The following is a 54,047-nucleotide window of genomic DNA, read 5'->3' as shown; positions in this document are numbered from 1 at the left end:
GAGGAGGCCAGGCGGCTGGCCGCGTCCGAGCAGCCCGAGCAGGCGTTCTTCGCGTTCCTGGCGCGGGTGGTGGATCAGGCGATGCTCAACAAGGCCCTGTGCGACGCGCTTGAGGCGGCGGGGTCGCCGGTCGATCCGTACGACGGGGCCAAGGGCGACATCTGGCGGGCCTTCGACGCCCTGCTGACCGGCGCCCAGCGCGGCGGGCTGGTGCGTACCGACATCGACATCCACGACCTGCGCGGCCTCACTCTGGGCGCCCTGACCATGGAACGCCACGCCCGCGACGGCGCCCGCCCACCCGGCCGCATGACCACCCTCCTCCTGGACGCCCTCCGCCCGACGTGATCACCCCCGACTCCGGAGTCGAGGGGTGGAGTGGCCGGCGCGATCAACCCGGTCCGCTTCTGATCGGCCCAGGCCGAATCCAGGGGGTGGAGTGGCCGGCGCGATCAGGTCCGGCTCCACTCCTGCTCGGCCCAGGCCGGGTCGAGGGGCGTGGAGGCGATGTGGTTGGTGTAGTTGGACAGGGTCTTCATGCCGACTCCCAGCACGATGTCCAGCACCTGGCGGCGGGTGTGGCCCGCGGCCAGGAACGCCTCGATCTCGGCCTCGTCCACCCAGCCACGCTGCTCCACCACCGCCCGGGTGAGGCGGCGGACGGCCTCCAGCGCCTCGTCGCCCAGCGGCCGGCCCGCGCGCAGGTCCTCGACCACCTCGGCGGGCACCCGGGCGCGCAACGCGAGGGTGGAGTGGGCGGCCACGCAGTACTCGCAGCCGTTGGCCACGCTGGCCGTGATCAGCACCACCTGCTTGGCCGCCGCCGACAGCGACGACCTGCCGAACTGCTCGGCGAGCGCGTTGTAGCCGGCCAGCAGTTCCGGCGACTCGGCCATCACCCCGTTCAGCGTGGTCACGAAACCCATCCGCTTCTTGGCCGCCACCAGCATGGGGCGGGCCGCTTCAGGGGCGTCGCTCTCGTCGTAGGTCCGGAAACCGCTCATCATCTCTCCTCGGTAGTGGTGAAACCGTTGAGCAGGGCGCGTACGGCCGCCAGCAGCGCGGCCGGCTCGGCACCGGCTCGCGAGCGCAGGTTGACGGCATACGCCTGCAGGGCCAGCGCTTCGGCGGCGGCCTCCACGTCCACGCCTGGCCTGAGCCGGCCGGCGGCGTGCGCGGCCTCCAGCGCGGCCCGCATCGCCGACCGCAGCGCATCGTGGTGCCGGTCCAGGATGTCCCTGATCTCCGGCAGGCCGCCGACCGCCGTGGCGTGGGTGTTGGTGACCAGGCAGCCCCAGCGGGCGTGCTCGCCCGAGCAGCGCGCCGCCACCAGCCGTTCGAAGAACGCGGCGATGGCCGGCACGCCGCGCCCGTCGGCGGCCAGGGCGTCGAACACCGGCCGTGACCGCCGCTCCAGGTAGCGTCCCAGCGCGGCGGCCTGGAGCTGCGCCTTGCCGCCGAAGGTGGCGTACAGGCTGGAGCGGCTGAGCCCGGTCGCCTGGACGATGTCGGCGATCCCGGTGGTGTCGGCTCCGCGCTCCCAGAACAGGTCCACCACCTGGTCCAACGTCGCCTCGGGATCGAAGTGCTTCACATCGGGCATCCCGTGGCCTCCTAACTTGGAATAGTCGTTCCAAGATAAGCATGGCCGGCCTTCAGCACAACCCCCCGAGGAGGACAGGGCGGCGTGGTGGACGCGACGGCGAGCCGGTCGTGTCCGGGGCAGGACCAGGCGAAGCCCAAGCGGCGGCGGGCGCCGCCGAAGGCGATGCCCGCCGACCGGGTCGCGAACGACTCCGAACCCGCCGAGCCGTCGTGGCCGAAGGCTTTCGCGCCGAGGAAGCCGTACCGCACGCCCTTGGCCTGGAAGCCGAGCGCGTAGTCGGCCCGCGTCCCGCGCACGGGGTCCCCGTCCGCTCTCTCAGGTGGTGAAGACCATGCGGCTGCTGGTGCCGGGCGCCTGCGTCCATGCGCGTTCGACGTCGTGCAGCGGGACGGGGGCGCCGGGCGGCAGGCGGACGGCGCGGCGGGTGTCGATGAGCGTGCGTTCCGCCATCGAGCCCGGGGTGTCACCGCCCAGGGACATGAAGTACCAGAGCGTGCCGTCGGGGCCGCGGCCGACGCCGTCGATCCCGGGCACCAGGGGCAGGTCGTCGTCGCTGCTCGTGTAGTGCGAGCCGGCCGCCTGCATCCGGACGCGGGGGTGCAGGCCGGCGGCGAGTACGTCCACCACCAGCTGGTGCTCGCCGGCCGGTCGCGGATCGGGGACGTCCAGGCAGTGCGGCGGCTCGGCGTACGAGGTGACGACGGCGGCCTTCATCGGGCCTCCCCGAGCAGCTCGGCCAGGCGGGCGGCGGCCACCGGACGGCCTGGGGCGGCGAACGTGCCCTCCGGGTCGAGGTGGGCGAGCTGGGCGGGCGTGCCGGGTGCGAAGCGGCGGCTCTCGGCGAGCGGGCCCACGTCGTACGTGTCGTAACCGAGCGAGTCGATCAGGGCGGCGGCCGTGCGCTTGGCCTCCGGGTCGTCGCCCGCGATCGGCAGGCAGCTGCGGTCGGGGGCGCCCGCCGGGCGGCCGAGGGTGGCCAGGTGCTTGAAGAAGACGGTGGTGAACGCTTTGACGACGTACGACTCAGGAAGATGCGCCTGCAGCAGCTCGTACGGCGGGAGGTCGGCGGCCTCGATCTCGGGGACGACGCCCTGGCGGGCGGGGTCGTAGTTGAGCGTGTCGATGACGACCTTGCCGCGCAGCGGCCCGGCGGGCACCTGCCGGCAGGCTCGGGCCGGGACGGACACCACGACGATGTCCCCGCCGGCGGCGGCCTGCTCCGCGGTCGCCGCGCGGGCGCGCGGCCCCAGCTCCGCGACCAGGTCATGAAGGGTGTGGGGGTCGCGGCTGTTGCTCAGCACGACGTCGTGGCCGGCGGCGACGGCGAGACGCGCGAGCGTGCCGCCGATCTTCCCGCTGCCGATGAAACCCATGGTGGTCATGTACGTACGTCCTCGCCAGATAAAATGAAGGAGCGCCTGCGCTTAACCGCAGTGCCTCCTTGACTTTAACGAAGGGGCCCCTGCGGTTGCAAGGCCGTGGCCGCGGAGAGGGAGATGATGGACGAGACGTCACAGGCCGAGTCGCGCTACAAGGTGCGCCGCCCGCAACGGGCCGACGCCCGGCGCAACTTCGACGCCTTGATCGAGGCCGCCCGGCAGGCGTTCGCCGACGACGGCGCTGATGCCTCGCTGGAGGGCATCGCCAGGAAGGCCGGGGTCAACATCGCCACCCTCTACCGCAACTTCCCCACACGGGGGCACCTGTTCGAGGCGGTTTACCTCGACGAGGTCGAGGCGCTGGCGAAGATGGCCGACGAGTTGCAGGGCCGCGACCCGTGGGACGCCCTGGAGACCTGGCTGACCCGGTTCGTCAGCTACGCCACCACGAAGAAGGCCGTCTACGACGCGATCGCCCACAACGCGGAGATGTTCACCACCTGCCGCGACGTCATCCACGCCGCCGGCCGCCCGCTGCTCGAACGCGCCCAGGCCGCCGGCGTCGCCCGCTCCGACGTGTCCTTCGACGACGTGCTCTTCCTGGTCAACGGCGTCAGCGGGACGAACTTCGTGGTCGAGGCCCAGCGCGAGCGGGTGCTCACCATGGCGCTCGACGGGATCAGGGGCCCCGGCCGCTAGACCGTGGCGAGCCCGGTCCTCAGGGCGAACAGCACGAGCTGGACGCGGTCATAAGCGCCGGTCTTGGCGATCAGGTTGCCGACGTGCGTCTTGACGGTTGGCATCGACAGGCTGAGCCGGTCGCAGATCTCCTTGTTGGTGAGTCCGCCGGCGATCAGGGCCAGGACGTCGCGCTCTCGCGCGGTCAGCAGCTCCGCCGCCTGCCGGTCAGGGCCGCCCGCCGCGTCGCGCGCGGGCGTGGCGCCGCGGAAGGCAGCGAAGAGGCGGCGGGTGGGGCCGGGCGAGATGACCGCGTCGCCGGAGTGCACGGTGTGGATCGCGGCGATGAGCTGGTCGGGCGGGGTGTTCTTGAGCAGGAACCCCGCGGCGCCGGACTCGACGGCGGTGAGGACGTAGTCGTCGGCGTCGAAGGTCGTCAGGATGATGATCTTCGTGGTGGTGCCGGACGTGACGAGCCGTTCGGTGACGGCGAGCCCGTCGGTGCCGGGCATCTGGATGTCGAGCAGCAGGACGTCGGGCGGCTGGTCGGCGTGGCGCCTGATGGCGTCGGCACCGTCGACGGCCTGCCAGAGGACCCGCATGCCGGGCTGAGCGTCGATGATCATGGACAGGCCCATGGTGAACAGGGCCTCGTCGTCGGCCAGCCCGATGGTCAGCATGGCCGCCTCCTGGGCAGGCGAGCGTGGACCTGCCAGCCGCCGGTGGCCGGGTCGGGGCCCGCCTCGACGGTGCCGCCGGCAGCGCGTACGCGCTCGCGGATGCCGATGAGCCCATGCCCCTCGCCCGCGCCGGCCTCCCGTGGAGCGTCCGGGCGGGCGTTGGTGACGAGGAGGTCCACGCCGGTGTCGGTGATCGTGACGCGGATCGTGATGGCCGCCCCGGGCGCGTGCTTGACGGCGTTCGTGATCGCCTCCTGAACGATCCGGTACGCCGTGCGCCCGAGCTGCCCGGGAAGCCCGCCGGGATCACCCTCCACCTGCGTCCTGACGACGGTTCCGGTGAAGCGGAATCCGCTCACCAGGCCGGACAGCTCCGCCAGCGAGGGCGCGGGCCCGCGCTCGGCGGGGCCGTCCTCGGTACGCAGCACGTCGATGAGGTCCCGTACCTCGTCCACGGCCGAGCGGCTGAGCCTGCCGATGTCGGCGAGTGCCGCGTCGGTCCGGTCCGGATCGGACCGTACGGCGTGCCGGGCGCCCTCGGACAGGACGGCCACGGCGTTCAGCGAGTGTCCGAGGATGTCGTGCATCTCGCGCGCGATCCTGCCGCGCTCCTCCAGCACCGCGAGCCGCCGTCCGGTCTCGTGCCGGGCTTCGAGGAGGTCGGCCCGCTCGACGGCCAGGCGGTACCGCTCGGCGGCGTTCCGTCGCATCGCACCGATCAGCGCCGCGACCGTGAGCAGCGCGTACGCCGCCGCCAGGGGGACGGGCTGCGCCGCACCACCGGTCGCCGCGAGCGCGGTGACGATCCCGCCCGTGGCCACCGCGCAGAACAAGGCGAGGTAGCCCCATCGCCAGGCCCGGTCGAGCCGCGTCTGCGTGGTGTAGGCACCGACGAGGCAGACGACCCCGGCGTACGGGCCGAGCTGCACCAGCGGCAGGTGCACGGCCAGCAGCAGGACGAGGAGCCCGAGGCAGAGCCGCGGCATCCGGCGGCGGAGCAGCATCGCCGCGCAGCCGCCGATGACCAGCACGGTGTAGACCGCCTGCGTCCCGGTGGCGAACGAGACCGTCGGGCTGCCGAGCACACCGGCCAGCCCCGCCGTCGCGGCCACCGCGCAGTCGGCGGCCCACAGGTGGCGGACCGCATGGGCGCGCATCCTGGACGCGGCGACGGAAGCACTCACGGTGCCCACCGTAGCGACGCAGGCCGCGAGCCGGTTCATGCCACGGTATGAACCGATTTTTCAGGCCACGGCATGATCCGCCCCGGCGCGCAGCTCGCAAGGGTGGACACCATGATCAACGTAATGAGCCGCCCGTGAACACTGTCATCCACACCGAGAACCTGACGAAGAGATTCAGCCACCATATGGCGGTGGACGGCCTCAATCTCCGCGTCCCGCAGAGCGTGGTGTACGGCTTCCTGGGCCCGAACGGCTCCGGCAAGTCCACCACCATGAAGATGCTGCTCGGCCTCACCCAGCCGACCAGCGGCGACATCCGCCTGTTCGACCGGCCGCTGACCCGGGCCTCCCGTACGCACCTGCTGCCGTCGATCGGCTCGATGATCGAGGCGCCGCCCGGCTACGGCCACCTGACCGGGCGGGAGAACATGCGCATCGTCCAGAACATGCTGGGCCTGTCCACCGCGCAGATCGACCACGCCTTGGCCGTCGTGCGGCTGACCCAGCACCAGCACAAGCTCGTGCGTACGTACTCCCTCGGGATGAAGCAGCGCCTCGGCATCGCGATGGCGCTGGCCCGCGACCCGGCCCTGCTGATCCTGGACGAGCCCACCAACGGGCTCGACCCGGCCGGCATCGAGGAGATCAGGACGCTGCTGGTCCGCCTCGCCGGCGAAGGCATCACGGTCATGGTCTCCAGCCACCTGCTCGACGAGATCGACAAGATGGCCTCGGTGCTCGGCATCCTGAGCCAGGGCCGGATGATCTTCCAAGGCACCCGTGACCGGCTCTTCGAGCACTCCGTACCCGACCTGGTCATCGAGACCCCGGACGCGCGGGCCGCGCTGGCGGAAGGGGTGACCGGCACGCTCATCAACGGGGGCATCAAGCTGAGCGGGGTCGACAAGGATTGTACGGCGGAGATCGTCCGCCGCCTGGCCACCGCCGGCGTACGCATCCACGAGGTCAGACGCGTCGCCCAGAGCCTGGAGGACGTGTTCATGGACCTCACCGGGCGGGAGGGCCTGCTGTGATCCGCCTGGAGCTCCGCAAGATGCGCCGGCTGCGTACGACGCCGATCCTGATCGTGCTCGTGGTCGCCGTCGTCGCGCTGTCGAGCGCGTCGCAGTTCTCCGGCACCGCCCGCGCCTCGTTCGACGACCCCGCGGCCATGCCGTGGGCGTCTCTCCTGCTCAGCTACACGTTCATGGCGGCGATGACCTCGCCGCTCCTGACCGCGGTGCTCGCCAGCCGGCTGACCGACATCGAGCACGCGGGAGTGGGATGGACGCTGGCCGCCACCGCCGGCCGCTCCCCCGGCGCGTTGTGCCGGGCCAAGCTCGCCGCGCTCGCGCTCGTGCTGCTCCCGGCCGTCGCCGCGCAGTCCCTGCTGGTGATCGGGGTGGGGCTGGTCGCGGGCATCCGGGTGCCGCTCGACGCGGGCCCGTGGCTCGGGTACACGGCCCTGCTGTTCCTCATGGACGTCGCGTTCGTGGCGCTGCACGTCTGGCTGGCCGCCGTCGTGGAGAACCAGCTCGTCAGCGTCGGCGTGGGCCTGCTCGGCGCGTTCCTCGCGGTGTTCTGCCTGCTGGCGCCCGGCTTGTTCGCCCGGCTCGTCCCGTGGGGCTACTACGCGGTCATCTCGTACGCCACCCAGCGCGGCGGGGACGTCGTCTACGCCTCTCCCCCGTACGCCTGGATCGCCGCCTTTTTGCTCCTCGCCGCCCTCGTCTTCGCCCTGGCCACGCGCGGCCTCGACCGCGTCGAAAGGTGACCCCCGTGTTCCGTGCGGAACTGCTCAAACTCAAGCGGTCGAGCGCCTGGCTCATCGCGCTCATCCTGCCGCTGCTGGCCGTGACCACCGGCACCGCCAACTTCATGAACAATCAGGAGATGTTCCAGCGGGACTGGACGACCCTCGCGTCCCAGATCACCCTGTTCTACGGCCTGCTGTTCTTCTCCATGGGCGTCGGCGTGCTGGCCGCCACCGTCTGGCGCATGGAACACCGCGGCACGAACGGGAACCTGCTGCTCACCACCACCCGCCGGCCGCTGGAGCTCGTCCTGGCCAAGATCGCAGTGATCGCGGTGCCGGTCGCGTTCATGCAGGTCGTGCTCGTGGCCGGCGTCTTCGTCTCCGGCACCGTGGTCGTGGGCCTCGACGGGGCGATGCCCGCGGACGTCGTCCTGGCGGGAGCGCTCACCGTCATCGCCGCGCTCCCGCTGATCGCGTTCCAGTCGCTGCTGTCGATGCTGCTGCGGTCCTTCGCCGCGCCGGTGGCGATCTGCCTGTTCGGCTGCGTCGCCGGGGTGGCGACCGTCACGTCGGTCCCGCTCCGCCCGCTGAGCCACGTGCTGCCGCAGGGCATCAACACCCGCACCATCAACCTCGGCTCGAACGCGGTCGCCGGCTCGGGCGGGGTCACGCTCGCCGACGCGGCCCCCCTCCTGCTCCCGGCCCTCGCCCTCGCGGCGGCGCTCGCCGCCGTCACCCTTCTGGCGATCCGCGCCGTCAAACTGCGCTAAGCGGGATTTCAGAAGTCCTGCGCGGAACGGGGCGTGAGGTCGCGGGCGTGGGCGGGCGTTGGCAGCGGCCTCGCCGGGGGTTGGATCGAAGTCGCCCACAACGTTCACCCACCCGGCGAGGTCGTGGTCAGTATGCGCCCGGTCAGCGTGTTCGCCAACGGTCCCGGAGGCTCGATCGAGCAGTTGTGTGGGAGCCCTAAGTGCCGGATCTTCTTTGCCTCCACTGCTGGTTATGGTTTGCATGGCAGCTATAGAGACCGAGCGATCCGCTGTCCGTCGTCGTGTCGAGGCACAAGTTGAACTTGACGTTGATCAAAATGGATCTGCTGGGCAGATCGACGGTCTGCCAGCTCCACTGCTGCTGTGCTCCACCATTGCAGTCCCACGTGGACACTCGGAAGCCATGGGGATAGGTAGGATCTGGCCAGGCGTCCAAACATTTGTTGGCCGGCCCGTACGGGGGACCGATAGTGCGTATCTCCCCTACCGGCGCTGCCGTGTACCACCTCTGCTGGATGTCCTCGTGGCAGGGGTAGAGCGAAACGTATCCCGGGTTGTCGAACCACGTGTGCGGGTTCACATCGAGGCACTCGTTCGGCCAGTAGATGTTTTCCAGGACGTGCCATCTCTGGACGGCGTTGGCAGGGCTGGAGGCGGCTAAGCTCCCGGCGACCACGGCTATCAACGCCATCGACCCGCAGGGTGCTTCTCATCAGGCGCAAGGACGGCTCCTCCGTAGTGCTGTCCTGGTGAGGCTAACGAGACATCCTTTCGGCGACCTGTCGCACCGCTGTCGCTGTCACGATGACACCAGAAAGAACACTTGCAAGCACTACCGGGTCGGAAATATCGCGAGGGGGTCGTTTCGGGGCGGCGATCGCTCCGCGGTACCGGCGCCGAGCTCCGCCGTGGCCGTCGGCGGGCGTGCCCAGGCGACAGCAGGGTGCGGCCAAGCGCGGTGGTGGCGATGTGTCCGAGCAGCGCGTCAACTCGCGTAACGGCAACCGGCGGCGCGAGTGGGACACCCGCGGCGGGACGGCTGCGGACCAGCTCGTACTACCCGGACTGGCTGCCGGAGCGGCACAGGACACAGCGTGGCGATCTGCTCGGGCTCCAGGTCACTCACACTTGTGATCGCGCAGAAAGGTTCCTGCTCATCCACCGCGCCTTGTCGAATTCCTCGCGGATGGCGGCGAAATCAGATCTGGGAGGGATCGAGAATGATCCCTCGGGCGAACTCGGTGGCGAATGTCTGTTCGCCGAGGGCGGCTCGGACCTTGGCGGTGATCCGATCGACGTCGCCGCGTTCGGCGCGTGGTAGCGGAGCGCCCACCAAGTCTCGGCACGCGGCGGCCGCACCGAGCAGTGCGGCCGCCTGCTCATGCCGCCCGTCGAGAGCAGCCGCTCCTGCAAGCCCTTCGACCGCCAAAGCGACCGCGCGTAGATCGCCGTTGCGGCGTGCGACGGCCAGGCTGTCTCGGTGCAGAGCCAAGGCGGCCGCGGCGTTGCCGCGTTGCTCGGCCGTGAAGCCGAGCTCGGCCGAGATCAGTGCCGAACCGGACGCGGACGACAGCTTGACGTACCGACCCTGCACGCTCCGCAGCAGCAGCTCGGCGAGCTCGAAGTTGCCCTCGCGGCGTTCCGCCATCGCCAGTCCGAGTTCGGCATGCAGTTCTCCGTACACGTAGCCTTGCTCGGCGGCGAGGCGACGGGCACGCTCATGGAACTCTTTGGAGCGTGTGTGATCCCCGGTGAGCGAGGCGATATGGCCCAGACCGATCAGGCGATCGGCGACGCTGGGCCACAGGCCCAGCTCCTCCGCCAGGCGTAGTCCGTCGCCGTGCAGCCGCTCGGCGCATTCATAGTCACCCTTGATTTCGGCCAGCGATGCGAGCGGCTGGACGGTCTGCAGTTGTCCCCATCGGTCACCTAGCTCGCGGAAGAGCTCGAGGCTCTCGCCACCGAAATCGCCGGCTTCGACCAGATCCCCTCGTAGCATCGCCTGGCCGGCCCGGATCGCCAGCGTCGCGGCGACCCCCCAGCGGTCGCCGAGAGAGCGGAATTCTTTCAGCGCCTGCCTCATGGCATCCTCGCTGTCCGACAGATCACCGCCGGGTGAGTATTGCACGAACCCGCGCAACCAGACCGCCAGCGCTCGTACCGCCGGATCGTCGGAGATCTCCTGTGCCACAGGTGCCGCCCGGACGCCGACACCGGTCAACGCCGCGAAGCTGGAGTGCCAGACCACCGCCCTGGCCCGGGGAACAGTCGGTCCTTCGCCTGCGATGGCCAGCGCCTTGCCCAGCGACAACCTGGCCTCGGTGTACCTGCCGCGCAAAAACCAATACCACGCCTGCGCGTTGACCAGCCGAAGCGCGTGCTCGGTGGCGCCGGCATCGATGGCGAAGTCCAGCGCCGCCCGCAGATTGGCGACCTCGCCATCCAGGCGTTCCAGCCAGACCCGCTGGTCATGGCCACGCAGGTACGGTTCGGCCCGTTCGGCGAACGCGGTGTAGTAGCGCAGATGTCTCTGCCGGACAGCCGCCCCCTCCCCCGCCTCGGTCAGACGATCGAGGCCGTAAACGGCCACAGATTCCAGCAGCCGGTACCGTGGCAGGCTCATGACCAGCGAGGCGTCCACCAGGCCGGCGAGCGCCTCCAGCACCTGCCCGGTATCGACACTGTCTCCCGCGCAGACCGCCTCAGCGGCCTCCAGTGTGCAGCCGTCCGCATGCACGGCGAGCCGTCGTAGTACGGCGCGTTCGGGATCGGTCAGCTGTCCCCAGCTCCAGTCGATCATCACTCGAAGCGTGCGTTGCTGGGGCGGGGCACCCCGGTGACCGGTGCTCAGCAATGCGAAGCGGTCGTCCAGACGGCGGGCCAGCTCCCCTACATCGAGCGTCCGAAGGCGCGTCGCAGCCAGTTCGAGGGCCAGAGGCAGCCCGTCGAGCCGACGGCAGACTTCTGCGACGGTATCGGAGACGTCGGCGTCGAGAGCGAACCCGGAAACCGCTGCGGCCGCCCGCTCGACGAAGAGTTCCACGGCACTGTCCTCGTCCAGCGGCGGCACCTGCCACAGCACCTCCCCGGGGAGCCCCAGCGACCGCCGGCTGGTCGTCAGGATCCGCAGCTCGGAATCGGTCTTGAGCAGCAGCGCCACCATTTCGGCCACCGGTCCGATCACATGCTCGCAGTTGTCCAGGACCAGCAGCAGGCGACGGCTGCGCAGCGCGTTGGCGAGCCGTTGCGGGGGGCTGATCAGGCCAGCCTTCGCATCGTCCCGAACGCCGAGTGCGGCCAGCGCGGCCTCGGCCACGTCGCCGGAGCGCGTCGCGAGCTCAACCAGGCAGACACCGTCCGTGAATGTGCCGGCCAGTTGGTTCACCACCTCCAGCGCCAGGCGGGTCTTGCCGACGCCGCCCGGGCCCGTGAGCGTGACCAGTCGAGCGGACTGGAGTCGCGACACCACCTCGGTCAGCGCGCCGGCCCGCCCGATCAGCCCGGTGATCGGAACGGGAATGCTGGTCCGAGGCCCCGACACGGCCGGCACCGGTTCCGGCCGCAAGATCTCCTGGTAGGCGGCCGCGAGCTCGGGCCCAGGGTCCACGCCAAGCTCGTCGGCCAGCCGACGGCGTAGGTCGTGGTATGCCTCCAGCGCCTCATGCTGCCTGCCGACCCGTGCGAGCGCGCGCAGGTGCAGGGCCCGCAGGCGTTCTCGCAGTGGATGCCGAGCCACCAAGTCACCGAGCTCACCTGCCAAGAGAGCGAGGTCGTCGGCCTGCGCACCGGCTTCGAGCCGTGCATCCGCACGGGCTTCTAACGCGGCCAGCCGCAACTCCTCCAGCCGCTGGATCGGCGAACGGACGAACCCGACGTCACGGAACTCGGCGAACGCTGGGCCGCGCCACAGCGCTAGGGCCTCGGTCAACACGGCGGATCGCGCCGCCGCGTCCGTGATCGTCGCAGCTTGGGCCACCAGGACGGCGAACCGGCCCATGTCCACCGCGTCCACGTCGACGCGCAAAGCGTACCCGGGCGCCCGGGTCTCCACCAGCCGACCGCTCTCCGGCTCGGCGTCCTCCAGCACGCGGCGCAACCGGGAGACCTTCGTGTGCAAGGCCGCCGAAGGGTTGGCGGGTAGATCATCTCCCCACAGGACCTCGATCAGGCTGTCGGTCGACACCGGCCGACCCTCGCTGAGGAGCAGCGCGACGAGCAGCACCCGGGCCTTCGGCTCACGTACCTCAACCAAGGTGCCGTCAGCAGCTCGCAGCTCCAGCGGCCCCAAGATCCCGAAACGCATAGCGCCACGCTAACGCAAGAACAGCAACCATCGGTCAGCTCGGCGGCAACATCTCAGGGCAGACGGACGGCAGGAATCTTACTGCCGCCCCACGTTTCGCGTCAGCGCCACGACAGCAGGACGACAGAGGTCCATGGAAGGTTATGGCGGAAACGCCACCACCCACTTGAGCGGGGCCACGAAAAAAGCAGCATTGAAAGTCCCCGTGCTCGACATTCACCGCGTCCTCGGACACCCGCCACCAGACACACAGGCCGCTAGACACAACATAGAAGCGTCACGCGATGACCGTTCTCCTTTCACGACGCCAACACCCGCTGACCACGCCAAACTCGTACACCAATCCCGTGGACGCAACCGTAAGCCGGCGAACCCCAAGATCCGGGACCTCTACTGCCGGCACCTGGCACCTCTGGTCACCGAAGGGATGGTCACGTATGTAGTGAAGATTGACGTTCGCCGCATTCACCATGCTGATGAGCGGTTGCTTCACTGGACGCAAGCAAGGCTCTGGCCGACACCCTATGGGTCACACCGGCCAGTTTTCACTGCCCTCAATAGCGCGGATACCCGCACAGATGTGGGCGTGCGATGTGGCCCTTCGTGCTTCAGCCCACGCTAGGGCCATTGCGGCCTTCGAACTGCCGACATAAGCCATTCTGAGCCACATCCCAGTGGCGTCGAGCGATGCTTTGCGTCGAGTCGAACCCTCGGCGAGAATCAACAAGAACCGAGAGGAACTGTCACATGCGCAACAATCGACACTTACCATCCACTGTCATTCCCCGCATATTAGCAGTCTTCCTGGTCCTCATATCCATTGCCGCTACCCATCTGGTCGCAGCCTTACCGGCCTTGGCTGCGCCGCCGACCCCGAACTTCGGCCCGGCGATCGAGGGCTACGCACCTGCTCAATCTCAGACCACCTGCGACCCCGTCGCCAAGCCCGGTGTGGTGGAGTTCCGCGACCTGCTGAACGGGACGTATGGCACGCATACCTCTTCCATCGTCCGTTCCTGCGACGTAGGCGGCACCAGCGAACACAAAGAAGGCAGGGCGCTTGACTACCACTTCAACGTTGACATTCCGGACCAGGCGGCCGCGGCAAACGATCTCCTCAACTGGCTGCTGGCGACCGATAGGCACGGCAATGTCAATGCCATGGCCAGACGGTTCGGAATCATGTACATCATCTGGAACCGGAGGATATGGCAAGCAGGCGCCTGGAAATCCTATACCGGCGCCAGTCCCCATACTGACCACATCCATTTCAGTTTCGGTTGGCCCGGCGCGCGGAAGCAGACGTCTTGGTGGACCGCACGCCTTCCTCGTGATCGTTCGGTGAGTGATGTGACCGGCGATGGGTTCGCTGATCTGCTGGCTTATCGGGCCAATGGAGAACTGCTGCAGTACGACAACAACATCCTGATCAATCCGGGCGGGGTGCCCTATAGCGGTGGGCGGTCGATCGGTCAGGGCTGGGGCGGCTTCAAGCATGTGCTGGCGGCTGACGTGACGGGTGATGGCTTCGCCGAGGCGATCGCGGTGAATGCCGAAGGCAAGATGTATCAGTACGACAACAACATCCTGATCAATCCCGGTGGAGTGCCGTACACCGGCGGTCGGGAGATCGGCCATGGCTGGCAAGGCTTCAAAAAGCTGCTGGCGGCTGACGTCAGTGGTGACGGATCCGCCGACATCCTGGGCATCAGCGCAGAAAACGATCTCTGGTACTACCCGAACAACCGGGGCAGCAACCCCGGCGGTGTGCCGTTCATAGGCGGCAAGAAGATCGGCGAAGGATGGGATCGCTTCACCAAGGTGCTTTTGGGCGATATCACCGGCGACAGTTATGCCGATGTCCTGGGAGTCGAACCCAATGGGCACATGTTCCTGTTCCCCAACAACATCGGTGTCTCCCCTGATCGTCCCTACGGTTACAGCCTGGACATCGGACAGGGCTGGGGCGGTTTCGCGACGCTGATCGCGGCCGACGTCAGTGGGGACGGATCTGCCGATGTCCTCGGTGTCGACCCCGACGGGCAGATGCGGTATTACCCCAACAACAGCGGTAGCAACCCCGGTGGTCTGCCCTTCACCGGCGGCCTCATTGTCGGCGTTGGCTGGCAAGGCCTCACCATCGCCTCAAGTTCCTGAGCCCCCTGCCTGACGGTCACGCTGACGACCGGCTCCGCCACGGGCGCCGCGCCAGGGCGGCCCGGGGCGGCTCCGGCCGTGGCCGGAGCCGCCCCGGCCGGGAGCGTGTCCGCGTTCTTGGGCGAGCATCGGCGGAGGCGGTTTCCGCCGGAGACCTTCGCGGATCGGCGGGTTCACCTAGCTCATCGCGGGGCTGACCGGTTCAGCGGTCAGGTCATCAGGCCGCTGCTCCAGGCCCAGGCAGCGATCCCTACCCGGTTGGCGGCGCCCACCTTGCGCTGGATGTGCGCGATGTGCGTTTTGACAGTGCCTGAACTGATCGTGAGGTCAGCAGCGATGCGGGCGTTGGTGTGTCCCAGCGCCACCAGGCGGGCGATCTCCAACTCCCGCGCAGTGAGCGGATCCTCCAGCGGGGTCGAGGGCCGGTGAGTCAGGCTGCGCAACAGCCGCACCGTCACTTGAGGGCTGATCAAGGTGTCGCCCGCCATCGCCGCGCGGACCGCCTCCACCAGCAGGGTGGGGCCTGAGCGTTTGAGCAGGAAGCCGCAGGCGCCCTCGCGCAGCGCGGTGTGGACGTACTCGTCCAGGTCGAAGGTGGTGACGATGATCACCCGAGTCTCGGAGGCGAGCTGCCTGGTGACCTCCAGCCCGTCCAAGCCCGGCATGCGCACATCGGCGAGGAGCACATCGGGGCGCAGGAGGCGGGCCAACTCGACCGCCCGCGCACCGTCGGCGGCCGCGCCAACCACGGTCATGTCCGGTTGTGCGTCCAGGATCAGCCGGAACCCGATCCGCACGTCCTCCTGATCGTCGGCGATGAGGATCCGCGTAGTCATCAAGTGCCCGTCACGTTCGTCCTCCTGAGGTGTCATGATGCGCCAGAGCCGCGCACGAGCCGCCATGCGGGGATCGTCGCGGTGACCTGCCAGCCACGCCTGTGCGGGCCCGCCGCCAGGGTTCCACCGCATGCCGCCAGCAAGTGGGCCAGACCCGCGAGCCCGGACCCGCCGATCCTGGGGCTCTGCGAGCTACCGCCGCCGTCGTCCTCCACCCGCACGCGCAGGACATCCCCTTCTGTACAGATCTCCACCTCCACGGTAGTGGCGCGCGGCGCGTGCCGCCGCACGTTGTTCAGCGCCTCGGTCGCCACACGGTAGGCCAGCGACGAGGCTTCCTGCCTTGGCTTCATGCCGGGCTCGATGGTCAGCTTCACCCGTACGTCGGGCGAGAACGCGTCGGCCAGTCGTTCCAGCCCCTCGATCCCCGGCCCGGGCTCGTTCAGCGCGTGCACGGCACGGTCAAGTGAGGCCAGCGCGCGCTGCCCGGCGTCCTCAATACGTCGCAACGCGTCGGCGACCGGGGCCGGCAGGGCGCCCGCGACCGCCTGGGCGGCCTGCGCCTGCACCAGCATGCCGTTGACGTCGTGGGCGACGAAGTCGTGCAGGTCTCGGGCGAGCCCCAGCCGCTGTGCCCGGGTAGCCTCTTCCACCGAGCGCCGCCGATTGTCGTCCAGCCTGCGCAGGTAGAGCCCGAGTCCCACAGCCGCCATGGCGCCGAGCGCCCATCCCGCGCACGCACCGAACACCAGTTCCGGCGGCCCTTGCCACACGGCGCGCAGCAGGATGAGTGTTACCGCCGCGCCGCTCAACCCCGCTGAAAGGGTCGCCTGCCGTCTGGGGGAGCGCCGGATGGTGACGGCGGTCAGACCTAGCAGTGCCGATACCTCGGTCGCCAACCACAGGGCGTTGTGGTCGACCATTCCGGTCAGAGGATGCGCCAGCGTGCCGATCAGCGAGGCTGCCCCGGCGGCCCCTGCAACCCAGGCAACGCGGAGCGGACGCGGTACGGTGGCGCGGGATCGACGTCGCGACCCGTGCCCGTACCGGTCCTCCGATAGACGTTCTGGCTGCACGATCGAGAGCCTAACCACGTCCGACTTCAGGCTCTACCTCCAGGTGCCCCCGCGCCCACACGCATGGCAGGTACCGCGGCGGCGGACATAGTACGCCAGGGTGGCGGCGGCCAGCGCGGCCCCCCACAGCGGCCACACCAGCGACGGCGCCCAGATCGCCCACATGTCCCAGTCATCGAGCACTCCGTGCACGGTGTGCAGCCGCCAGAAGGAGAGCCCGCCCGAAAACACGATCACGGACACGATCGACGCCGGCACGACAGCCAGCATCGGCGGCACCGGCTTGCCCGCCTTGAACCAAATCCACCGCGGGTAGACCTCACCCCAGCGTTGGATGAGCCCGAGCGTGAGGATCGCACCTCCCAGGCCCATCACACTGAGGAACAGTCCGCCCCAACGCAGCCCCGACTCATCCAGCCACCGCCAGAACTCTTCGGTGACCCCCACGGGGATGCCCGCGGCCCAAGCGAAGCGGCTGGCGTCGTACAGCGCGGGGATGGAGGCGGCCACCGCCACCGCCCATGTCCCCCAGCGCCGGGCTGCCTCGGGCGTGGCCCAGCGCGCCGGACCATGCTCGCCCCGCCCGCATCGGACGCATGCGCTCGCCGTGCGCCGCTGGTACGCCAGGGCTGCCAGCGCCCACAGCAGCCCGCCCACCAGGACGATGAACAGGTTGATCCGTGACCACGGCACCAGCTCCGACATCGGCTGGCCGCCCGGCACCCCGGTGAAGGCGAACACGGCCAGCAGCGGCGTATATGCCACCAGCATCAGAACCCGATTGTCAGTGACCACCACGGTCAGCGTGATCGCCGCCAGCCAGGCGAACCCGAGCAGCGCGGCCCGCGCCCGCCGTACCCCTCTCGCGATGGCCAGCCCGGCGACCGCCCCCAGCACGCCAAGCACCGCGATCAGCGGCGCCGCCGCCTCCCGGGTCGCCTCCCCGAGCACTGACAGGCCAGGCTCCCAGTCGGGATCGCTTCTGCCGAAGGGAAAACCTCCGCCCCCAAGCGCCCAGAACAACCCGAGCGCCCCGTAACCGAGCGACCAACCGGCCGCAGCGTACCCCGCCCAATGGGGCCATCGCGCCATGAAATTCTTCATGACTCAAGCCTCGAACCTGCCCAACGCCGGACCTATCCGCCAAACGGCAGATTTTCCCCTGCCGTTGACGCCTCCACTCCGCGAAAGGACAGAGGCTGGTCACGACGGACGACCGCGAACGGGGAAGCTTCCTTCCGGCAACGTGACCTACCAGCGCACCCGTGCCCTTGACCTGCCGGGACGTTCACGCTGCCCAGCCACACCACGGGGCGCCGTGCCGGGAGTCTCGACTGCATTTTCGTGGACGGAGAACGTGATGTCCTGTACGCGGCCAGGTCTGGGAGGACGTGGAATCTGGCGGATGCACGCCGATTTCACCGGCGGGCCGACGCCGGTGGACAAAGTCTGCGTATACGGCACCCTGGGCGTTCACCACCCGGGGACCGAAGAATGCCCTCTCGGAGCCGACGCCGGTCATGGCCGGCCGCCGTCAGATGCCGACCGCGCCCATCCGGCGCGGTGAGGACCAGCGCCGCTACCGGAGTGTCGCAGTCGGCCGACGGGCTACCACAGTTGTGACACCGAGCACCGCGGCCCAGACCACGATCGCATATACAGCCAGCCGTTCCATGCCGCCCAGCCCGAGTCCGAGGAACTGACCGCTGAGGAAGAGCGCCGTCGCCGCCACCCCGACCGCTCCGGTGAACAGGCTCCACACGCCTACGAAGTGGTGGCCCGACGTGCGCAGGCGCAGGCCGTACACGATCATGCCGACGTTGCCGCACACGAAGATCAGTAACGCACCTATCAGATGGAGCAGCATGTTCTCGTTCTCTGGTGCCAAGCCGACCAGAATCCAGCCGAGGCCGGCCAGCGCCACCATCACCCGTCCCGCGCGCCCACCCCGCGCGCCCGAAGCGAGGAGCAGACCCGCGACCAGTAGCAGGCCGAGGACGAGAAAAGATCCGTTCATCAGCGCGTGCCGGGGTGAACAGGCGGTGGGTCCACACGCGGTGTTGCCCAAGTCGCTGAGGTAACCCTCGGAGACCGGGTACGGCGCCACCCACTCAGCTTGCACAACGAAGTCCACCGCAAACACCTGCAGGCACGACAGCCAGGCGACCCCGGCTGCCACAGACCGGTACATCCCGCTCGATCTCCGGCCGTCCCAGAATCCACGCGTCCGAGCGGACGGCTTCTCATCGGCCATCACACCTCCCTGAGGTCCCATGTCCTTGTCCTACAGCGATCCTTCCGTCCCGGGAGGTGCTGCGGTATCTGCCGAACGACTGATTATGTGGGGAGGCCCTACCGACTCGTTGATCGGGCCGGGGGCCGCGTCCTCGGAGCGGTGGAGAAGGCTCGACGAGGTGGGTGCCGTGGATCTTAAGCGGCCTCGGTGACGGGTGCCAAGGCTGGGTCGTCGATCGGGTGGAGCTGGGTGGGCGGGTGGAATAGGGCCCGGCCGAGGTCTTGCAGGGTGCGCAGGCCCCTGCTGGTCATGGTGAAGCCGCGCCAGCCGTGGGCGGCGCGGTCGAGGACGGCCCACACGAGTGAGACGCAGCTGGTTGCGCTGGGGAAGCGGCCGATGACCTTGACGCGGCGGCGGGTCTCGCCGAACGTGCGCCCTGTCGGACGATCAGCAGCGGCGGGCGCAGGCCCCAGGCGGCCAGGATCGGCTCGGCCCGCCGCCCGTCGTGCAGCTTGAAGTGAGATGCCTTCAGGAACGGGGAACCCGGCCGGCATGGGAGCCGCCGCACCGTCCACGATGAACGGCGGCTCATACAACGCCAGCCTGCTGATCGGCGCCCCAGCGAGCACGGCCTCCAGCGCGAGCACGGCGCCCGAGGACTCGCCGAAGACCATCGCGGTGTCACCGAACCGCGTGATCAGCGCGATGATGTCCTCGACCTCGCTCCGTACCGCGTACGGCGGGCTGTCGCCGCTCTCGCCGCGGCCCCGCCGGTCGTAGGTGACCACCGTGTACCGAAAGGACAGCCGGGAGGCCATGCCGGATCCGCAGGCGTCGATCGCCCGGTGCATGATCGCGCCGCCGACGTAGATCACCGTGGGACCGGTCCCGACGCTGGTACAGGCGATCGGTGTCCCGTCGGCCGAAATGATCGCGGGCATCAGTCGAGCACCGCCCCGGCGGTCATGTTGATAGCGGCGCCGGTCACCGTACGCGCCCAGTCCGAGGCGCCGAAGACGGCGAGGTTTCCCACGTCCGCCAGCATGGCCGCGCGGCCGGTGAGGGTCTGCCCCACCAGCCACGACTGCAGCTTCTCGTAGCCGTCGAAGCCGGTCGGGACGGTCTCGGGCAGCCCGCTGGTGCGCAACGTGAGCACGCGGATCCCGTATGGGCCCAGTTCACAGGCGAGCTGGCGGCGCATGGCCTCGACGGCGTCGAACGTCGTCCCGATACCGCCGACGTGGAACCGGCGGGTGACCTGCCAGTCGAACGTGCCGCCGAAGGTCATGATCACGCCGGAGCCTTGCTAGATCATCTGGCGCGCCGCGGCCCGTGCGGTGAGGAATTTCGATCGGACCGCCACTTCGACGGGCCGCAGGTAGTCCTCCACCGACATCTCCACCATCGGCGTGCCCTGCACGTCCTGATCGGCGATCACGTTGACCGAGATGTCCAGGGCGCCGGACCGCTCGATCACAGCAGCGGCGTGCGCATCGACCTGTGACTCATCCAGCGCGTCCACCACGGCGGGATGCGCCTGACCGCCGCCGGCGGTGATGTCCTCGGCCACGGCCTGCAGCGCCGCCATGGTGCGACCGGCCAGGTGCACGACGGCTCCTTCGCGGGCGAACGCCCGTGCAATCGCGCCAGCGACCGAGCCTCCACCTCCGTACACGACCGCGATCTTGTCCTTCAGCAGCATGCGTCCCTCCAGGGGCGTCGTCAGAACGTTCACCCCCTTACAACTCGGCGATCACCCCGAACTCATCGCCGATCGGCGGGAAGCGACGGCGGCAGCCCGAACGCGTCGAGATCACCGAGCAGGAACGCGGTGATCGCCACGATCCGGCCGTCCCGGAGCGTCAGCACGTCCAGCCCCTCGGCGACGAACGCCCCACGCGCGCCGTCCCACCGGTATCCGCCGAATGCCAGTTGCCCGTTGGCCATCGTCGGCACCATCCGCCACCGGTGGGTGAGCGGCCCGCCTGACAGCACGGCGGCCACCGCGGCCCGGCCCTCGTACCGTTCCGGCATCGGCGGCATCGCCAGCCGGACATCATCGGCGAGCAGCGCGACGATGCCATCGACGTCGGCCGACTCCCACGCGCGCACGTAGCGCTCGGCCAGCGTCCGCACCCCGCCACCGAGCTCCGCCAGTTCCCGCTGCTGGGAGCGGGCCGGAGCCCGCCGGGCGACCACCTCGCGGGCCCGCTGCAGCGCGCTGTTCACCGCGGGCACGCTCGTGCCGAGCAGTTCGGCCACCTCCCGGGCCGGGAAACCCAGAACGTCACGGAGCACGAGCGCGGCCCGTTGCACGGGCGAAAACTGCTGCAACACGGCGACGAAGGCCAGCTCGACGTGTTCCCGCACGACCGCACGGGCCTCCGGACCCAGCGACTCCAGCCCCAGCCGCGCATCCGGGTACGGCTCCAGCCAGGCGGTCTCCTCCGTGGCCGGCACACCCGGCGACAGGTCCGTCGGCAGTTCGCGCCGCCGGCGCGAACCGATCGCCGTCAGACACCGGTTCGTCGCGATGCGATACAGCCACGCGCGCAGCGACTGCCCGTCGAACCGGGCCATCGCCTTCCAAGCTCGCAGCAGGGACTCCTGCACAGCGTCATCGGCGTCGTGCACCGACCCCAGCATGCGATAGCAGTGCTGGTGCAACCCGGCACGGTACGGCTCGACCAGTGCCGCGAACGCCGTCTCGTCCCCCGCGCCCGCAGCCCTGATCAGCGCCATCTGCTCCTCATGAACCGGCATGCCCCCATCCAAGACCATCCGGGCATCCGGGCAGCTCACCAGGGGTACCTCCGCGGGCGGACACGCTCGACCGTCGTCGCGGTCTCCTACGCCGACGCCCGCAGGAAGCACTCCACCCTCGCCTTCCTCAGCCCCGCCGGACACGAAAAGCAGACCATCGCATGCTTGCCGGCCCGGGGTGGGCAGCTGCCAGGCCGACCCGAACATCTTGCCGTGCCTGCGGATCGGGTGTGCCCAGTCAGTGGTGTATCTCGGATTGTTTGATTGGCAGGTGGTCGGGGTCAGGCGGCCGGGCCAGCCGATACACCCACCGGCCGGTGGTCATCTCCAGCGCGCCGAACACCGTCACCTGCCGGTTTTTGCCGGGCGTGCCGATCTCGGGCCGGGGCGAGCGCAGGGTCCAGGTGGCGCGCACGTGCGGCAGTAGGTGGACTTCTGGAATCCCGCTCAGCCGAGGACGCAGAACTCGTTGCCCGCCGGGTCGGCCAGCACCGTCCACGGCACCTCGCCCTGCCCCACGTCGGCGAGGGTCGCGCCGAGCGCCCGCAGCCGGGCCACCTCCGCCGCCTTGTCCTCGCGCCGGTACGGCGCCAGGTCGAGGTGGAAGCGGTGCCACGCCGCGGGCTCGCCGTACGTGCGGAGGAACTCGAGGTACGGCCCGACCCCCTTGGACGAGCGCAGCCTGGCGTAGACGTCGGTCAGCTCGTGCACGGTCCAGTCGATCGCCTCGCCCCAGAAGCCGGCCATGGCCCGCGGGTCCTCGCAGTCGACGACCACCGCGGCGATCGGCCCGGTGTCGCGGTAGATCTCGCGGGGCTCCAGGACGCAGAAGACGTTGCCCTCGGGGTCGGCCAGCACCGTCCACGGCACGTCGCCCTGGCCGACGTCGGCGGGGGTCGCGCCGAGCTCCTTCAGGCGGGCGACCAGCTCGGCGTGGTGGGCGTCGGAGGTGGTGGCGAGGTCGAGGTGGACGCGGTAGCGCACCGTCGCGGGGTCGGGGACGGCGACGAGGTCGATGCACACGGCCGAAGGGTCGGGCCAGGAGAAGCCGACGGGCTCGAGGTTCGTCACGCCGGGCGCCTCGCTGTCCATGCCCCAGCCGAGGGCCTCCGCCCAGAAGCGGCCCAGCGCCGCGTCGTCCTTGGCCTTGAGGTTCACCTGAACGAGTTGCAACGGCATGCGGCCCACCCTATCGGGACGTCTCGGAATGATCGCCGGGGTGCGGGCGGCGGCGCGGCGGGTGGCCGCCGAACTCGGGGTGGTGCTCGAAGTGCCACCACTCGTTGTCGTACATGCGGTAGAGGTCGTAGCGGGCGCCGTGCTCCTCCAGCCAGCGCGCGCCCTCGCGCGGCCTGATGTCCAGCGCGACGCCCTGGACGTGGCGCGACTCCGCCGGCGGCAGCACCAGCATGCGCGCGGAGTCCGGGGAGCCGGAGCGGCGTACCTCCTCGTCGAACAGCCGCTGCTGGGCGGCGGGGTCGCGGTAGCCCGAGGTGAGGCCGATGAGCTGGCCGTGCCGCCAGAGCGCCTCGGTGCGGGCCGCGCTGAACGCCGCTCTGGCGCCGCCGGTGAGCCCGGTCAGGTTCTCGGCGGGGAAGCGCAGGCCCAGCGCCCAGCCGCAGGCCAGCTCGCGGGCGCGGCCGGGGCGGCGGGCGAAGGCCACGGGGAGCAGGACAGCGGCGAGCACCAGCGTGGCCACCGCGTACAGCCGGTCTCGGAGCCGAGGTGGGAGGGTGTGTGGTTCGTCCATGGCGACTTACCATGGGCGGCGGATGTGCGCGCGCCGTCCGTCACATGTCATGGTTCGACGACGGCCGTGTCTGCTGGTCGGCGCTGGCCGGATCGTGACACGACCATGACATGACGCGGACCGTGCGGGCACACGACCGGTCGATAGTGGAGGGGTTGACCGGCGGGTGGGATGACGGAGTGTGCCTTTGAGACAGGGCGGCGGATCGCGCGTGTTGTTGATCGAGGATGATCCCGCCGTGCGGGAGGGCCTTGAGCTGGCTCTGAGCCGGCACGGCCACCGGGTGCGCGCGGTGGAGTCCGGCGAGCAGGGGCTGGAGCGGCTGCGTGCGGATCCTCCGGACGTCGTCGTGCTCGACCTGATGCTGCCCGGCATCGACGGGTTCGAGGTGTGCCGCCGCATCAGGGCGGCCGGCGACGTGCCGATCATCATGCTGACCGCGCGGGGCGACGACTTCGACGTGGTGGCCGGACTGGAGGCGGGCGCCGACGACTACGTGGTCAAGCCGGTGCAGCCGCGGGTGCTGGAGGCGCGCATGCGGGCGGTGCTGCGGCGCGTCGGCCGCGAGCAGGCGGAGCTCGAGCGCTACCGCGACCTGACCATCGACCGCGCGGGGCTGGTGGTGACCAAGCGCGGCGAGCCGGTCGGCCTCGCTCCGACCGAGCTGCGCATGCTGCTGGAGCTGTCGGGCACGCCGGGGCGGGTGCACAGCCGCCAGCAGTTGCTGGAGTCGGTGTGGGAGCACGGTTACTTCGGCGACTCGCGGCTGGTGGACGCGTGCGTGCAGCGGTTGCGCGCCAAGATCGAGGACGACTCGGCGGCGCCGGTCTACGTGCAGACCGTCCGCGGGTTCGGCTACCGGTTCGGGCCCGTGTAGATGGCGGTGGCGTCCTTGGGGTTGCGTGCCCGGCTGCTGGCGGCGTTCGTGCTGCTGTGCGTGGTGACGGCGGCGGCGGTGGCCGGCATCGGCTACGTCAAGGCGCGCAACGAGATCCTGCAGCGGGCCCAGGACGCCGCGGTGGACGCGATGCGCGACCGGCTGGCGGCGCTGTTCCCGCTGGCCACCGACGCACCTGGCCAGGACGAACTCGCGAGGATCGCCGCCGGCCTGCACGACACCAACTCCTCGGCCGTCGCCTTCTTCCGCGGGCAGCACTCGCCGGGCCGCCCGGCCCCGCCGCCGGGACGACGGCGGTCCGGCGGGCCGCCGCCGAAGCCGGACCTGGATGAGGCGGACATTCCTGCCGAGCTGCGGCGTACGGTCGCGGGCGGCACCATGGCGTGGCAGCGGGTGACCTGGCGGGGGCAGCCCCTGCTGATCATCGGCGCGCCGCTGCTGATCGCCGAGCCGGACGGGACGACCCGCAACTCCGGCATCGAGGTCTACACCGCACACAGCCTGCTGCCCGAGCAGCACAGCATCGACGGGCTCGCCCTGTGGGCCTGGCTCACCGGTGCCGCGGCGCTGGTGTTCGCGGTCGTGCTCGCCACGCTGGCCACTCGTGGCGTGCTGCGCCCGGTGCGCGAGCTGGGGCGGGCGGCGCGGCTGCTGGGCCAGGGCGAGCTGCGGACGAGGATCGCGGTACGCGGTGCCGACGAGCTGGCCGACGTGGCCCGTACGTTCAACGACACCGCCGCCGAGCTGGAACGGCACGTCGAGCAGCTGCGCGCGATGGAGGCCGACGCGCGCAGGTTCGTGGCCGACGTCTCGCACGAGCTGCGGACGCCGCTGGCCGCGCTGACGGCGGTCGCCGACGTGCTGGACGAGGAGGCGGCCGGGCTGCCCGAGCCCGCCGGGCGGGCCGCACGGCTGGTCAGCCAGGAGACGCTCAACCTGACCGGGCTGGTGAACGACCTCATCGAGATCAGCCGCTTCGACTCGGGCGTCGCGGCCCTCGCGCTGAACGACGTGGACGTGGCCGAGCTGGTCCGCGCCACGCTGCGGACGCGCGGCTGGACCGAGTCGGTGCAGACCGACCTGCCGGCCGGGGTGACGGCCCGCCTGGACCCGCGCCGGGTGGACGTCATCCTCGCGAACCTGGTCGGCAACGCCCTGCGCCACGGCGAACCTCCGGTGTCGGTACGCCTGTCCGCCGGCCCCTCGTCCGTCACCCTCGACGTCCGCGACCACGGCCCCGGCCTGGACGAGGAAGTGCTCCCCCACGTCTTCGACCGCTTCTACAAGGCCAGCGCGGCCCGCGCCAGATCCGAGGGCAGCGGCCTGGGCCTGGCGATCGCCCGCGAGAACGCCCGCCTCCACAAGGGCGACCTGACCGTGATGAACGCCCCGGACGGCGGCGCCCTGTTCACCCTCCGCCTCCCCCGCACCACGGACGAGGACCTCGTCGAACGGGATGGGGGTGCCGAGTGACCAGGACGCTGAGGAGGCTGGCGGCGGGGCTGGTGCTGGTCACCGTGGCGGGGTGTGGGGTGCGGCCGAGTGACGTGATCCCCGTCGGCCTGCCGCCGAGCGGCGCCGTCGCGCCGGCCAGGGCGACCAAGCTCTACCTGGTGAAGGGCGACCGGCTGCAGGCGGTGACCCGTTCCCGGGGCCGGTGGCATCCGGCGGACGTCCTGGCGGTGCTGGCGGACGGCCCGACGGCGAAGGAGCAGGCGCAGGGCTACACCACGGACATCCCGCTGGACGCGGCCCCGTTCATCGTGGTCTCCGAGCCTGGCGGCCGCCTGGTGGTGACCCCGTCGGGCTCGTCCGGCGAGCTGTCGGAGCTGGCCGTCGGTCAGATCGTGTGCACGGTCGCCGCCCTCCTGCCGGGCGGCCCCGGCGAGATCACGGTCGCGGACGCCGAGCCGGCCGTGGATCCCCGGACCTGCCCGAGGTGACCGCGAGCGCCGCACGCTGAGCGGCGCTGAGCCGGTCAGGCGCCGCCTCGACGGCGTACGTGCCACGCCCTGGCCGCCCCAGGACGAGCGGCCAGGAGAGGTCAGGACGCCGCCCGGCCATGTCCAGGGCATCGGCGGCCCGCTGGGCCGGCCAGCCCAGCGCCTTCGCGAGGGCGTCGACGGTGAGCGGCCGAGCGGCATGCACAAGAGCCGCGATCACCGTCATCGCGTCGCTCACCGAAGCGCCGCCGAAACCCCGACCGGGGCGGCCATCGTCATCAGCGCCGTCATCAGCGCCGTGGCCAGCGCCGTGGCCGCCGCCGTGACCGCTGTCATGGTGCTGCTGGTCGTTGCCGTCCATGTGGTGGCTGATCCGGGCGAAGAACTGACCCATGGCGCGGAGCCTGGTGCCGGGTGGGGTTTCGGGGCCGAGCAGGTGCGTTCCGCGTTGTGCGGCCTCGGCGACGCGGGCGTGGGCGCCGGTGTCGGCGCGCCAGACGCGGTGCCAGACGTCGTCGGCCACCCGGTAGCGCTCGCGGCGCCCGCCCGGGTCCTGACCGCGTTCGACCAGCTCGACCGCTTCGAGGTAGCCGATCGCCTTGGACACCGAGGCCGGGCTGACCCGTAACCGGCGGACGAGATCGGCGGAGGTCAGGCTGCCGGAGTCGGTGAGGAGCAGGCCGACGAACACCCGGGAGGCCATCCGGGGCAGACCGGTGCCGGCCAGCAGGACGGCGAACTCGTCGGCGAAGCGCCGCGCCGCCTCGCTCTGCCGCACGTCGGGCGCGGCGACGGGACGCCTTCCTGGCCGCCGGGTGCGCCGCTCGGTGTCCTGCTGGGCGGAATCAGGGTCGTAGCCGGACGGGCCGCCGTTGCGGGCCACCTCACGGGTGACGGTGGAGGTCGCCCTGCCGAGCCGCCGCCCCATCTCGGCGTATTCGAGGCCGTCGGCCAGCCAGGCGGCGATGTTCCTGCGGTCGTCGTGGGTCAGCCTGCCTCCGGCCATCGAGGTTCCTCCTCCCTTGCGTTCACTCACCTTACATTGCAACGACGCCAGTGTCGGAATTGCATTTACCAGCAGCACCGCTGCAACGATTCTCGGAAAACGGCCTATTTGGATTCATAGGAGAGAAAACGCAACGTAGCCTTTCCCCATCTCGAAAGGAGAAACCTCCATGTGGAACAGCGTGCGGGCGAGGGTCGAAGAGCTCCTCGCCGACTACCGGATCCCGAGCGCCGCGATCGGCGTCTGGCAGGACGGGCAGATCACCGACCTCGCGGCCGGCGTACGGAACGCGGTGACCCGCGAGCCTGCGCGGCCCGACACCGTCTACCAGTGCGGTTCCATGACGAAGACCTGGACCGCCCTCGCCTTCATGCAGCTCGTCGACGAAGGCAAGGCCGACCTGGACGAGCCGGTACGCACTCACCTGCCCGCCTTCCGGGTCGCCGACCCGGAGGTGAGCGCCACCCTCACCCCCCGCCATCTCCTCAACCACACGAACGGCATCGAGGAGGCGTACGGCGACCCGGGCGAGGACGACGACGTCTACGAACGCATGGTCGCGAACATCGCCGGAGCCCCCCAGGTCTTCCCCCTGGGCCACACCCACGGCTACAGCGCCGCCCTCGGGTACGCGATCCTCGCCCGCGTCATGGAGGTGATCGACGGCGAGCGGTGGGACGCCATCATGCGGCGCCGCCTCTTCACTCCCCTGGGTCTGACCGGCACCAGCACCGGGCCGGCCGACCCGGACCGCGCCACGACGGGCCACCTGGTCGGCCCCGACGGCCCCGTGATCTCGCCCGTGCCCCGGCTGCCGCGCGCGTTCGGCCCCGGCGGCGGCATCAGCTCGACCGCCAGGGACGTGCTGACGATGGCGCACGTCCTGCTCGACGGCGGCAGGGCGCCGGACGGCACCCGCATCCTGTCGGAGCAGGCCATCACGACGATGCTGGAGTCGCGCGTCCCCGTGCCCGACGCGTACGGATTCGGGCCGGAATGGGCACTCGGCCTCATGGTGAGCGACTGGCACGGCCGGACGGTCTACGGGCACGACGGCAGCACCGTCGGCCACAGCGCCCGGCTGCGCATGCTCCCGGACGCGGGCCTCGCCCTGGTGCTGCTGACCAACGCCGGCCCGCGGGAGGCGTTCTTCAGGGAGGTGTGCGACGCCATCCTCCCCGAGCTGGGCGGCCCCACCATCCCGGAGCCGCCCCGTACGACGACGACAGGTCCAGCACGGTACGAGGGCGTCTACGAGCGCCCCGGCACCCGCTACACCGTCTCGGCGGAGGACGGGCAGCCGCGCCTGACGTACACGCCGAACCCGGTGCCCACCCGCGAGCCTGAGCACCGCACCTGCGAGCTGCTCCCCATCGACGACACGCACTTCCTGGTCATCGACCCGGTCGAGGATCCCTGGACCATTGCCTTTTTCGACGTCCGCGACGGCGTCCCGCAGTACCTGCACGCGAATTGCCGGGTCTTCCCGCGAGCGCCGGACAAGGGCGCGGGCGTGCACGTGGTGGCGGTCTCCACGGTCAGCGACGGCGACCGGTTCTGGGACGCGCTGAAGTCGGCGTACGGGCAGCTCCCGCGCGGCGCGGCATGGACGGTGGCAGTCGCCGGCGCCGACGGCACGAAGGCGGTGAACGTCATCGTCCACGACTCCGTGGACGGCGTCAGGAGCTTCGTCGAGCGGCACGTCGGCCCCTATGCCACCACGGAGTACTTCGAGGCGGACGCCGCCAACGCCGTGGGCCTGCCGACCGGTTGACGTACGTTTATCCATGGGGATAACGTTATCCGCATGGATAAACGCCAGGCGGCGACGGCGGCGCGCAAGGAGCAGATCACCCGCACCGCCGTCACCCTGCTGGCCGAGCGCGGCTACCGGGCGACGACCTTCGAGGCGATCTGCACCGAGGCCGGGCTGAGCAGCAAGCGGCTGATCACCTACCACTTCTCCGGCAAGGACGAGCTGCTCGCGGCCGTGGCCGACCAGATCGTGGCCGACAGCGAGCGCTACATGCTGGCCGCGCTGGACGGCGTGACCGGCGCCCGCGAGCTGCTCGCCGCCGTCATCAGGGCGAACGTGCGGTTCATCGCCGACCACCCCCAGGAGGTGGAGGCACTGCGGCAGATCCTGCTGAACGGCGGCCTCGGCGACTACGAGCACCACGACGTCGACTCCCGGCACCGGCTGGCCAGGCTGCTCGAAGAGGGCCGACGCACCGGCGTGTTCCGCCCGTTCGACGTGCGGGTCATGGCGGCGGCGCTGCGCGCCTCGATCGACGGCGTGGCCCCGCTCATCGCCGGCGGCATGGACCCCGGCCTCTGCGCCGACGAGCTGGTCGAGCACTTCGACCGCAGCACACGAGCAGACAAGGCAGAACGATGACCACTACAGAACATGCCGGGCGGACGTACGTCGTCACCGGCTCGGCGTCGGGCATCGGCGCCGCGACCGCGGCCCTGCTGCGCGAGCGCGGCGCCACCGTGATCGGCTGCGACCTCGGCGGCGCCGACGTCCGCGCCGACCTGTCCGCCCCCGAGGGGCGGCGGTCGCTGGTCGAGCAGGTGAGCGCGCGCGGGCCGATCGACGCCGTGCTCGCCGTGGCGGGCGGCGGTAAGACGGGGCTGCTGGAGACGAACTTCTTCGGCGCGGTCGCGACGCTCGAAGGGCTGCGCCCGCTGCTGGCGCGCAGCGCGGCGCCCAGAGCCGTGGCGGTGTCGTCCACGTCCTCGCTGGAGCCCGCGGACGAGCGCATCATGAAGGCGTGCCTCGACGGGGACGAGGACGCCGCGCTCGCCCTGCTGCGCGCCGAGCCGGACATGGGCGGCCCGTCCGGCGCCTACGGCATCGCCAAGCGGGCGCTGAACGGCTGGGTGCGCAGGGCCGCGCCCTCACCCGCGTGGGCTGGAGCCGGCATCGCGCTCAACGCCGTCGCGCCGGGCGTCGTGGACACGCCCGCCGCCGCGTACATCACGGAGAACGACGAGGTGCGCCGCGCCGTGGAGGCCGTGGCGCCGCAGCCCTACGGCGGCTTCCCCGGGCGGCCCGAGTGGGTCGCCGAGCTGATCTGCTGGCTCGCCGGGCCGGCCAACAGGTTCGTCACCGGCCAGATCGTCTTCGCCGACGGCGGCGCCGAGGCGACGCTGCTCGGCGACCGTCACTGGAGCTGACCTCACCACCCCGCCGAGGCCAGGAAGGGCAGCACCACGCCGGCCATCTCGTCGGGCACCTCCTCGGCGAGGTCGTGCCCGGCGTCGAAGACGTGCCCGGTGACGTCGTCGGCGAACGTCCGCAGCTGGGTCTCGTTCCGCTCGCCGATGAAGGCGGAGCCGCCGAGCGCCAGCACGGGGATGTCGAGCCTGCGCCGCGCCGCCTGCCGGTTCTGCTCGGCGTCCACGAGCATGGCCCGGTAGATCGCGAGCATCGCGCGGATGCCGCCGGGCATGGAGTAGCAGCGCACGTACTCCTCGATGGCGTCGGGGGTGGCGCTGTCGGGCCTGCTGCGCTCGTTCTTGATCATGTACGTGATCAGCTCGCGCTCGTGCCCGGCGATGAGCATCTCGGGCACGTCGGGCTGGAAGTAGAAGCCGAGGTGGGCCATGAGGGCGGCGATGTCGTCGCTCATGGTGGCGGAGTCGTAGCCGCCGGCGGGGCGGGCGGAGTCGCCGAGCCCGCGCAGGTCGGGGACAACGACGGCAGCTCGCCGCGCTCGGCCGCCGCGCGCAGCAGGGTGGCCAGCGCGTCCTGGTTGGCGGCCAGCACGTCGCGGACGATGCGGCGGGTCGGCTGGTCGTGCGGCAGGCGCTCGGTCGCGGCGTTGATGAGCAGGCAGCCCCGGTCCCCGCCCTCGACGGCGACGCGGACCCGCTCGGTCAGCAGCGCGCGGACGGCCGCGCGGACGTCGGACTCGCGTTCGAGCGTGCGCAGGGCGGCGGTCGCGTACGTGGTGCGATAGTGCTCGAGCGCGGCCCGGTAGAGGCCGTCCTTGTCGCCGAAGGCGGCGTAGATCGAGCCCTGCCCCAGACCGAGGTGCCGGGTCAGGTCGCGGACGGAATGTCTTTGCCGAGGGGAAGGTTGAAGTGCGCATGAAAAGGATCGGTTTCCTGAGCTTCGGGCATTGGTCGTCGTCGCCGTACTCGAAGGCGCGCAGCGCGTCCGACACCCTGCTGCAGTCCATCGAGCTGGCGGTGGCCGCCGAGGAGCTCGGTGCCGACGGCGCCTACTTCCGGGTGCATCACTTCGCCCAGCAGCTCGCCAGCCCGTTCCCGCTGCTGGCCGCCGTCGGCGCGCGGACCAGCCGGATCGAGATCGGCACGGGCGTCATCGACATGCGCTACGAGAACCCGCTCTACATGGCGGAAGACGCGGGCGCCGCCGACCTGATCGCGGGCGGGCGGCTGCAGCTCGGCATCAGCCGCGGATCACCCGAGCAGGTCATCGACGGCTGGCGCTACTTCGGCTACGCGCCCGCCGAGGGCGAGAACGAGGCGGACATGGCCCGCCGGCACGCCGAGGTGTTCCTGAAGATGCTGGAGGGCGAGGGGTTCGCCGAGCCGAACCCGCGGCCGATGTTCCCCAACCCGCCGGGCCTGCTGCGCCTCGAACCGCACTCGGAGGGGCTGCGGCGGCGCATCTGGTGGGGCTCCAGCTCGAACGCCACCGCGCGCTGGGCCGCCGAGCTCGGCATGCACCTCATGAGCTCCACGCTCAAGGACGACGAGAACGGCAAGCCGTTCCACGTCCAGCAGGCCGAGCAGATCCAGGCTTACCGGGAGGCGTGGAAGGAGGCCGGGCACGAGGGCGAGCCGCGCGTGTCGGTGAGCCGGTCGATCATGCCGATCGTGAACGACACCGACCGCGCGTACTTCGGGCACGAGCGCACCAGCTCCGACCAGGTCGGCTTCATCGACGCCACCACCAGGGCCATCTTCGGGCGCACGTACGCCGCCGAGCCCGACGTGCTGGTCAAGGAGCTGGCCGGCGACGAGGCCATCGCCGCCGCCGACACGCTCCTGCTGACCGTGCCCAGCCAGCTCGGCGTCGACTACAACGCCCACCTGCTGTCCTCGGTGCTGACCCACGTCGCCCCCGCACTCGGCTGGCGCTGAGGACGAAGACGAGCCCGGCTCTCGGCGAGTTCTGTCGGTCCCGCCGCGCACAATCGCCTTGGACACCACTCTGGTACGGGGAGGCGCCATGGCGAGGGGCTCCAAGCGAGGGAGGCGGCGCGCGGGGCGGCGGCAGGGCCTGATCGCGGCGGCGGGCGCGCTCAGCGTCGCGGTCGTGTGGTTCGCCGGCGAGCATCCCGGCTGGGCGGCGGCGATCGGGTGCCTGCTGGCGGTGCTGTTCGTCGGCGGGCTCGTGCTGCGGCACCGGATGATCGAGGCGGAGCGGCGGCGGTTCCTGGCCGCCAACGCCGAGCTGGAGCGCGTCGATCGGATGACGGGGCGCGCGTTCGAGCACCTCGTCGCCGAGCGGATGATCGCCGACGGGTTCCGCCAGGTCCGCGAGCGCGGCGGCGCCGGCGACGGCGGGGTCGACATCACCGCCGTCGCCCCCGGGCACGGCCGGATCGCCGTCCAGTGCAAGCGGTACGCCAAGACGGTCGGCGCACCCGACGTGCGCAACTTCCTGGGCGCGCTGGCCAACGCCTTCGCCGGCCACACCGGCGTCCTGGTCACCACCAGCACCCTCACCCGCCAGGCCAGGCAGGAGGCGTTGGGCGCGCGCGAGCCCCTGATCCTCGTCGAACGCGACCACCTGGCCGACTGGCTCCTGGGCAAGGCCCCGCTGTTGCCCGGGGGCCACCCGGGCAAGGGCGTGCTGCCGACCGGCGACGAGACCCCTGCCGGGTGAACGGTGCGCGCGAGCGCTGCGGTGTGGCGGGCCGCAGAGCGGTCGGTCGCGAGGCGGTCAGCCTGGGACCGTCAGCCCCGGGGCGGTCAGTCGTGGTGGGGCTGTTCGTCGGTCCAGCCCGCCGACTTGACGACGAGCTGCGCCAAGGGACTGCCGGGCCCCAGGCCGCGGAACGACCCGTCCTTGACGACCTCGCTGCTGCCCTTGAGCCGGTAGGTCGTCGGGTCGAGCACCATCGTGTACGTGTAGGCGATGCCTTCGAGCTCGCCCTCGGCGGTGATCGCGATCCCGCCGTCTCCGTGGGAGGCCGTCACGCCGGGCAGGTCGGCGAGCAGGCGGAACGTGGCGGCCCTGATCTCGGCGGAGGGCGCCTCGTACAGCAGGAAGCTGACGCCCCGCCGCAGCTTGTCCGCCGCGCCGCGGTTCTCGATGCCCGGCGGGAAGAGCAGCTCCTCGAACCGGCTCGGGTCGGCGGCCGTCCGCGCACGTTCGGCGGCCCTGGCGGGGGCCTCGGCGCGGGCCTTGGCGGCCTTCTGCTCGCAGCCCTTGGGGTCCGAGTTCTGGGCGCAGATCCGCTGGACCGCCCGATCACCGTCCTCAGGGGTCATCCGCTGCTCCTGCCAGCCGGTGCCGGCGGGATCGTCGCCGGGCACCCATCGGCCGTCGCGCCGGACGAAGGACGTGGGCGAGCCCGCCCGTTCCCACGCCTGCCTGTCACGCGACGTCAGCGGGCGTGCCGGCAGCGTCCGACGGAAGCTGGTGGCGGTGCCGTCCGGCTCGCGGGGGTGCCAGGAGTCCATCTCGTACGAGACGAGCACCAAGTACGGCTCTGCCCCGTCAACCGGGACCGGGCGCGACTCCACGACGTGGACGCGCCGGAACCGCCCCTCCGGCTCCGCCGCGCTCCGCTCCGCGGCGGCGAGCAGGATCGTCCTGGCCGAGAGCCCCTTGTCCACGCCCGGCGAATCGGTGCCGGTGACCGTCACGGTGAGCGCCACGGCGACCGCGGCGGCGGCTCCCAGCCCCACGGCCCGCCTGCCCCACCGGGGACGGGCGCGGACCACGGCCGCGCCGCCCGCCTGCGCCTCCAGGGCGAGCCGGGCCCTGATGCGCTGCTGGAGGCGCGGGTCGGGCTCGATCTCGCCGTACGCTTCGCGCACCATCGTCAGGTCATCCATGGCCGGAGCTCCTTTCCGAGTCGTGCAGGGGGTTGGCGTCGCCGAGTGCCGCGCGCAGCTTCTTGCGCGCGCGGTTCAGGCGGGATCCGACGGTCCCGTACGGGATGCCGAGCGCGGCGGCGACCTCGTCGTGGCTCAGCTCGGCCAGGGCCACGAGCAGCAGCACGTCACGGTCGCCGTCGTTGAGCCCGGCGATGGCCTTGGCGATGGCCGGCTGTAAGCCCTGGGCGGTGACGCGGGTGACGACCCGGTGCTCGGGCCCTTCCGCGGCGGGGTCGGGCGTCTTGCGGGCCATCGCGCGCAGGGCGCGCAGCTCGGCGCGGCGCTGGGTGCTGATCTGATTGGTCGCGATGCCGTACAGCCAGGTCCTGACGCTGCCGCGGGCGGGGTCGTAGCCTGACCTGTTGCGGAACGCGGTGAGGAAGATGTCGGAGACGACGTCCTCGGCGGCGCTCGCGCCCAGCCGGCTCGCGACGTAGCGGTGGATCTCGGCGAAGCGCGCATCGAAGATCGCCGCGAAGCGTTCCGGGTCTGTGGCGGAGAGCAGCAGCTCGGTGGAGTCGTCCAGCTGGTGGGGGGCCGTCACGTGGGGGGCCTGGTCATCAATCGCCTCTCGACGAGGTGGGCTGTGTCAGTGGGTATAGTCCACAGCCGCCCCTCGCTTTCACGGGCTCTCGTGAGCGGCCTATCCGGCCTCCTGGAGGCGGCGGCGAGCGGGGGGCCGGGCGGCAGGACGGCGACTTGCCCCTCGGTCAGCAGGTCCTGGCCGTCGAACCCGTCCCGCTGGTGCCCCAGGGCATCGTCGCCGCCTTCTTCGTGGCCGGCGGCACGTTGCGCCACAGCTGGTTCCTGGCGACGTACATGGAGCCTGGGCCGCGCTACCCCGTGGCGGGCGGCTTCATCCTGCTCGGGCCGGCCATGTACGGCGCGGGCTACTGGGCCGTCAGGCTCGCCGTGACCCGGCAGGACCCGCACTGACTCACGGCCGCTCCGGCTCCGCGGTGGCGAGGGCGAACGTCGCCACGGCCCCCGCGATGAGACACCCGACGCCGAGCCCGAGCAGCAGGCCGGGCTCGGCGAGGAGGGCGAGCGCCAGGCCCGCGGACAGGGTGACGACGGCGAACCCGCCGAGCCGGCGGCGGCCCGCGCGGCGCTCGGCGGCGAACCCGGTGCGGCGCTCGGCCTCGCCCGGGGCGCCGTGGTCGAGGTCGCCGCGCAGGAACAGCCGGAACAGCAGGATCAGCGAGGGCAGCAGCACGACCGCGCCCGCCGCGACCGCGACGACGATCGCCCGCAGTGTCGGCGTCCCTGCGGCGGCCTGGTCGAGCGTGAGGCCGGGCAGGAAGCGGGGCCGCTGCGCCAGCGCCCACCCGGCGATGACCGCCGCCACCGCGAGCGCGGCCGACGCGCGGGCCGGCTCGAAGCGTTCGCGCCACACCAGCAGCAGGGTCGCGATGCCGGCCAGCCCGGAAAGAGCGACCATGACGGCACCGGCGCCGGTGGTCAGCCCGGTGAACAGCGCGGGCGCGTCGAAGCGGGCCACGATGAGCCCGGCCAGCGCCAGCGCCCCGGCGCAGCCGCCCGCCGCGAGCGCGCGGACGCGGAAGTCGTGCTCCAGGCGCGGCGAGCCGGTCCTGCGGGCGTCGGCGGCGAGGTAGACGGCGGCCAGGTAGCCGCCGGCGGCGACGGCGAGCGCGCCGATGAGCAGCGAGGTGGGGTTCAGCCAGCTGGTGACCAGGTCGCCCGCGGCGTTGCCCACCGGGACGCGTCCCGTGGCGATCGCGCCCGCGACCGTGCCCAGCGCGAACGGGGTCAGGATCGAGGAGAGCGCGAACAGGTACTCGATCGGCCGCTCGCCGGGCGCGCCGTCGAGCCGGCCGCGCAGCGCGTACGCGGCGCCGCGCAGGATGATGCCGACCGCGGCGGCGAACAACGGCACCGCCAGCGTCGAGGTGATCGACCCGAACGCCACCGGGTACGCCGTCCAGCACACCACCAGCACGAAGATCAGCCAGACGTGGTTGGCCTCCCAGACCGGCCCCATGGCGTGCCTGGCGTGGTGCCTCATCGCCTGATGCCCGGTCTCGCCCCGGCCGGCCAGCAGCGTCCAGAGGCCGGCGCCGAAGTCCGCGCCGGCGAGCACGGTGTAGGCGGCCAGGCCGGCCAGGATGAAGATCATCGGCAGCTCAGTCATGGTGGTCCGCCTCGATCGGGACGCGGCTGAAGCGGTGCAGCAACCACGCGACGCCGCAGGCCAGCCCCAGATAGACCACGATGAGGGTGCCGTAGCCGAGCGGGATGCCGGGCGCGCCGGTGACGGCCTGGCTCGTCCGCATGACGCCGTACACGATCCAGGGCTGGCGGCCGACCTCGGTGGTGACCCAGCCGCAGATGAGCGCGACCACCGCCAGGGGGCCCGCGGCGACGACCGCGCGGTAGAACCAGCGTGAGCGGGGCAATCGGCCGTGCCGCAGCCTGGTGTAGAGGTGGATGACGCTGATGAGGGCGAGCAGCAGGCCGATGCCGACCATGGCCTGGAAGGCCAGCCGGACGACGTTGACCGGCGGCTGGTCGGCCACCGGCACGGCGTTCAGGCCGGTCACGGTGGCGTCGGGGTCGTGGAAGGCCAGCAGCGACAGCAGGCGCGGGATGGCGACGCCGTACCTGACCTCCTCGCCGTCGTACCAGCCGAGCAGGTGCTCGGGGGCCCCGCTGGTGGTGCGGCCGAGCCCCTCCAGCGCGGCCAGCTTGACGGGCTGGTGCTGGGCGACCTCGCGGGCGGCCCAGTCGCCGACGATCACCTGCACGGGCGCGGCGACCGCCGCCGCCGACAGCGCGATCGTCAGCGCGGTGCGCCGGTAGCGGTCGCGGCGGCCGCGCAGGAAGCCCCACGCGTACGGGACGGCGACCAGGAACCCGGCGACGACGAACGCGGCGACGTACATGTGGACGAACTCGTGCCAGAAGAACCCGTTGCCGAACAGCGCCTCCCACGGCCTGGCATCGGTCACCCGGCCGTCGCGCAGGGTGAAGCCGGCCGGGTGGTTCATCCAGCCGTTGACGGAGATGACGAACAGCGAGCCTGCGACACCCGCGAGCGCCACGGGGATGCCGGACAGGAAGTGCGGCAGCGGGCGCAGCCGGTCCCAGCCGTAGACGTAGATCGCGATGAAGATCGCCTCGGTGAAGAACGAGAAGCCCTCCAGCGTGAACCCCAGCCCGAACACCTCGCCGAAGCGCGCCATCCAGGCGGGCCACAGCAGGCCCAGCTCGAAGCTGAGGATCGTCCCGGTGACCACGCCGATCGCGAACAGCGCCAGCATCACCTTGGCCCAGCGCCGGGCCAGCGTGCGATACAGCGGGTCACCGCCGCGCAGGTGGCGCCATTCGCAGAACAGCACCATGGCGGGGAAGGCGATGCCGAAGCACACCAGCGGGATGTGCACGGCGAGCGACAGCGCCTGCATCTGCCGCGCCTGGAACAGGTACTCCTGGTCGATCGCGCCCAGCACTGTGACCGTGCCGCTCATGTCGTCTCTTCACCCCTGCCCGGACCCCGGAGATCGACACTATAAGCAGCCTTTCGTCACCGTCCGTGAGGCTCGCCGTTCGGGGTGGCGGGTGCGGCCGGCCGCATTGGTGGCCGCCGGCGGCCGGAGACGCCTGCCCGGCCTTTCGGCCGGCCCGCCACTACCATTCCGCCATGCCTTTCGATCTTGCGCTTCACCTCGCCACGGTGATGGGGTTCGTCCTCTTCGTGGCTCTTCCGCTGATGATCGCGGCGCTGGCCGTTCCTGCCGCGCTGTTCACCGCTCCGCGTCACCGCCACGAGCGGATCCGCCGGAGGGCCGTCGTCCTGGGGCTGCTCGTCTCGTCGGCGGGCGTGTGCCTCATGGGGCTCGGCGCGTGGCTGGCGCGTGAGGATTCCCGCTTCGGCGTACTCGAGTTCATCGGGATGTTGCTGAGGACCGCCCTCGGTGCGGGGCTGCTCGTCGCCGGTCTCGGCCCGCTGTCTTCGCGGCTGCTGGAGCTCCTCGGCCCGCCGGCGGAACGCCTGCCGGTGCCCTTACGCCTGGCCGTCCGCGACCTTGCCCAGCGGCGGGCCGTGGCGGCGGTGGCCATCACGCTGACCATGATGGCCACCGCCGCCGGCGCCGGGGTGACGGTGGTCGCGGCCGGCCAGACGACGCAGAGCAGAGCCCAGTACGTCCCCTTGGGCAAGCCGGGCACCTTGCTGGTCCGCCCGAATCCCCCGGTGCTGGGACCCTTCTCGGACGCGGACACCGCCACCGTCCGAGCGGCGATGGAGCGGGCGCTGCCGGGCGTGCCGATCGTCCAGAGCGAGGCCATCGCGGAGATCGGCTGGTTCTTCCACGCCGGAGCGGAGAACGTGGCGATTCCTGAGGACGCCTTCTTCCCTGTTCAGGCCATCGGTGATGAGAAGCTCCTGCGCTACCTCACAGGCGACCCGTCGACGCCCTACGACGAGGGCACGCCGGTGGTGATCACGTCAGCCGACGTGCCGGTCGACTCGGTGACCATCGGCTACAAGCTCAACCAGAACGACGAGAGCACGCAGACCAGAACCGTCCCCGCGCTCCTCGTGCGGGCCACGGAACCGAGCGTGGAAACGATCTTCGTCCCCTCGCAGCTCGTCCGCGATCTCGGCTACCCCCTGGCCACGAGCGAGCTGTTCGTCGACCCCGCCGTCCACCGTGCCACGCCCGACGCGCAGCGGCGTCTCGACGACAGGCTGGACGACGAGCTCGCGGAGGTCCACGTCGAGCGCGGCTTCCAGGCGCCCATGGGCTGGGCGCCCTTCGCCGCCGCGTCGCTGCTCGCCGCGATCGCGTGCGCGCTGGCGGCCGGCTTCGGCGCGGCGGCCACCGTCCGCCAGGCCCGCGTCATGCGGCGGACCGGCATCGCCTTCCGGTGGTTCTGCGCCGCCCGCGCGGGAGTGACCGCCTTGTGCGGCACGGTGCTCGGCGCGGTCGCCGGTTGCTCCGCCGGGATGTTGCTGCTGTGGCCGTTGACGGCGAGCCTCTCGTGGGAGGACCCGCCGCGGGTCCCGTTCGAGACGCCCTGGCTCATGATCGCGGCGATCGTGATCGGCCTCCCCCTCATCGCCGCGGCTCTCGGCGCGCTCTCGGCCCGCCAGCGACCCTGACCGGCTCAGGCCGCGCGGCGGCGCAAGGACGGCTGCCGGAGGGCGGGCGGCTGGTAGGCCTGGTCGAGCGTGCCGACGTCGGTGCCCGGCGGGACGATCTCGTCGATGCGGTCGAGCACGTCGGCGCTGAGCCGTACGTCCAGGCCGGCGAGCAGGTCGTCGAGGTGGGCCATGGTGCGCGCGCCGACCATCGCGGCGCTCACGCCGGGGTGTGCGGTCACGAACGCCAGCGCCAGGTGGTGGAGCGGCAGGCCGACCTCGCCGGCCAGCTCGGCGAACCGCTCGGCCGCCTCGATGCGGCGCTCGTCGTTGAGGTGCTTGAAGACGCCGGCGCGGCGCAGCTCGTTGGGCCGGCCGCGGCGGACGCGGCCGGTCAGCAGGCCCTGCCCGAGCGGCCCCCACACCAGGACGCCCAGCTGGTGGCGCTGCGCGACGGGCAGCACCTCGCGTTCGGCGGCGCGGTTGAGCAGCGAGTACGGCGGCTGCTCGGTGTGGAAGCGGGCCAGGCCGCGCCGCTCGGCCACCCACTGGGCCTCGACCAGGTCGGAGGCGGGCATGTTGGAGGTGCCGATCGCGCGGATCTTGCCCTCGCGGATGAGGTCGGTGAGCGCCGACAGCGTCTCCTCGATGGGGGTGCTGGGGTCGGGGACGTGCAGCTGGTAGAGGTCGATGTGGTCGGTGCCGAGGCGGCGCAGGGAGTTCTCGACGGCGGTGCGGATCCAGCGGCGGGAGGCCCCCTGCCGGTTGGGGTCCTCGCCCATGGGGCGGCCGTACTTGGTGGCGAGCACGACGTCGTCGCGCCGCCCCTGGAGCGCCCTGCCGACGACCTCTTCGGAGTCGCCGTAGGCGTCGGCGGTGTCGATGAGGTTGATGCCGGCGTCGAGTGCCTTGTGGATGACGCGGACGGACTCGGCCGGGTCCGGGTTGCCGACGGAGGTGGCGAACATCAGGGCGCCGAGCCCGTACGAGCTGACCTTGATGCCGGTACGGCCGAGCGTGCGGTACTGCATGACGAACCTTTTCTTCCGGTGGATGAACCGGGATCCACTTTGGGGCGGGCCGGGCGGCGGCGGAAGAGACGTCCTTATCCGGGGACGCGCCGTCCCTGGCTACGCCACCACGGCATCGGGCATGGTGGAGGGGTGGACAGAGCTGAGCTGGCCGACTTCCTGCGCCAGCGCCGTACCCGGCTGATGCCCGCCGACGTGGGCCTGTCGCGGGGCGCGCGGCGCCGCACGCCGGGGCTGCGCCGCGAGGAGGTGGCGCAGCTGGCCGGCATGTCCACCGACCACTACACGCGGCTGGAGCAGGCCAGGGGGTCGCGGCCGTCGCGCCAGATGCTCGCCGCCGTGGCCCGCGCGCTGCGGCTGTCGCGGGACGAGCGTGACCACCTGTTCTTCCTGGCCGGTGAGGAGCCGCCGCGCGACCGGCCGGCCACCGAGCATGTGCGTCCGGGCCTGCTGCTCATCCTCGACCGGCTGGTGGACACGCCGGCGCAGGTGGTCAACGATCTGGGCGACGTGCTGGCGCAGAACGCGATGGGCAAGGCGCTGCACGGCGACGTGTCCGCCCTGCCGGTGGCGGAGCGCAACCTCGTCTGGCGCTTCTTCACCGTGCCCGCCGCGCGTGAGCTGTTCCCGCCCGAGGAGCGTGATCGGGCGGCGCGGACGGCTGTGGCGGATCTGCGCGCCACCTGCGCCCGCCGCCCGGACAACGCGCGGGCGGCCGAGCTGGTGCGCCGGTTGCGCGCTCGCAGCAAGGAGTTCGCCGCGCTGTGGGACGATCATGAGGTAGCCGTACGCCGCAGCGACACCAAGCTGTTCGCCCACCCGGTGGTCGGCCTGCTGGAGCTGGACTGCGAGGTGATGCTGAGCCCCGAGCACGACCAGCGGCTGATCGTGCACACCGCCCGTCCGGGCACCGAGGCACACGAGCGGCTGCAGCTGCTGCGCGTGGTCGGCTTGCAGGACCTGACCCTCCCCTGACCGCTCCTAGGTCGGACGGGGCCGGCCCGGAGGCGTCTGGACGCCTCGTGCCCGTACGGGGCGAGGGTGGGTGCGAAGGTGCGGGTGAGCCGCTCGTCCGGCCCGTAGGCGGGCCTTCCGGGGTCGCCGGTGGCGGCGAACGACGTCCACGCCGACCTGACCAGGCCGCCGGGTCCTCCCCTGGCGCGAACCGTTCGTGCCGCTCGCCCGACTGTGCTGGGTGACGGGAGGACGAGATGATCGAGACCGAGGAGCCGCGCCTGCCGGCGCGGGACGTGATGGACCGGCCGGCGCCGTCGCGCGCCGCCCGGGCGCGGGCGGTGGCGGCGCCGCCGACCTGGTATGGCGGCCGGCTGGTGACGCGGAGGGTGGTCCTGTTCGCCACGGACCGGCTGATCGCCGCCTGGCCGGCCCTGGCACTGCTCCGCCGCCTGCACGAGCTGACCGAACGGGAGGAGCGGTGAACGCGCTGGAGACGCACGACCTGGGCAGACGTCATGGGCGGCGGTGGGCGCTGCGCGAGGCGAGCGTCACGGTGCCGGACGGAGCCAGGGCGGCGCTGGTCGGGCCCAACGGAGCGGGCAAGTCGACGCTGCTGAACCTGGTGGCGGGCCTGCTGGAGCCCACCACCGGCCGGATCGAGATCTTCGGCGGGCCGCTGGAGCCGGCGGCGGTCGCGTTCGTGGCGCAGGACAAGCCGCTCTACCGCCGCTGGAGCGTCGCCGACCTGCTGCGCTTCGGCGCCGCCACCAACCCCCGCTGGGACGGCGCCGCCGCCCGGTCGCTGCTGGCCGGGCACGGCATCGGCTCGCGCGAGCGCGTGGACCGGCTGTCCGGCGGCCGGCGCACGCTGGTCGCGCTGGCGCTGGCCGTCGGCAAGCGGGCCGGGCTGGTGGTGCTGGACGAGCCGCTGGCCGAGCTGGACCCGCTGGCCCGCATGGAGGTGATGAGCGTGGTCCGCGATCTGCCCGCCACCGTGCTGCTGTCCTCGCACATCCTGGCCGACCTGGCCGAGGTGTGCGATCACCTGATCCTGCTGGGCGCCGGCCGCGTGCGTTTGTGCGGCGGCTTCGGCGACCTGCTGCGCGACCACCCCGCGACCGGCCTGGAGGACCTCGTGCTGCACTACCTGCGCAACCCCGAGGAGGTCCGGTGAGCGGGCTGCTGTGGGTGGCCTGGCGCGGGCAGCGGGCCCAGGCCGCCGCCATCGCGGCGCTGCTCGTGCTGTACGGCGCCGGCGTGGCGGCCGAGCGGCTGGAGCCGGGCCTGGCCGGGCTCACCTTCCAGCTGTCGGGCTTCCTGGCCGGCGCGATCTGCCTGATCTGGGGTGCGCCGCTGGTCGCCCGCGAGTTCGAGGCCGGCACCCACCAGCTGGCCTGGACGCAGAGCGTGTCGAGGGGGCGCTGGCTGCTGGCCATCGTCGCGGTGGCGGCGGCCGGGGCCGTGGCGGCGACCGCCGTCCTGGCCGGGGCGCTGGGCTGGTTCCTGCCGGGGGTGGGGGGTGAGGCCATGGCGTGGCCGTACTACGAGAGTCACGGGCCGGTCCCGTTCGGCAGGTCGCTGCTCGCGCTGGCGCTCGGTGTCGCACTCGGTGCGGCCACCCGGCACACCCGCATCGCGATGCCGCTGTCGGTGCTGCTGGTGGGGGCCGGGCAACTCGTCGCGCGGGCGCTGCGCGAGCGGTCGGACCTGGCGTTCTGGCCGCTGCAGTGGACCGAGACGGCCGTTCATCTGGTGCTCGCCGTGGCGCTGGTGGGAGTGGCGTACCTGGTGATCCGGCGTCGCGCCTGAACTAGGTAGCCCGGGCGGGCTGCCCGCTCGTGCCAGGCAGCGCCATCCGGACGCGCCGCCGGTTCAGCGCCGGCCGTACGCGCCGGCGTTGAGGTCCTCGATGAGGGTCGGGCCTGTCGGGTGCCAGCCGAGCAGGTCCTGGGTGATGGCGCTGGAGGCGGTGAAGTCGCCTGAGAAGAAGGCGGCGATCCAGCCGAAGTGGCCGGGGACGTCGTCCGGGTCGATGGAGGCGGCGGGCAGGCCGAAGACGCGGCCGATGGCCTCGGCGATCTCGCGGGTGGTGACGCCCTGCTCGGCGATGGCGTGGACGCGGCTGCCCGCGGGCGCCTTGTCGAGTGCGAGCGTGACCAGGCGGGCGGCGTCGGAGACGTGGACGGCGGACCAGCGGTTGGCGCCGTCGCCCGGGTAGCCGGAGACGCCCTTGTCGCGCGCGACGCCGGCGATGACGGAGATGAAGCCGTGGTCGCCGGCGCCGTGGACGGTGGGGGCGAAGCGCAGGCTCACCGCGCGGACGCCGCGTTCCGCGTACTCCAGGGCGAGGCTCTCGGTGCCGCCGCGCGGCGAGTCGGGGCCGTGGAAGGGCGAGGGGACGTCCTCGGTGAGCACCCCGTCGGCGAAACCGGCGATGCCGGAGGCGAGCAGGAACGGCCGGTCGCTGCCTGCGAGGGTGTCGCAGAGGGTCTGGACGGCGGCGCGCTCGGCGGCGTTGGTGCCGGCCAGGTCGCTCCAGTCGTGCTTGTTGGCCAGGTGGATGACGGCCTCGGCCGCCTCGGCGCCGGCGCGCAGACCGGCGAGGTCGTCGAGGTCGCCGCGGTGGACGTGGGCGCCCTTGGCCTCCAGCGCGGCGGCGGAGGCGTCGGACCTGGCCAGGCCGGTGACCTTGTGCCCGGCGGCGAGCAGGTCGTCGACGACGGCCGAGCCGATCCAGCCGGTGGCTCCGGTGACGAAAACGTGCATGGGTGTACTCCTCGCAAAGCCATGTCAGCGACTGACGTCAGTGACTGACATAGCTTAACCCCCATGTCGGTCGCTGTCATCACTAGACTCGGGCGCATGGTGCGTTGGGAACCGGGAACCCCCGAACGACTGCAGCGTGCGGCGCTCGAGCTGTTCGCGACCCGCGGCTACGAGGAGACGACGGCCGCGGAGATCGCGCAGGCGGTCGGGCTGACCGAGCGCACGTTCTTCCGCCACTTCAAGGACAAGCGCGAGGCCCTCTTCCACGGCCAGGACCTGCTGGAGAAGGCGTTCCTCGAGGGCGTGGCGGCCGCGCCCGAGCAGGCGTCGCCGCTGGAGATGGTGAGCGCCGCCCTGCGTGCGGCGGCGGCGTCGTTCCCCGACGAGCGCCGCCCCCTGTCGCGCACCCGCCAGGACGTCATCGACCGCAACCCCGCCCTGCAGGAGCGCGAGCGGCACAAGCTGGCGTCGCTGGCCGCCACGATCGCCGAGGCGCTGCGCGCGCGTGGCGTCGGCGAGCCGGCCGCCACGCTGGCCGCGCAGTCGGGCATCACGGTGTTCGGGGTCGCGTTCCTGCGCTGGATCGACGAGGAGCGCCCGCTCGACGCCATCATGCAGGACGTCCTCGGCGAGCTGCGCACCGTCCTGCGCTGACGCCCACACGCCCAGCGGCCCGGTCATCGAGTTGTCGTGCCCGGTGGAACTGCTCCTATCCTGTACGGCGTGATCGATCGGGGGCAGCCGGTGCCGGCGCATGTACGCATCACGCGGGCGAACGCGCGCTTTCAGCAGTGGCAGGCCCTGCTGGGCAACCGGAACAAGCGGCAACGGGCCAGGGAGTTCATCGTCCAGGGCGTGCGGCCGATCAGCCTGGCGGTCGAGTTCGGCTGGCCGGTGCGGGCGCTGCTGTTCGACGCCGAGCGGCCGCTGTCGGGCTGGGCCAGGGAGATGCTGGAGACGGCCGGGGCCGAGCGGGTGGCCACCGCCCCCGAGCTGCTGCGGCAGCTGGGCGAGAAGGACGAGGACGTTCCCGAGCTGGTCGCGGTCGCCGAGCTGCCCGACGACGACCTGTCGCGCATCAAGGCGGGGCCGGCCTTCCTGGGCGCGGTGTTCGACCGGCCGAGCAATCCCGGCAACATCGGCACGATGGCCCGGTCGCTGGACGCGTTCGGCGGCACCGGGCTGATCGTCACCGGGCACGCCGCCGACCCCTACGATCCCCGCTCGGTGCGGGCCTCCACCGGGTCGCTGCTGGCGCTGCCGGTCGTGCGCTGCTCCTCGCACCGCGAGGTGCTCGCCTGGGTGGACGGCCTGCGCGCCCGGGGGCTGCCGCTCACGGTGGTGGGCACCGACGAGAAGGGCGAGCGCGACCTCGCCGACCTCGACCTGACCGGCCCGGCCCTGCTGGTCATCGGCAACGAGACCAGCGGGCTGAGCGCGGGGTGGCGGCAGGCGTGCGACATCATGGCCCGCATCCCGATGGCCGGCGCCGCCAGCTCGCTCAACGCCGCCAGCGCCGCCACCGTCACCCTGTACGAGGCCGCCCGCCAGCGCCGCACCGGCGGGACCGGCACCGCATGACCTCCCGCCAGCGCCGCAGCGACGTCGAGCGGTCCCGCGCGTGCCGTGGCGGGGAGAGCCGGTCGTCTCCATGAGCTACCGGCACGCGACCGTTCCGCGCGACTACCAGGACTTGGCCAGCGGGTCGGTGCTGCATTCCGCGCCGGGGTTTCCTGCGTTCCCGGTCCGGCTGGCGAGTGAGATCTTTCAGCGGGCGCTGGACCTGCGCGGCGGCAGACGGCCGGCCGCTCTGTGGGACCCGTGCTGCGGCAGCGGCTACCTGCTGACCGTGACGGCGCTGCTGCATCGGCCGCTCATCGCGTCGGTGCTGGCCTCCGACCTCGACCCCCGGGCGGTCGATCTGGCCGGGCGCAACCTCGCCCTGCTGACCGGGGCCGGGCTGGCCTCTCGTGCCGCCGACCTGCGCGAGCGCTCCGCCCGGTTCGGCAAGCCGGCGTACGGCGACGCGGCCCAGGCCGCCGACCGGCTCGCCACCGGTCTCGAGACCGACGGCGGCGACGTCCCGTACGCGGCCCGCCAGGCGGACGTGTTCGACGCCGGCCAGGTCGGGCGGGCGCTGGGCTCCTGCGCGCCTGACATCGTGATCACCGATGTCCCCTACGGCGAGCAGACCCACTGGGGCGGCCCTGGGGCGGCGGCGGGCGTCCCCGGCATGGTCGAGGCGCTGACCGCTGTGCTGCCGCGGGACGGTGTGCTCGCGGTGACGGTACGGGGCCGCAAGGTGCCCATGGACGGCGGTCGCCGCCCGGACACCTCGTTCAAGATCGGCACCCGCGCCGTCGCGCTGTTCCGCGCCTGAGAAACGCGCCTGAGAACACGCTTGAGAACACGCTTGAGAACACGCCCGTCCGCTCAGTCGTGGGCGATGTGCAGGAGCTGCCGCCACAGCAGCACCACGAACGCCGCCGACCCGGCGAAGGCGAACCAGAACGGCGCCGCCACCCCCAGGTGAGTGGCCAGGGTGCCGCCGATGAGCGAGCCGACGACCAGGCCGAAGTAGACGCAGATGGTGTTGACGCTGCCCACCCGGCCCTGCAGCTCCTGGGGGACGGCGCGCTGGCGGACGGTGACCGACGTGGTGCCCCAGATGAAGGCGTGCGCGCCGAAGACGAGGAAGATGCCGCCGGCGACCCACGGCGAGTGGGTCAGGGCCAGGCCGAGGTGGGTGAGGGTCTCGATGACCAGCCCGATCCGCATCAGCGCGCCGAGGCTCACCCTGCGGGTGATGGCGCCGTACAGGCTGGTGCCGATGAGGCCGCCGATCCCGCTGATGGTGGTCATCAGGCCGAAGCCGATGGGGCCGAGGCCGAGCTGCTCCTGGGTGTAGAGGACGAGCACGGACCAGGCGGCGCCGAAGGTGAAGTTGAAGATCAGGATGGTGAGCGCGAGGGTGCGGACGGCGGCGTGCCTGATCGTCCACCGGAAGGCGTCGAGGAGCTCGCGCACGACGCCGCCGCCGACCCCGCCCCCGGACCCGGCGGCGGGGTCGGCGGCGGGGTCGGGGCCTGTTGCGGCATCGAGCGTGCGGCGGCCGTGAGGTGGCAGCGTGACCCGCGCGACCAGCACCATGCCGCCCAGCACCAGCAGCAGCTGCCCGGCGAACGGCCAGGTCAGGCCGAGCCCGATCAGCGCCGCGCCGACGGGCGGCCCGGCGAGCTGGTTGAGCGTGATGAACCCGGTGCCCAGGCGGGCGTTGGCGACGGTCAGGTCGTCGCGGGCGACCAGCATGGGCGTCAGCGTGGAGGTGGCGTTGTCGGCGAACACCTCGGCGACCGACCGCAAAGCGAGCGCGATGAGCGCCGTCGTCACGGTGAGGGTGCCGGTCAGCAGCAACACGACGAGCACGGCCAGCACCACCGCGCGGGCGGCGTTGGCGGCGAGGACGATCGTGCGCCGGTCGTGCCGGTCGGACAGCACGCCCGCGTACAGGCCGAACAGCAGCGGCGGCGCCCAGCTGACCAGGGCCGACAGCGAGATGAGCAGCGGGTCACGGGTGAGCGTGGCGATCAGCAGCGGCCCGGCCGCGGCGGCGAGCCCGTCGCCGAGATTCGTCAGCCAGCTCGAGGCCAGCAACCATCGAAAACCTGTGCCGAGGCGTGCGGGCAGCACGCGTTCCATCACTGTGACCACGAGCGCACAACCCTACGATCCGGCCCTGAACGGGGGCAACGCGTTTTCCGGGGGGCCGGGCTCAGGAAAGGACGAGGGTTTCTTTCACCCGGCGCGACCGCGCGAGATAGGCCATGCCGACGAGGCCGGGCAGCGAATCGATGACGACGCCGAGCGGTGACTTCATGCCGAGGAAATACCAGATGAGCAGGAAGACGACCGTGGAAATGGCCCAGACGGCGTTGTTGACCACGGCGGACTTGCGTTTGTTGAGGATGAGCCGCATCACCACGACGCTGTATGCGGCGAGGAAGACGTTGCTGACGACGTAGAAGATGATGGAGCCCCACGGCGCGGGCTCGCTGAGGCCGCCGAGCGCGGGGTTGGCGTTGACGATGACGGCGGCCAGCGCCAGCCCGAGCCCGTGCACGATGAGGATGCCGTGGGCGACGACGTAGGCGGCCAGCAGGCCGCCGACCCGCCGCGGCGCGGGCCCGGCCGGCGCTGCGGGCTCGGCTTCGTACGGGCGCGGCATGGCTCTTGCGTCCCCCTTCTGGCCCCGGGGCGAAAGGCGGCCACGGGTCGGCGTCTTTCGGCAGCCTGTCAGAGTTCGCGGCACCGCACAATCCCGTGCCGACAGCGCGGGAAGTCGTTTCCGGATCGTTTCACGTCCCGTATTGCCTGGCCGGGCGCCGCCGGGGATGATGTCGCCGTCAAGGCGCTGCCGCCGGCTCACGGCACGTCCTAAATCAACGCTTGTGTTGAACCGTTAATCTTGCGATTCTTCTCCCATCCGGCGCATTCAAGAAACCATTCCTCTCCACCCCCTGGACGCGTCCTCGCAGAGTCTGCGGGGCCGCGCACGCACACGACCCACGGGCATGCGCTGACGAGGAGGTCGCGATATGACATGGACCAGCAGGTACCGGACCGCCGCGCGGGCGATCGCGGTGATCGGCGCGGCGGCGCTCGTCTCCGCCTGCGCCGGGAACGGCGGCGCGGGAGGCACGGGCGGCACGGCGAGCGGCGGCGGTGCCTACCCCGACCGCACGATCACGTTCGTGGTGCCGTTCAGCGCGGGCGGGCCGACCGACACCGTCACCCGCATGATCGCCGAACCGATGGGCGCCAAGCTCGGCGGCAAGATCGTCGTGCAGAACGTGGAGGGCGCCGGCGGCACGGTCGGCGCGGGCGAGGTGGCGCGGGCCGAACCCGACGGCTACACCGTGCTCATGCACCACATCGGCATGTCCACCGCGCCCGCCCTCTACCAGGATCTCGGCTACCAGCCGCTGGAGAGCTTCGAGATGGTCGGCCTGGTCACCGAGGTGCCGATGACGGTGGTGGCGCGCAAGGACTTCGAGCCCGCCACGCTGCAGGACCTGGTGACGTACGTGAAGGCCAACGCGAGCAAGGTGACGCTGGCCAACGCCGGCATCGGCGCCGCCTCCCACCTGTGCGGGCTGCTGTTCCAGACGGCCGCGGGCGTCAAGCTGCAGGAGGTCCCGTACGAGGGCACCGGCCCGGCGCTGACCGACCTGGTCGGCGGGCAGGTCGACTTCATGTGCGACCAGACCACCAACACCAGCGGCCAGATCTCCGCCAAAGAGGTGAAGGTGTACGCCGTCACCACCCCCGAGCGGGTCGGCAGCCTGCCGGACGTGCCCACCACGACCGAGGCCGGGCTGCCGCAGCTGCAGGTCAGCGTCTGGCACGGCCTCTACGTCCCCAAGGGCACCCCGCCCGACGTGGTGAGCAAGCTGTCGGAGGCGTTGAAGACGGCGCTGGCCGACCAGAAGGTCATCGACCAGATGGCCAAGCTCGGCACCGCGCCCGTCCCCGCCGAGGCCGCCACCCCCGAGGCGCACAGGACGAAGCTGCAGGAGCAGCTCGGCACCTGGGCCAAGGTCATCGCCGACGCGGGCGTCAAGGCCGGCTGAGCATGCGGGCACGACGCTCCTGGCCGGACGTCCTGGCCGGCGCGATCTTCGTCGTCATCGGCGCCGTGTTCGCGGCGGGCGCGCTCGGCTACGAGCTGGGCAGCCCGCTGCGGATGGGGCCCGGCGCCTTCCCGCTGCTGGTCGGCGTCATCGTGGCCGGGCTCGGCCTGGCGATCGTGGTCAAGGGCCTGATCGCGGGCGAGGTGATCACCTTCGGCGGCGTGCCGTGGCGGGCCATCGCCGCCATCACGATCGCGCTGGTGTTCTTCGGCTTCACCGTACGCGGGCTCGGCTTCGTGCCCACGGCGGCGGTGACCGCGCTGCTGACCACGCTGGCCGGCCGCGTACGGCTGCTGACGGCCGTCGCGGTGGCGGCCGGCCTGACGGTGGCCGCCACCCTCATCTTCGTCGTCGGACTGCAGCTGCGGATCCCGCTCGTGGGCCCGTGGCTGGGCGCCTGACGCGCAACCGGATCTTGGGGTATGGACCTTCTCGACAATCTCGCGCTGGGCTTCTCCACGGCCCTCCTCATCCAGAACGTCCTCTACTGCTTCGTCGGCGTGCTGCTCGGCACCGCCGTCGGCGTGCTGCCCGGCATCGGGCCGACGGCGACGGTGGCGATGCTGCTGCCGATCACGTTCACGTTCGAGCCGGTCACCGCGCTGATCATGCTGGCCGGCATCTATTACGGCGCCCAGTACGGCGGCTCGACCACCGCCATCCTCATCAACCTGCCCGGCGAGTCGTCGGCGGCGGTCACCGCGCTCGACGGCCACGAGATGGCCCGGCAGGGCCGCGCCGGCCCGGCGCTGGCCACGGCCGCGATCGGGTCGTTCATCGCCGGCACGGTCGCCACCGTCGTGCTGGCCGTCGCCGCGCCGCCGCTGGCCAGGGTGGCGCTGCAGTTCGGGCCCGCGGAGTACTTCTCGCTGGTGCTGCTCGGCCTCATCGTCTCGATCGCGCTGGCCCGCGGCACCGCGCTCAAGGCGCTGGCGATGATCGCGCTCGGCGTTCTGCTGGGCACGGTCGGCCAGGACCTCTACACCGGCACCCCGCGGTTCGTGCTCGGCCAGCGTGAGCTGTACGGAGGGATCGACTTCGTCTCGGTGGCCGTCGGCATGTTCGGCGTGGCCGAGATCCTGCGCAACCTGGAGAGCGGGCAGGCCCGCACCGCGATCGTGTCGCGGGTGCGGCACCTGTGGCCGACCCGGGAGGACTGGCGGCGCATCGCCGGCCCGATCCTGCGCGGCACCGGCCTGGGCTCGGCGCTCGGCGTGCTGCCCGGCGGCGGTCACGTGCTGGCCTCCTTCACCTCTTATGCGGTGGAGAAGCGGATCTCGCGGCGGCGGGAGGAGTTCGGGCACGGCGCCATCGAGGGCGTGGCGGGGCCCGAGTCGGCCAACAACGCCGCCGCGCAGACCTCGTTCATCCCGCTGCTGACGCTGGGGCTGCCCGCCCATCCGGTGATGGCGCTGATGGTGGGGGCGTTCATCGTGCACGGCATCACGCCGGGCCCGAACGTCATCGTCGAGGAGCCGGCGCTGTTCTGGGGGCTGATCGCCTCGATGTGGATCGGCAACGTGCTGCTGGTGCTGCTGAACCTGCCGCTGATCGGCATGTGGGTGCGGATGTTGCGGATCCCGTACCAGGTGCTGTTCCCGATGATCGTGCTGTTCGCGGCGATCGGGACGTACTCGCTGGGCTTCAACGCCTTCGACGTGTACGCGATCGTGCTGTTCGGGCTGCTCGGCTACGTCCTCATCAAGTGCGGCTGCGAGCCGGCGCCGCTGCTGCTCGGCTTCGTGCTCGGCCCGCTGCTGGAGGAGAACCTGCGCCGCGCGCTGATCATCTCGCGCGGCGACGCGTCGGTGTTCGTGACCCGGCCGATCTCGGCGACTCTGCTCGCCCTGACGGTGCTGGCGCTGGTGGTGGCGGTGCTGCCGGCGATCCGCCGCCGCCGCGAGGTGGTCTTCACCGACGACGACTGATTCCGGCCGAGCGGTACGCGATGATGGTCCTCACCCCCATCACCCCCGTACCGCAAGGAGCAGGAGTAGTGCGCATCGGCATCATCGGCGTCGGCGAGATCGCCCGGTCCATCGTCACCGGCCTGCTGGAGGGGGACGGCCCGCCGCCCGAGGTGCTGCTGTCACCGCGCGGCGCGGCCACGGCCGCCGAACTGGCCGCCCGCTACGGCACCGTCCGGGTGTGCGGCGGCAACCAGGAGGTGGCCGGCGGCTGCGACGTGCTGATCGTCGCGGTGCGCCCCCAGGACCGGCAGGCCCTGGCCGGCCTGGCCGTAGCCGCCGGCACCGTCGTCGTCAGCCTGATGGCCGGCGTCTCCCTCGCCGAGCTGCGCCGCCTGCTCGCCACCGACGCGCCGCTGGTGCGCGCCATCCCACTGCCTCCCGTACGCGAGCGCCGCTCGGTCACGGTGACCTGCCCGCCGCACCCGGTGGCCGACGCGCTGTTCGACCGGCTGGGCGGGGCGCTGCCGGTGGGCGACGAGGACGCCTTCAACGTCTTCTCCGCGCTGACGTCCACCCTCACCACCCACTACGCCTACCTGGCCACGCTCAGCTCCTGGGCGGCCGGCCACGGCATCGCGCCCGATCAGGCGGAGCGCTACGTACGGGGCCTGTTCGCCGACCTCGGCCGCTCCCTGTCCGACGAGACCCGCTCGCTCGAGCGGCTGGCCGCCGACCACGAGACGCCGGGCGGCACGAATGAGCGCATCCGCACGACGTGGTTCTCCCAAGCCAACGCCACCGCCCTCCGCGAGGCCCTCGACGCCCTCCTGACCGACCTGCGCTGACATCGGATCTCTTCAGTGGGTGTCCAGACAACCGCGCAGGTCATTGCGCCGCGCCGGGGCGTGCGTGGGCGAAAACATCGGATGCCGCCCTTGTAACGGCCGCGTTACCGGTGTTATCTCTTCGGGGAAGCCCGCATGTGATCGGAGGACCCCGCGTGGCACACCCCCCGTTACGACGACACGCCACGGCACTCGTCACCGCGTTGTCGCTGCTGCTGTGGCCACAGGCAGTGCCGCCGGCCGCGCACGCCGGCCCCGCACCCGAAGTGAGCACCATGCAGGCACCCGATGACTTGACTCTCTGGTACGACGAGCCCGCCACCGACTGGGAGACCCAGGCGCTGCCCATCGGCAACGGCCCCCTGGGCGCGATGATCTTCGGCGGGGTGTCGTCGGAGCGCATCCAGTTCAACGAGAAGACGCTGTGGACCGGCGGCCCCGGCTCGCCCGGCTACGACTTCGGCAACTGGGCCGGCCCGCGCCCGGGCGCGATCGCCGAGGTCCAGGAGCAGATCGACCGCGAGGGGAAGATGTCCCCCGAGCAGGTCGCCGCCAAGCTCGGCCAGCGCAAGACCGGCTTCGGCGCCTACCAGACCTTCGGCGACCTGCACCTCGACCTGCCCCTCGACCTGCCCGCCGCCGAGGCGAGCGGCTACCGGCGCGAGCTCGACCTGTCCGAGGCGGTGGCCCGCGTCGCCTACACCGCGGGCGGTGTCCGGCACGAGCGCGAGTACTTCGCCTCCAACCCCGGCAACGTCATCGTCGCCCGGCTGGGCGCCGACCGGCCCGGCCAGGTGTCGTTCACGCTGCGCCACACCTCGCCGCGCGACGACAAGACCGTCACCGCCGCGGGCGGCCGGCTCACCATCCGGGGGCGGCTGGTGGACAACGGCATGCGTTTCGAGGCGCAGGTGCAGGTGATCACGACCGGCGGCACCCGCAGCGACCAGGGCGACGCCGTACGGGTCGAGGGCGCCGACAGCGCGGTGCTGGTGCTGTCGGCCGGCACCGACTACGCCGGCACCTACCCCTCCTACCGCGGCGAGGACCCGCACGAGCGGGTGACCGCGGCCGTGGACAAGGCCGCGGCCGAGGCCGCCGGCGCGGGGTACGCCCGGCTGCGCCGCGCCCACGTCGCCGACTACCGCGCCCTGTTCGACCGGGTCCGCCTCGACCTCGGCGGGACGATGCCGGCCGTACCGACCGACGAGCTGCGCAGGAACTACACCGGCGGCGCCGGCCCCGCCGACCGGGCGCTGGAGAAGCTGTTCTTCGCCTACGGCCGCTACCTGCTCATCTCCTCCTCCCGCGAGAACGACGTGCTGCCCGCCAACCTGCAGGGCGTGTGGAACCACTCCACCAGCCCGCCCTGGTCGGCCGACTACCACGTCAACATCAACCTGCAGATGAACTACTGGCTCGCCGAGCAGACCAACCTGCACGAGACGACCGCACCGTACGACCGCTACATCACCGCGCTGATGCCGCCCGGCCGCGAGAGCGCCCGCAGCATCTACGGGGCGGGCGGCTGGGTGGTGGGCAACGAGACCAACCCGTTCGGCTTCACCGGGGTGCACGACTGGGCGACCGCGTTCTGGTTCCCCGAGGCCGCCGCCTGGACCACCCAGCACCTG

At 71.6% G+C, this 54,047-nt stretch carries 58 protein-coding genes and 2 pseudogenes (2 of these 60 only partly in view); 28 read left to right on the top strand and 32 right to left on the bottom strand.

Translation table 11 applies throughout. The features are described from left to right. Window positions 1–348 carry the 3' portion of a helix-turn-helix domain-containing protein gene (locus AB0K12_RS37255; protein ID WP_364571912.1) on the top strand. The gene continues 228 nt to the left of window position 1, outside the view, so only the last 348 of its 576 coding nucleotides appear in the window; the start codon falls outside the window, past its left edge; it ends in the stop codon at window positions 346–348. Window positions 349–452: 104 nt separating this feature from the next. Here the strand turns inward: AB0K12_RS37255 and AB0K12_RS37250 are convergent, their stop codons facing one another. The 5 genes from AB0K12_RS37250 to AB0K12_RS37230 are packed head-to-tail and all read right to left on the bottom strand — an operon-like array spanning window position 453 to window position 2,988. Further along, window positions 453–1,004, bottom strand: coding sequence for a carboxymuconolactone decarboxylase family protein (locus tag AB0K12_RS37250; RefSeq protein WP_364571910.1), 552 nt, complete (start codon window positions 1,002–1,004; stop codon window positions 453–455). Further along, a complete protein-coding gene (locus AB0K12_RS37245) occupies window positions 1,004–1,603 on the bottom strand; it encodes a helix-turn-helix domain-containing protein (protein ID WP_364571908.1) in 600 nt (199 codons plus the stop codon). The genes AB0K12_RS37250 and AB0K12_RS37245 overlap by 1 nt, the downstream gene beginning before the upstream one ends. 11 nt (window positions 1,604–1,614) lie before the next feature. Further along, window positions 1,615–1,902 carry a hypothetical protein gene (locus AB0K12_RS37240; RefSeq protein WP_364571906.1) on the bottom strand — a complete coding sequence of 96 codons (288 nt, stop codon included), beginning with the start codon at window positions 1,900–1,902 and terminating at the stop codon, window positions 1,615–1,617. 19 nt (window positions 1,903–1,921) lie between these two features. Further along, window positions 1,922–2,320, bottom strand: coding sequence for a hypothetical protein (locus tag AB0K12_RS37235; RefSeq protein ID WP_364571904.1), 399 nt, complete (start codon window positions 2,318–2,320; stop codon window positions 1,922–1,924). After that, the gene (locus AB0K12_RS37230; RefSeq protein WP_364571902.1) at window positions 2,317–2,988 is read right to left on the bottom strand and encodes an NADPH-dependent F420 reductase; all 672 of its coding nucleotides are present in this window, start codon (window positions 2,986–2,988) and stop codon (window positions 2,317–2,319) included. Before AB0K12_RS37230 ends, AB0K12_RS37235 begins: the two co-directional genes overlap by 4 nt. A gap of 114 nt (window positions 2,989–3,102) precedes the next feature. Between AB0K12_RS37230 and AB0K12_RS37225 the strand changes: the two genes are divergently transcribed. Next, window positions 3,103–3,684 (top strand): helix-turn-helix domain-containing protein, encoded by a 582-nt coding sequence (locus AB0K12_RS37225; RefSeq protein ID WP_364571900.1) that lies wholly within the window; start codon window positions 3,103–3,105, stop codon window positions 3,682–3,684. Here AB0K12_RS37225 and AB0K12_RS37220 read toward each other — a convergent pair. Both AB0K12_RS37220 and AB0K12_RS37215 read right to left on the bottom strand, forming a co-directional pair. Then, window positions 3,681–4,343, bottom strand: a complete 663-nt coding sequence (locus AB0K12_RS37220) for a response regulator transcription factor (RefSeq protein ID WP_364571898.1) — start codon at window positions 4,341–4,343, stop codon at window positions 3,681–3,683. The genes AB0K12_RS37225 and AB0K12_RS37220 overlap by 4 nt on opposite strands. Further along, window positions 4,337–5,527: a sensor histidine kinase gene (locus AB0K12_RS37215; protein WP_364571896.1), complete on the bottom strand. Its 1,191-nt coding sequence runs from the start codon at window positions 5,525–5,527 to the stop codon at window positions 4,337–4,339. The genes AB0K12_RS37220 and AB0K12_RS37215 overlap by 7 nt, the downstream gene beginning before the upstream one ends. A 134-nt stretch (window positions 5,528–5,661) precedes the next feature. Between AB0K12_RS37215 and AB0K12_RS37210 the strand changes: the two genes are divergently transcribed. The 3 genes from AB0K12_RS37210 to AB0K12_RS37200 are packed head-to-tail and all read left to right on the top strand — an operon-like array spanning window position 5,662 to window position 8,053. Next, window positions 5,662–6,561, top strand: coding sequence for an ABC transporter ATP-binding protein (locus AB0K12_RS37210; RefSeq protein WP_364571894.1), 900 nt, complete (start codon window positions 5,662–5,664; stop codon window positions 6,559–6,561). Further along, window positions 6,558–7,301 carry an ABC transporter permease gene (locus AB0K12_RS37205; RefSeq protein WP_364571892.1) on the top strand — a complete coding sequence of 248 codons (744 nt, stop codon included), beginning with the start codon at window positions 6,558–6,560 and terminating at the stop codon, window positions 7,299–7,301. The genes AB0K12_RS37210 and AB0K12_RS37205 overlap by 4 nt, the downstream gene beginning before the upstream one ends. Window positions 7,302–7,306: 5 nt before the next feature. Continuing rightward, a complete protein-coding gene (locus AB0K12_RS37200; RefSeq protein WP_364571890.1) occupies window positions 7,307–8,053 on the top strand; it encodes an ABC transporter permease in 747 nt (248 codons plus the stop codon). A 196-nt stretch (window positions 8,054–8,249) separates the two neighbouring features. Here the strand turns inward: AB0K12_RS37200 and AB0K12_RS37195 are convergent, their stop codons facing one another. Next, entirely contained in the window at window positions 8,250–8,744 is a 495-nt protein-coding gene (locus AB0K12_RS37195) for an RICIN domain-containing protein (RefSeq protein ID WP_364571888.1), read from the bottom strand. Between the two features lie 507 nt (window positions 8,745–9,251). Then, the gene (locus AB0K12_RS37190; RefSeq protein WP_364571886.1) at window positions 9,252–12,356 is read right to left on the bottom strand and encodes a BTAD domain-containing putative transcriptional regulator; all 3,105 of its coding nucleotides are present in this window, start codon (window positions 12,354–12,356) and stop codon (window positions 9,252–9,254) included. A gap of 747 nt (window positions 12,357–13,103) precedes the next feature. Here AB0K12_RS37190 and AB0K12_RS37185 point away from each other — a divergent pair. Continuing rightward, window positions 13,104–14,513: a tachylectin-related carbohydrate-binding protein gene (locus AB0K12_RS37185; RefSeq protein ID WP_364571884.1), complete on the top strand. Its 1,410-nt coding sequence runs from the start codon at window positions 13,104–13,106 to the stop codon at window positions 14,511–14,513. Window positions 14,514–14,722: 209 nt separating this feature from the next. On the opposite strand, the gene AB0K12_RS37180 is transcribed toward AB0K12_RS37185, so the two are convergent. The 11 genes and pseudogenes from AB0K12_RS37180 to vanY-N all read right to left on the bottom strand — a co-directional run bounded on the left by AB0K12_RS37180 (window position 14,723) and on the right by vanY-N (window position 23,174). Further along, a complete protein-coding gene (locus AB0K12_RS37180) occupies window positions 14,723–15,349 on the bottom strand; it encodes a response regulator transcription factor (protein WP_364572106.1) in 627 nt (208 codons plus the stop codon). Between the two features lie 32 nt (window positions 15,350–15,381). Then, window positions 15,382–16,272 carry a histidine kinase gene (locus AB0K12_RS37175; protein ID WP_364571882.1) on the bottom strand — a complete coding sequence of 297 codons (891 nt, stop codon included), beginning with the start codon at window positions 16,270–16,272 and terminating at the stop codon, window positions 15,382–15,384. Window positions 16,273–16,458: 186 nt separating this feature from the next. Next, entirely contained in the window at window positions 16,459–17,529 is a 1,071-nt protein-coding gene (locus tag AB0K12_RS37170) for a hypothetical protein (protein ID WP_364571880.1), read from the bottom strand. Between the two features lie 475 nt (window positions 17,530–18,004). After that, window positions 18,005–18,679, bottom strand: coding sequence for a DUF998 domain-containing protein (locus AB0K12_RS37165; RefSeq protein WP_364571878.1), 675 nt, complete (start codon window positions 18,677–18,679; stop codon window positions 18,005–18,007). A gap of 176 nt (window positions 18,680–18,855) precedes the next feature. Beyond that, window positions 18,856–19,602, bottom strand: coding sequence for an alpha/beta fold hydrolase (locus AB0K12_RS37160; protein WP_364571876.1), 747 nt, complete (start codon window positions 19,600–19,602; stop codon window positions 18,856–18,858). Beyond that, window positions 19,602–19,949, bottom strand: coding sequence for an SDR family oxidoreductase (locus tag AB0K12_RS37155; RefSeq protein ID WP_364572104.1), 348 nt, complete (start codon window positions 19,947–19,949; stop codon window positions 19,602–19,604). Before AB0K12_RS37155 ends, AB0K12_RS37160 begins: the two co-directional genes overlap by 1 nt. 18 nt (window positions 19,950–19,967) lie before the next feature. Then, window positions 19,968–20,363 carry an SDR family oxidoreductase gene (locus AB0K12_RS37150; protein ID WP_364571874.1) on the bottom strand — a complete coding sequence of 132 codons (396 nt, stop codon included), beginning with the start codon at window positions 20,361–20,363 and terminating at the stop codon, window positions 19,968–19,970. Between the two features lie 62 nt (window positions 20,364–20,425). Then, window positions 20,426–21,403: a sigma-70 family RNA polymerase sigma factor gene (locus AB0K12_RS37145; protein WP_364571872.1), complete on the bottom strand. Its 978-nt coding sequence runs from the start codon at window positions 21,401–21,403 to the stop codon at window positions 20,426–20,428. A gap of 310 nt (window positions 21,404–21,713) precedes the next feature. Further along, window positions 21,714–21,857, bottom strand: a pseudogene (locus AB0K12_RS37140) (IS630 family transposase); the annotation flags it as partial. A gap of 14 nt (window positions 21,858–21,871) precedes the next feature. Then, complete coding sequence (locus AB0K12_RS37135) at window positions 21,872–22,603, bottom strand: VOC family protein (RefSeq protein WP_364571870.1); 732 nt, start codon at window positions 22,601–22,603, stop codon at window positions 21,872–21,874. A 10-nt stretch (window positions 22,604–22,613) separates the two neighbouring features. Then, entirely contained in the window at window positions 22,614–23,174 is a 561-nt protein-coding gene (gene vanY-N, locus AB0K12_RS37130; RefSeq protein WP_364571868.1) for a D,D-peptidase/D,D-carboxypeptidase VanY-N, read from the bottom strand. Between the two features lie 211 nt (window positions 23,175–23,385). Here vanY-N and AB0K12_RS37125 point away from each other — a divergent pair, with 211 nt between their 5' ends. From AB0K12_RS37125 to AB0K12_RS37115, 3 genes are read left to right on the top strand one after another with little or no spacing between them, the layout of a single operon-like run. Continuing rightward, window positions 23,386–24,051: a response regulator transcription factor gene (locus tag AB0K12_RS37125; protein WP_364571866.1), complete on the top strand. Its 666-nt coding sequence runs from the start codon at window positions 23,386–23,388 to the stop codon at window positions 24,049–24,051. A gap of 6 nt (window positions 24,052–24,057) precedes the next feature. Continuing rightward, window positions 24,058–25,545: a HAMP domain-containing sensor histidine kinase gene (locus AB0K12_RS37120; RefSeq protein ID WP_364571864.1), complete on the top strand. Its 1,488-nt coding sequence runs from the start codon at window positions 24,058–24,060 to the stop codon at window positions 25,543–25,545. Further along, on the top strand, window positions 25,542–26,015 hold the full coding sequence (locus AB0K12_RS37115) for a hypothetical protein (protein ID WP_364571862.1): 474 nt from the start codon (window positions 25,542–25,544) through the stop codon (window positions 26,013–26,015). Before AB0K12_RS37120 ends, AB0K12_RS37115 begins: the two co-directional genes overlap by 4 nt. Here the strand turns inward: AB0K12_RS37115 and AB0K12_RS37110 are convergent. Then, a complete protein-coding gene (locus tag AB0K12_RS37110) occupies window positions 25,963–27,021 on the bottom strand; it encodes a MarR family transcriptional regulator (RefSeq protein WP_364571860.1) in 1,059 nt (352 codons plus the stop codon). The genes AB0K12_RS37115 and AB0K12_RS37110 overlap by 53 nt on opposite strands. A gap of 169 nt (window positions 27,022–27,190) precedes the next feature. On the opposite strand from AB0K12_RS37110, the gene AB0K12_RS37105 reads away from it, so the two are divergent. Genes AB0K12_RS37105 through AB0K12_RS37095 form a run of 3 tightly spaced genes read left to right on the top strand, consistent with a single transcriptional unit; the run spans window position 27,191 to window position 30,204 of the window. Further along, window positions 27,191–28,795, top strand: a complete 1,605-nt coding sequence (locus AB0K12_RS37105) for a serine hydrolase domain-containing protein (RefSeq protein WP_364571858.1) — start codon at window positions 27,191–27,193, stop codon at window positions 28,793–28,795. A gap of 33 nt (window positions 28,796–28,828) precedes the next feature. Beyond that, a complete protein-coding gene (locus AB0K12_RS37100) occupies window positions 28,829–29,419 on the top strand; it encodes a TetR/AcrR family transcriptional regulator (protein WP_364571856.1) in 591 nt (196 codons plus the stop codon). Beyond that, complete coding sequence (locus tag AB0K12_RS37095; RefSeq protein ID WP_364571854.1) at window positions 29,416–30,204, top strand: SDR family oxidoreductase; 789 nt, start codon at window positions 29,416–29,418, stop codon at window positions 30,202–30,204. Before AB0K12_RS37100 ends, AB0K12_RS37095 begins: the two co-directional genes overlap by 4 nt. A 2-nt stretch (window positions 30,205–30,206) precedes the next feature. Here the strand turns inward: AB0K12_RS37095 and AB0K12_RS37090 are convergent, their stop codons facing one another. The 3 genes and pseudogenes from AB0K12_RS37090 to AB0K12_RS37080 form a co-directional block, all read right to left on the bottom strand. Beyond that, on the bottom strand, window positions 30,207–30,659 hold the full coding sequence (locus tag AB0K12_RS37090; RefSeq protein WP_364571852.1) for a hypothetical protein: 453 nt from the start codon (window positions 30,657–30,659) through the stop codon (window positions 30,207–30,209). Then, window positions 30,656–30,796, bottom strand: a complete 141-nt coding sequence (locus tag AB0K12_RS37085; protein ID WP_364571850.1) for a hypothetical protein — start codon at window positions 30,794–30,796, stop codon at window positions 30,656–30,658. The genes AB0K12_RS37090 and AB0K12_RS37085 overlap by 4 nt, the downstream gene beginning before the upstream one ends. A gap of 213 nt (window positions 30,797–31,009) precedes the next feature. After that, a pseudogene (locus AB0K12_RS37080) lies at window positions 31,010–31,075 on the bottom strand (TetR/AcrR family transcriptional regulator); the annotation flags it as partial. A 44-nt stretch (window positions 31,076–31,119) separates the two neighbouring features. Between AB0K12_RS37080 and AB0K12_RS37075 the strand changes: the two are divergent. Together AB0K12_RS37075 and AB0K12_RS37070 are read left to right on the top strand one after the other, a co-directional pair. Next, window positions 31,120–32,142: an LLM class flavin-dependent oxidoreductase gene (locus AB0K12_RS37075; protein WP_364571848.1), complete on the top strand. Its 1,023-nt coding sequence runs from the start codon at window positions 31,120–31,122 to the stop codon at window positions 32,140–32,142. A gap of 88 nt (window positions 32,143–32,230) precedes the next feature. Continuing rightward, entirely contained in the window at window positions 32,231–32,890 is a 660-nt protein-coding gene (locus AB0K12_RS37070; RefSeq protein ID WP_364571846.1) for a restriction endonuclease, read from the top strand. Window positions 32,891–32,976: 86 nt separating this feature from the next. Here AB0K12_RS37070 and AB0K12_RS37065 read toward each other — a convergent pair whose 3' ends face one another. Both AB0K12_RS37065 and AB0K12_RS37060 read right to left on the bottom strand, forming a co-directional pair. Continuing rightward, window positions 32,977–34,068, bottom strand: coding sequence for a hypothetical protein (locus AB0K12_RS37065; RefSeq protein WP_364571844.1), 1,092 nt, complete (start codon window positions 34,066–34,068; stop codon window positions 32,977–32,979). Next, window positions 34,061–34,654, bottom strand: a complete 594-nt coding sequence (locus AB0K12_RS37060; RefSeq protein ID WP_364571842.1) for an RNA polymerase sigma factor — start codon at window positions 34,652–34,654, stop codon at window positions 34,061–34,063. The genes AB0K12_RS37065 and AB0K12_RS37060 overlap by 8 nt, the downstream gene beginning before the upstream one ends. A 155-nt stretch (window positions 34,655–34,809) precedes the next feature. Here AB0K12_RS37060 and AB0K12_RS37055 point away from each other — a divergent pair, with 155 nt between their 5' ends. Then, window positions 34,810–35,046 (top strand): hypothetical protein, encoded by a 237-nt coding sequence (locus AB0K12_RS37055; RefSeq protein WP_364571840.1) that lies wholly within the window; start codon window positions 34,810–34,812, stop codon window positions 35,044–35,046. Window position 35,047: 1 nt separating this feature from the next. Here AB0K12_RS37055 and AB0K12_RS37050 read toward each other — a convergent pair whose 3' ends face one another. Together AB0K12_RS37050 and AB0K12_RS37045 are read right to left on the bottom strand one after the other, a co-directional pair. Continuing rightward, complete coding sequence (locus AB0K12_RS37050; protein ID WP_364571838.1) at window positions 35,048–36,262, bottom strand: cytochrome d ubiquinol oxidase subunit II; 1,215 nt, start codon at window positions 36,260–36,262, stop codon at window positions 35,048–35,050. Then, entirely contained in the window at window positions 36,255–37,598 is a 1,344-nt protein-coding gene (locus AB0K12_RS37045) for a cytochrome ubiquinol oxidase subunit I (protein ID WP_364571836.1), read from the bottom strand. Before AB0K12_RS37045 ends, AB0K12_RS37050 begins: the two co-directional genes overlap by 8 nt. Before the next feature lie 173 nt (window positions 37,599–37,771). On the opposite strand from AB0K12_RS37045, the gene AB0K12_RS37040 reads away from it, so the two are divergent. After that, window positions 37,772–39,235 (top strand): hypothetical protein, encoded by a 1,464-nt coding sequence (locus AB0K12_RS37040; protein WP_364571834.1) that lies wholly within the window; start codon window positions 37,772–37,774, stop codon window positions 39,233–39,235. Window positions 39,236–39,240: 5 nt separating this feature from the next. Here the strand turns inward: AB0K12_RS37040 and AB0K12_RS37035 are convergent, their stop codons facing one another. Next, window positions 39,241–40,245, bottom strand: coding sequence for an aldo/keto reductase (locus AB0K12_RS37035; protein WP_364571832.1), 1,005 nt, complete (start codon window positions 40,243–40,245; stop codon window positions 39,241–39,243). 132 nt (window positions 40,246–40,377) lie between these two features. On the opposite strand from AB0K12_RS37035, the gene AB0K12_RS37030 reads away from it, so the two are divergent. From AB0K12_RS37030 to AB0K12_RS37015, 4 genes are all read left to right on the top strand, one after another. Then, window positions 40,378–41,220 (top strand): helix-turn-helix transcriptional regulator, encoded by an 843-nt coding sequence (locus AB0K12_RS37030; protein WP_364571830.1) that lies wholly within the window; start codon window positions 40,378–40,380, stop codon window positions 41,218–41,220. Between the two features lie 236 nt (window positions 41,221–41,456). Beyond that, window positions 41,457–41,684, top strand: coding sequence for a hypothetical protein (locus AB0K12_RS37025; protein ID WP_364571828.1), 228 nt, complete (start codon window positions 41,457–41,459; stop codon window positions 41,682–41,684). Further along, window positions 41,681–42,376 carry an ABC transporter ATP-binding protein gene (locus AB0K12_RS37020; protein ID WP_364571826.1) on the top strand — a complete coding sequence of 232 codons (696 nt, stop codon included), beginning with the start codon at window positions 41,681–41,683 and terminating at the stop codon, window positions 42,374–42,376. Before AB0K12_RS37025 ends, AB0K12_RS37020 begins: the two co-directional genes overlap by 4 nt. Next, window positions 42,373–43,011 (top strand): hypothetical protein, encoded by a 639-nt coding sequence (locus tag AB0K12_RS37015; protein ID WP_364571824.1) that lies wholly within the window; start codon window positions 42,373–42,375, stop codon window positions 43,009–43,011. The genes AB0K12_RS37020 and AB0K12_RS37015 overlap by 4 nt, the downstream gene beginning before the upstream one ends. A 63-nt stretch (window positions 43,012–43,074) precedes the next feature. On the opposite strand, the gene AB0K12_RS37010 is transcribed toward AB0K12_RS37015, so the two are convergent. Further along, window positions 43,075–43,968, bottom strand: a complete 894-nt coding sequence (locus AB0K12_RS37010) for an SDR family oxidoreductase (RefSeq protein WP_364571822.1) — start codon at window positions 43,966–43,968, stop codon at window positions 43,075–43,077. 96 nt (window positions 43,969–44,064) lie between these two features. Here AB0K12_RS37010 and AB0K12_RS37005 point away from each other — a divergent pair, with 96 nt between their 5' ends. From AB0K12_RS37005 to AB0K12_RS36995, 3 genes are all read left to right on the top strand, one after another. Beyond that, on the top strand, window positions 44,065–44,622 hold the full coding sequence (locus AB0K12_RS37005; RefSeq protein ID WP_364571820.1) for a helix-turn-helix domain-containing protein: 558 nt from the start codon (window positions 44,065–44,067) through the stop codon (window positions 44,620–44,622). 69 nt (window positions 44,623–44,691) lie between these two features. Then, the gene (locus AB0K12_RS37000; RefSeq protein ID WP_364571818.1) at window positions 44,692–45,549 is read left to right on the top strand and encodes a TrmH family RNA methyltransferase; all 858 of its coding nucleotides are present in this window, start codon (window positions 44,692–44,694) and stop codon (window positions 45,547–45,549) included. A gap of 40 nt (window positions 45,550–45,589) precedes the next feature. Next, on the top strand, window positions 45,590–46,348 hold the full coding sequence (locus AB0K12_RS36995; RefSeq protein ID WP_364571816.1) for an rRNA methyltransferase: 759 nt from the start codon (window positions 45,590–45,592) through the stop codon (window positions 46,346–46,348). A 53-nt stretch (window positions 46,349–46,401) separates the two neighbouring features. Here the strand turns inward: AB0K12_RS36995 and AB0K12_RS36990 are convergent, their stop codons facing one another. Continuing rightward, the gene (locus AB0K12_RS36990) at window positions 46,402–47,679 is read right to left on the bottom strand and encodes an MFS transporter (RefSeq protein ID WP_364571814.1); all 1,278 of its coding nucleotides are present in this window, start codon (window positions 47,677–47,679) and stop codon (window positions 46,402–46,404) included. A 61-nt stretch (window positions 47,680–47,740) separates the two neighbouring features. Next, entirely contained in the window at window positions 47,741–48,193 is a 453-nt protein-coding gene (locus AB0K12_RS36985; protein WP_364571812.1) for a hypothetical protein, read from the bottom strand. A gap of 370 nt (window positions 48,194–48,563) precedes the next feature. On the opposite strand from AB0K12_RS36985, the gene AB0K12_RS36980 reads away from it, so the two are divergent. The 5 genes from AB0K12_RS36980 to AB0K12_RS36960 all read left to right on the top strand — a co-directional run. After that, window positions 48,564–49,598, top strand: a complete 1,035-nt coding sequence (locus AB0K12_RS36980; RefSeq protein ID WP_364571810.1) for a tripartite tricarboxylate transporter substrate-binding protein — start codon at window positions 48,564–48,566, stop codon at window positions 49,596–49,598. Between the two features lie 2 nt (window positions 49,599–49,600). Further along, window positions 49,601–50,059 carry a tripartite tricarboxylate transporter TctB family protein gene (locus AB0K12_RS36975; protein ID WP_364571808.1) on the top strand — a complete coding sequence of 153 codons (459 nt, stop codon included), beginning with the start codon at window positions 49,601–49,603 and terminating at the stop codon, window positions 50,057–50,059. Between the two features lie 21 nt (window positions 50,060–50,080). Next, the gene (locus tag AB0K12_RS36970) at window positions 50,081–51,586 is read left to right on the top strand and encodes a tripartite tricarboxylate transporter permease (RefSeq protein ID WP_364374806.1); all 1,506 of its coding nucleotides are present in this window, start codon (window positions 50,081–50,083) and stop codon (window positions 51,584–51,586) included. A gap of 68 nt (window positions 51,587–51,654) precedes the next feature. Then, entirely contained in the window at window positions 51,655–52,413 is a 759-nt protein-coding gene (locus AB0K12_RS36965) for an NAD(P)-binding domain-containing protein (RefSeq protein WP_364571805.1), read from the top strand. A 155-nt stretch (window positions 52,414–52,568) separates the two neighbouring features. After that, window positions 52,569–54,047, top strand: the 5' end (the start) of a protein-coding gene (locus AB0K12_RS36960; RefSeq protein WP_364571803.1) for a glycoside hydrolase N-terminal domain-containing protein. Its footprint extends 1,920 nt past the window's final position; only the first 1,479 of its 3,399 coding nucleotides appear in the window; its start codon is at window positions 52,569–52,571; its stop codon lies beyond the right edge, outside the window.

It is taken from the genome of Nonomuraea sp. NPDC049419 (assembly GCF_040676995.1).
GTDB classification, from domain to species: Bacteria; Actinomycetota; Actinomycetes; order Streptosporangiales; family Streptosporangiaceae; genus Nonomuraea; species Nonomuraea salmonea.
This window is presented reverse-complemented; position numbering and strand designations above follow the sequence as displayed.

Excerpts from the sequence above, each read along its gene's own strand:
- AB0K12_RS37250 (WP_364571910.1), bottom strand. The coding sequence starts at position 1,004 with ATGAGCGGTTTCCGGACCTACGACGAGAGCGACGCCCCTGAAGCGGCC.
- AB0K12_RS37245 (WP_364571908.1), bottom strand. The coding sequence starts at position 1,603 with ATGCCCGATGTGAAGCACTTCGATCCCGAGGCGACGTTGGACCAGGTG.
- AB0K12_RS37235 (WP_364571904.1), bottom strand. The coding sequence starts at position 2,320 with ATGAAGGCCGCCGTCGTCACCTCGTACGCCGAGCCGCCGCACTGCCTG.
- AB0K12_RS37230 (WP_364571902.1), bottom strand. The coding sequence starts at position 2,988 with ATGACCACCATGGGTTTCATCGGCAGCGGGAAGATCGGCGGCACGCTC.
- AB0K12_RS37225 (WP_364571900.1), top strand. The coding sequence starts at position 3,103 with ATGATGGACGAGACGTCACAGGCCGAGTCGCGCTACAAGGTGCGCCGC.
- AB0K12_RS37220 (WP_364571898.1), bottom strand. The coding sequence starts at position 4,343 with ATGCTGACCATCGGGCTGGCCGACGACGAGGCCCTGTTCACCATGGGC.
- AB0K12_RS37195 (WP_364571888.1), bottom strand. The coding sequence starts at position 8,744 with ATGGCGTTGATAGCCGTGGTCGCCGGGAGCTTAGCCGCCTCCAGCCCT.
- AB0K12_RS37190 (WP_364571886.1), bottom strand. The coding sequence starts at position 12,356 with ATGCGTTTCGGGATCTTGGGGCCGCTGGAGCTGCGAGCTGCTGACGGC.
- AB0K12_RS37185 (WP_364571884.1), top strand. The coding sequence starts at position 13,104 with ATGCGCAACAATCGACACTTACCATCCACTGTCATTCCCCGCATATTA.
- AB0K12_RS37180 (WP_364572106.1), bottom strand. The coding sequence starts at position 15,349 with ATGACTACGCGGATCCTCATCGCCGACGATCAGGAGGACGTGCGGATC.
- AB0K12_RS37175 (WP_364571882.1), bottom strand. The coding sequence starts at position 16,272 with ATGGTCGACCACAACGCCCTGTGGTTGGCGACCGAGGTATCGGCACTG.
- AB0K12_RS37170 (WP_364571880.1), bottom strand. The coding sequence starts at position 17,529 with ATGAAGAATTTCATGGCGCGATGGCCCCATTGGGCGGGGTACGCTGCG.
- AB0K12_RS37165 (WP_364571878.1), bottom strand. The coding sequence starts at position 18,679 with ATGGCCGATGAGAAGCCGTCCGCTCGGACGCGTGGATTCTGGGACGGC.
- AB0K12_RS37160 (WP_364571876.1), bottom strand. The coding sequence starts at position 19,602 with ATGCCCGCGATCATTTCGGCCGACGGGACACCGATCGCCTGTACCAGC.
- AB0K12_RS37155 (WP_364572104.1), bottom strand. The coding sequence starts at position 19,949 with ATGACCTTCGGCGGCACGTTCGACTGGCAGGTCACCCGCCGGTTCCAC.
- AB0K12_RS37150 (WP_364571874.1), bottom strand. The coding sequence starts at position 20,363 with ATGCTGCTGAAGGACAAGATCGCGGTCGTGTACGGAGGTGGAGGCTCG.
- AB0K12_RS37145 (WP_364571872.1), bottom strand. The coding sequence starts at position 21,403 with ATGGCGCTGATCAGGGCTGCGGGCGCGGGGGACGAGACGGCGTTCGCG.
- AB0K12_RS37135 (WP_364571870.1), bottom strand. The coding sequence starts at position 22,603 with ATGCCGTTGCAACTCGTTCAGGTGAACCTCAAGGCCAAGGACGACGCG.
- vanY-N (WP_364571868.1), bottom strand. The coding sequence starts at position 23,174 with ATGGACGAACCACACACCCTCCCACCTCGGCTCCGAGACCGGCTGTAC.
- AB0K12_RS37110 (WP_364571860.1), bottom strand. The coding sequence starts at position 27,021 with ATGGCCGGAGGCAGGCTGACCCACGACGACCGCAGGAACATCGCCGCC.
- AB0K12_RS37105 (WP_364571858.1), top strand. The coding sequence starts at position 27,191 with ATGTGGAACAGCGTGCGGGCGAGGGTCGAAGAGCTCCTCGCCGACTAC.
- AB0K12_RS37100 (WP_364571856.1), top strand. The coding sequence starts at position 28,829 with ATGGATAAACGCCAGGCGGCGACGGCGGCGCGCAAGGAGCAGATCACC.
- AB0K12_RS37095 (WP_364571854.1), top strand. The coding sequence starts at position 29,416 with ATGACCACTACAGAACATGCCGGGCGGACGTACGTCGTCACCGGCTCG.
- AB0K12_RS37090 (WP_364571852.1), bottom strand. The coding sequence starts at position 30,659 with ATGAGCGACGACATCGCCGCCCTCATGGCCCACCTCGGCTTCTACTTC.
- AB0K12_RS37075 (WP_364571848.1), top strand. The coding sequence starts at position 31,120 with ATGAAAAGGATCGGTTTCCTGAGCTTCGGGCATTGGTCGTCGTCGCCG.
- AB0K12_RS37070 (WP_364571846.1), top strand. The coding sequence starts at position 32,231 with ATGGCGAGGGGCTCCAAGCGAGGGAGGCGGCGCGCGGGGCGGCGGCAG.
- AB0K12_RS37065 (WP_364571844.1), bottom strand. The coding sequence starts at position 34,068 with ATGGATGACCTGACGATGGTGCGCGAAGCGTACGGCGAGATCGAGCCC.
- AB0K12_RS37050 (WP_364571838.1), bottom strand. The coding sequence starts at position 36,262 with ATGACTGAGCTGCCGATGATCTTCATCCTGGCCGGCCTGGCCGCCTAC.
- AB0K12_RS37045 (WP_364571836.1), bottom strand. The coding sequence starts at position 37,598 with ATGAGCGGCACGGTCACAGTGCTGGGCGCGATCGACCAGGAGTACCTG.
- AB0K12_RS37040 (WP_364571834.1), top strand. The coding sequence starts at position 37,772 with ATGCCTTTCGATCTTGCGCTTCACCTCGCCACGGTGATGGGGTTCGTC.
- AB0K12_RS37035 (WP_364571832.1), bottom strand. The coding sequence starts at position 40,245 with ATGCAGTACCGCACGCTCGGCCGTACCGGCATCAAGGTCAGCTCGTAC.
- AB0K12_RS37025 (WP_364571828.1), top strand. The coding sequence starts at position 41,457 with ATGATCGAGACCGAGGAGCCGCGCCTGCCGGCGCGGGACGTGATGGAC.
- AB0K12_RS37010 (WP_364571822.1), bottom strand. The coding sequence starts at position 43,968 with ATGCACGTTTTCGTCACCGGAGCCACCGGCTGGATCGGCTCGGCCGTC.
- AB0K12_RS37005 (WP_364571820.1), top strand. The coding sequence starts at position 44,065 with ATGGTGCGTTGGGAACCGGGAACCCCCGAACGACTGCAGCGTGCGGCG.
- AB0K12_RS36985 (WP_364571812.1), bottom strand. The coding sequence starts at position 48,193 with ATGCCGCGCCCGTACGAAGCCGAGCCCGCAGCGCCGGCCGGGCCCGCG.
- AB0K12_RS36980 (WP_364571810.1), top strand. The coding sequence starts at position 48,564 with ATGACATGGACCAGCAGGTACCGGACCGCCGCGCGGGCGATCGCGGTG.
- AB0K12_RS36975 (WP_364571808.1), top strand. The coding sequence starts at position 49,601 with ATGCGGGCACGACGCTCCTGGCCGGACGTCCTGGCCGGCGCGATCTTC.
- AB0K12_RS36970 (WP_364374806.1), top strand. The coding sequence starts at position 50,081 with ATGGACCTTCTCGACAATCTCGCGCTGGGCTTCTCCACGGCCCTCCTC.